The sequence below is a fragment of the Staphylococcus sp. NAM3COL9 genome, assembly GCF_001431205.1.
In the GTDB taxonomy this organism is placed as follows: Bacteria; Bacillota; Bacilli; order Staphylococcales; family Staphylococcaceae; genus Staphylococcus.
Map to the genome: position 1 here is coordinate 1 of NZ_LGPC01000006.1, position 57,671 is coordinate 57,671.

General features: G+C 34.9%; 45 protein-coding genes, 1 tRNA gene, 1 rRNA gene and 1 other RNA gene (1 of these 48 running past the window's edge). 15 read left to right on the top strand and 33 right to left on the bottom strand.

Going from position 1 to position 57,671, the window contains the following annotated elements:
- Positions 1-61: 61 nt before the first annotated feature.
- The 12 genes from ACA31_RS01185 to gltB form a co-directional block, all read right to left on the bottom strand.
- A 16S ribosomal RNA gene (locus ACA31_RS01185) occupies positions 62-1,614 on the bottom strand.
- A gap of 527 nt (positions 1,615-2,141) precedes the next feature.
- Entirely contained in the window at positions 2,142-2,738 is a 597-nt protein-coding gene (gene recR, locus ACA31_RS01190) for a recombination mediator RecR (RefSeq protein ID WP_002505985.1), read from the bottom strand.
- Positions 2,739-2,742: 4 nt separating this feature from the next.
- A complete protein-coding gene (locus ACA31_RS01195) occupies positions 2,743-3,060 on the bottom strand; it encodes a YbaB/EbfC family nucleoid-associated protein (RefSeq protein ID WP_002484224.1) in 318 nt (105 codons plus the stop codon).
- Positions 3,061-3,146: 86 nt separating this feature from the next.
- Positions 3,147-4,865 carry a DNA polymerase III subunit gamma/tau gene (gene dnaX / locus ACA31_RS01200; protein ID WP_057511565.1) on the bottom strand — a complete coding sequence of 573 codons (1,719 nt, stop codon included), beginning with the start codon at positions 4,863-4,865 and terminating at the stop codon, positions 3,147-3,149.
- A 59-nt stretch (positions 4,866-4,924) separates the two neighbouring features.
- On the bottom strand, positions 4,925-5,455 hold the full coding sequence (locus ACA31_RS01205) for a GNAT family N-acetyltransferase (protein ID WP_057511566.1): 531 nt from the start codon (positions 5,453-5,455) through the stop codon (positions 4,925-4,927).
- A gap of 191 nt (positions 5,456-5,646) precedes the next feature.
- Positions 5,647-5,916, bottom strand: an RNA gene (gene ffs / locus ACA31_RS13010) — signal recognition particle sRNA large type.
- Between the two features lie 108 nt (positions 5,917-6,024).
- A complete protein-coding gene (gene treR / locus ACA31_RS01210; RefSeq protein WP_057511567.1) occupies positions 6,025-6,750 on the bottom strand; it encodes a trehalose operon repressor in 726 nt (241 codons plus the stop codon).
- A 28-nt stretch (positions 6,751-6,778) separates the two neighbouring features.
- Positions 6,779-8,413, bottom strand: coding sequence for an alpha,alpha-phosphotrehalase (gene treC / locus ACA31_RS01215; RefSeq protein ID WP_057511568.1), 1,635 nt, complete (start codon positions 8,411-8,413; stop codon positions 6,779-6,781).
- A gap of 91 nt (positions 8,414-8,504) precedes the next feature.
- The gene (gene treP / locus ACA31_RS01220) at positions 8,505-9,932 is read right to left on the bottom strand and encodes a PTS system trehalose-specific EIIBC component (protein WP_057511569.1); all 1,428 of its coding nucleotides are present in this window, start codon (positions 9,930-9,932) and stop codon (positions 8,505-8,507) included.
- A 251-nt stretch (positions 9,933-10,183) separates the two neighbouring features.
- Positions 10,184-10,276, bottom strand: a tRNA-Ser gene (locus ACA31_RS01225).
- Between the two features lie 60 nt (positions 10,277-10,336).
- Positions 10,337-11,800: a glutamate synthase subunit beta gene (locus ACA31_RS01230; RefSeq protein WP_057511570.1), complete on the bottom strand. Its 1,464-nt coding sequence runs from the start codon at positions 11,798-11,800 to the stop codon at positions 10,337-10,339.
- Between the two features lie 19 nt (positions 11,801-11,819).
- Positions 11,820-16,319 carry a glutamate synthase large subunit gene (gene gltB, locus ACA31_RS01235; protein ID WP_057511571.1) on the bottom strand — a complete coding sequence of 1,500 codons (4,500 nt, stop codon included), beginning with the start codon at positions 16,317-16,319 and terminating at the stop codon, positions 11,820-11,822.
- Positions 16,320-16,456: 137 nt separating this feature from the next.
- Here gltB and gltC point away from each other — a divergent pair, with 137 nt between their 5' ends.
- The 3 genes from gltC to ACA31_RS01250 all read left to right on the top strand — a co-directional run bounded on the left by gltC (position 16,457) and on the right by ACA31_RS01250 (position 19,333).
- Positions 16,457-17,344, top strand: a complete 888-nt coding sequence (gltC, locus tag ACA31_RS01240; protein WP_057511572.1) for a glutamate biosynthesis transcriptional regulator GltC — start codon at positions 16,457-16,459, stop codon at positions 17,342-17,344.
- Positions 17,345-17,438: 94 nt separating this feature from the next.
- On the top strand, positions 17,439-18,551 hold the full coding sequence (locus tag ACA31_RS01245; RefSeq protein WP_057511573.1) for a YibE/F family protein: 1,113 nt from the start codon (positions 17,439-17,441) through the stop codon (positions 18,549-18,551).
- Positions 18,548-19,333, top strand: coding sequence for a YibE/F family protein (locus ACA31_RS01250; protein WP_057511574.1), 786 nt, complete (start codon positions 18,548-18,550; stop codon positions 19,331-19,333). Before ACA31_RS01245 ends, ACA31_RS01250 begins: the two co-directional genes overlap by 4 nt.
- A 65-nt stretch (positions 19,334-19,398) precedes the next feature.
- On the opposite strand, the gene ACA31_RS01255 is transcribed toward ACA31_RS01250, so the two are convergent.
- Both ACA31_RS01255 and ACA31_RS01260 read right to left on the bottom strand, forming a co-directional pair.
- On the bottom strand, positions 19,399-20,643 hold the full coding sequence (locus ACA31_RS01255) for an ammonium transporter (protein ID WP_057511575.1): 1,245 nt from the start codon (positions 20,641-20,643) through the stop codon (positions 19,399-19,401).
- 109 nt (positions 20,644-20,752) lie between these two features.
- Positions 20,753-21,604, bottom strand: coding sequence for a GNAT family N-acetyltransferase (locus ACA31_RS01260; protein WP_057511576.1), 852 nt, complete (start codon positions 21,602-21,604; stop codon positions 20,753-20,755).
- Between the two features lie 171 nt (positions 21,605-21,775).
- On the opposite strand from ACA31_RS01260, the gene ACA31_RS01265 reads away from it, so the two are divergent.
- Positions 21,776-22,045, top strand: a complete 270-nt coding sequence (locus ACA31_RS01265; RefSeq protein ID WP_057511577.1) for a hypothetical protein — start codon at positions 21,776-21,778, stop codon at positions 22,043-22,045.
- 157 nt (positions 22,046-22,202) lie between these two features.
- Here ACA31_RS01265 and ACA31_RS01270 read toward each other — a convergent pair whose 3' ends face one another.
- Together ACA31_RS01270 and ACA31_RS01275 are read right to left on the bottom strand one after the other, a co-directional pair.
- On the bottom strand, positions 22,203-23,162 hold the full coding sequence (locus ACA31_RS01270) for a LysM peptidoglycan-binding domain-containing protein (RefSeq protein ID WP_057511578.1): 960 nt from the start codon (positions 23,160-23,162) through the stop codon (positions 22,203-22,205).
- 160 nt (positions 23,163-23,322) lie between these two features.
- The gene (locus ACA31_RS01275) at positions 23,323-24,108 is read right to left on the bottom strand and encodes an arylamine N-acetyltransferase family protein (protein ID WP_057511579.1); all 786 of its coding nucleotides are present in this window, start codon (positions 24,106-24,108) and stop codon (positions 23,323-23,325) included.
- Positions 24,109-24,585: 477 nt separating this feature from the next.
- On the opposite strand from ACA31_RS01275, the gene ilvD reads away from it, so the two are divergent.
- Entirely contained in the window at positions 24,586-26,286 is a 1,701-nt protein-coding gene (gene ilvD, locus ACA31_RS01280) for a dihydroxy-acid dehydratase (RefSeq protein ID WP_057511580.1), read from the top strand.
- 659 nt (positions 26,287-26,945) lie between these two features.
- Here ilvD and ACA31_RS01285 read toward each other — a convergent pair.
- Positions 26,946-28,277 carry a sodium-dependent transporter gene (locus tag ACA31_RS01285; RefSeq protein WP_172793144.1) on the bottom strand — a complete coding sequence of 444 codons (1,332 nt, stop codon included), beginning with the start codon at positions 28,275-28,277 and terminating at the stop codon, positions 26,946-26,948.
- A gap of 297 nt (positions 28,278-28,574) precedes the next feature.
- Between ACA31_RS01285 and brnQ the strand changes: the two genes are divergently transcribed.
- Both brnQ and ACA31_RS01295 read left to right on the top strand, forming a co-directional pair.
- Positions 28,575-29,879: a branched-chain amino acid transport system II carrier protein gene (gene brnQ / locus ACA31_RS01290; protein ID WP_057511582.1), complete on the top strand. Its 1,305-nt coding sequence runs from the start codon at positions 28,575-28,577 to the stop codon at positions 29,877-29,879.
- A gap of 165 nt (positions 29,880-30,044) precedes the next feature.
- Positions 30,045-30,416, top strand: coding sequence for an iron chaperone (locus ACA31_RS01295; RefSeq protein WP_057511583.1), 372 nt, complete (start codon positions 30,045-30,047; stop codon positions 30,414-30,416).
- Between the two features lie 131 nt (positions 30,417-30,547).
- Here ACA31_RS01295 and ACA31_RS01300 read toward each other — a convergent pair whose 3' ends face one another.
- Together ACA31_RS01300 and ACA31_RS01305 are read right to left on the bottom strand one after the other, a co-directional pair.
- On the bottom strand, positions 30,548-31,285 hold the full coding sequence (locus ACA31_RS01300; RefSeq protein WP_057511584.1) for an alpha/beta hydrolase: 738 nt from the start codon (positions 31,283-31,285) through the stop codon (positions 30,548-30,550).
- A gap of 187 nt (positions 31,286-31,472) precedes the next feature.
- Positions 31,473-32,006, bottom strand: a complete 534-nt coding sequence (locus tag ACA31_RS01305; RefSeq protein ID WP_057511585.1) for a hypothetical protein — start codon at positions 32,004-32,006, stop codon at positions 31,473-31,475.
- Positions 32,007-32,316: 310 nt separating this feature from the next.
- Here ACA31_RS01305 and ACA31_RS01310 point away from each other — a divergent pair, with 310 nt between their 5' ends.
- Positions 32,317-33,051: a poly-gamma-glutamate hydrolase family protein gene (locus ACA31_RS01310; protein ID WP_057511586.1), complete on the top strand. Its 735-nt coding sequence runs from the start codon at positions 32,317-32,319 to the stop codon at positions 33,049-33,051.
- A 74-nt stretch (positions 33,052-33,125) separates the two neighbouring features.
- The gene (locus tag ACA31_RS01315) at positions 33,126-34,337 is read left to right on the top strand and encodes a pyridoxal-phosphate-dependent aminotransferase family protein (RefSeq protein WP_057511587.1); all 1,212 of its coding nucleotides are present in this window, start codon (positions 33,126-33,128) and stop codon (positions 34,335-34,337) included.
- A 278-nt stretch (positions 34,338-34,615) separates the two neighbouring features.
- Here the strand turns inward: ACA31_RS01315 and ACA31_RS01320 are convergent, their stop codons facing one another.
- The 9 genes from ACA31_RS01320 to allC form a co-directional block, all read right to left on the bottom strand.
- Positions 34,616-35,827, bottom strand: coding sequence for a CynX/NimT family MFS transporter (locus tag ACA31_RS01320; RefSeq protein WP_057511588.1), 1,212 nt, complete (start codon positions 35,825-35,827; stop codon positions 34,616-34,618).
- 235 nt (positions 35,828-36,062) lie between these two features.
- The gene (arcC, locus tag ACA31_RS01325; protein WP_057511589.1) at positions 36,063-37,022 is read right to left on the bottom strand and encodes a carbamate kinase; all 960 of its coding nucleotides are present in this window, start codon (positions 37,020-37,022) and stop codon (positions 36,063-36,065) included.
- On the bottom strand, positions 37,015-37,806 hold the full coding sequence (locus ACA31_RS01330) for a DUF2877 domain-containing protein (protein ID WP_057511590.1): 792 nt from the start codon (positions 37,804-37,806) through the stop codon (positions 37,015-37,017). Before ACA31_RS01330 ends, arcC begins: the two co-directional genes overlap by 8 nt.
- Positions 37,803-39,068, bottom strand: a complete 1,266-nt coding sequence (locus ACA31_RS01335; RefSeq protein ID WP_057511591.1) for a DUF1116 domain-containing protein — start codon at positions 39,066-39,068, stop codon at positions 37,803-37,805. The genes ACA31_RS01330 and ACA31_RS01335 overlap by 4 nt, the downstream gene beginning before the upstream one ends.
- A 1-nt stretch (position 39,069) precedes the next feature.
- Positions 39,070-40,830, bottom strand: a complete 1,761-nt coding sequence (fdrA, locus tag ACA31_RS01340) for an acyl-CoA synthetase FdrA (RefSeq protein WP_057511592.1) — start codon at positions 40,828-40,830, stop codon at positions 39,070-39,072.
- Between the two features lie 15 nt (positions 40,831-40,845).
- Complete coding sequence (allD, locus tag ACA31_RS01345; protein ID WP_441296188.1) at positions 40,846-41,928, bottom strand: ureidoglycolate dehydrogenase; 1,083 nt, start codon at positions 41,926-41,928, stop codon at positions 40,846-40,848.
- Between the two features lie 131 nt (positions 41,929-42,059).
- Entirely contained in the window at positions 42,060-43,091 is a 1,032-nt protein-coding gene (allD, locus tag ACA31_RS01350; protein WP_057511594.1) for an ureidoglycolate dehydrogenase, read from the bottom strand.
- Between the two features lie 15 nt (positions 43,092-43,106).
- Positions 43,107-43,895, bottom strand: coding sequence for a (S)-ureidoglycine aminohydrolase (allE, locus tag ACA31_RS01355; protein ID WP_057511595.1), 789 nt, complete (start codon positions 43,893-43,895; stop codon positions 43,107-43,109).
- Between the two features lie 117 nt (positions 43,896-44,012).
- Positions 44,013-45,245, bottom strand: coding sequence for an allantoate deiminase (gene allC / locus ACA31_RS01360; protein ID WP_057511596.1), 1,233 nt, complete (start codon positions 45,243-45,245; stop codon positions 44,013-44,015).
- A gap of 172 nt (positions 45,246-45,417) precedes the next feature.
- On the opposite strand from allC, the gene ACA31_RS01365 reads away from it, so the two are divergent.
- From ACA31_RS01365 to isaB, 4 genes are all read left to right on the top strand, one after another.
- Complete coding sequence (locus ACA31_RS01365; protein ID WP_057511597.1) at positions 45,418-46,221, top strand: alpha/beta hydrolase; 804 nt, start codon at positions 45,418-45,420, stop codon at positions 46,219-46,221.
- Positions 46,221-47,471 carry a M20 family metallo-hydrolase gene (locus ACA31_RS01370; protein ID WP_057511598.1) on the top strand — a complete coding sequence of 417 codons (1,251 nt, stop codon included), beginning with the start codon at positions 46,221-46,223 and terminating at the stop codon, positions 47,469-47,471. The genes ACA31_RS01365 and ACA31_RS01370 overlap by 1 nt, the downstream gene beginning before the upstream one ends.
- Before the next feature lie 206 nt (positions 47,472-47,677).
- Complete coding sequence (locus tag ACA31_RS01375) at positions 47,678-48,271, top strand: histidine phosphatase family protein (protein ID WP_057511599.1); 594 nt, start codon at positions 47,678-47,680, stop codon at positions 48,269-48,271.
- A 369-nt stretch (positions 48,272-48,640) separates the two neighbouring features.
- Positions 48,641-49,414 (top strand): immunodominant staphylococcal antigen IsaB family protein, encoded by a 774-nt coding sequence (isaB, locus tag ACA31_RS01380; RefSeq protein ID WP_057511600.1) that lies wholly within the window; start codon positions 48,641-48,643, stop codon positions 49,412-49,414.
- Positions 49,415-49,465: 51 nt separating this feature from the next.
- Here the strand turns inward: isaB and ACA31_RS01385 are convergent, their stop codons facing one another.
- The 3 genes from ACA31_RS01385 to ACA31_RS01395 all read right to left on the bottom strand — a co-directional run bounded on the left by ACA31_RS01385 (position 49,466) and on the right by ACA31_RS01395 (position 52,464).
- Positions 49,466-50,941 (bottom strand): Mur ligase family protein, encoded by a 1,476-nt coding sequence (locus ACA31_RS01385; protein WP_057511601.1) that lies wholly within the window; start codon positions 50,939-50,941, stop codon positions 49,466-49,468.
- 145 nt (positions 50,942-51,086) lie between these two features.
- Entirely contained in the window at positions 51,087-51,905 is an 819-nt protein-coding gene (locus ACA31_RS01390) for an anti-sigma factor (protein WP_057511602.1), read from the bottom strand.
- Positions 51,895-52,464 (bottom strand): RNA polymerase sigma factor, encoded by a 570-nt coding sequence (locus ACA31_RS01395; protein ID WP_057511603.1) that lies wholly within the window; start codon positions 52,462-52,464, stop codon positions 51,895-51,897. The genes ACA31_RS01390 and ACA31_RS01395 overlap by 11 nt, the downstream gene beginning before the upstream one ends.
- A gap of 341 nt (positions 52,465-52,805) precedes the next feature.
- Here ACA31_RS01395 and ACA31_RS01400 point away from each other — a divergent pair, with 341 nt between their 5' ends.
- Complete coding sequence (locus tag ACA31_RS01400) at positions 52,806-53,054, top strand: hypothetical protein (RefSeq protein ID WP_057511604.1); 249 nt, start codon at positions 52,806-52,808, stop codon at positions 53,052-53,054.
- A gap of 268 nt (positions 53,055-53,322) precedes the next feature.
- Here the strand turns inward: ACA31_RS01400 and allB are convergent, their stop codons facing one another.
- Both allB and allW read right to left on the bottom strand, forming a co-directional pair.
- Positions 53,323-54,684, bottom strand: a complete 1,362-nt coding sequence (gene allB / locus ACA31_RS01405) for an allantoinase AllB (protein WP_057511605.1) — start codon at positions 54,682-54,684, stop codon at positions 53,323-53,325.
- Complete coding sequence (gene allW, locus ACA31_RS01410) at positions 54,674-56,164, bottom strand: allantoin permease (RefSeq protein WP_057511606.1); 1,491 nt, start codon at positions 56,162-56,164, stop codon at positions 54,674-54,676. The genes allB and allW overlap by 11 nt, the downstream gene beginning before the upstream one ends.
- 269 nt (positions 56,165-56,433) lie before the next feature.
- Here allW and ACA31_RS01415 point away from each other — a divergent pair, with 269 nt between their 5' ends.
- Positions 56,434-57,671, top strand: the 5' portion of a protein-coding gene (locus ACA31_RS01415; protein WP_057511607.1) for a PucR family transcriptional regulator. It continues 382 nt past the right edge of the window; 1,238 of the gene's 1,620 nt are visible here — the first part of the coding sequence; its start codon is at positions 56,434-56,436; the stop codon falls past the right edge of the window.

The window sequence follows — 57,671 nt, forward strand, 5'->3', positions numbered from 1 at the left end:
CAATATGTCAATGTCATTCCTTCTCATCTTCTCAAGGAAGATGTTCCGAATATATCCTTAGAAAGGAGGTGATCCAGCCGCACCTTCCGATACGGCTACCTTGTTACGACTTCACCCCAATCATTTGTCCCACCTTCGACGGCTAGCTCCATAAATGGTTACTCCACCGGCTTCGGGTGTTACAAACTCTCGTGGTGTGACGGGCGGTGTGTACAAGACCCGGGAACGTATTCACCGTAGCATGCTGATCTACGATTACTAGCGATTCCAGCTTCATGTAGTCGAGTTGCAGACTACAATCCGAACTGAGAACAACTTTATGGGATTTGCATGACCTCGCGGTTTAGCTGCCCTTTGTATTGTCCATTGTAGCACGTGTGTAGCCCAAATCATAAGGGGCATGATGATTTGACGTCATCCCCACCTTCCTCCGGTTTGTCACCGGCAGTCAACCTAGAGTGCCCAACTAAATGCTGGCAACTAAGTTTAAGGGTTGCGCTCGTTGCGGGACTTAACCCAACATCTCACGACACGAGCTGACGACAACCATGCACCACCTGTCACTTTGTCCCCCGAAGGGGAAGGCTCTATCTCTAGAGTTTTCAAAGGATGTCAAGATTTGGTAAGGTTCTTCGCGTTGCTTCGAATTAAACCACATGCTCCACCGCTTGTGCGGGTCCCCGTCAATTCCTTTGAGTTTCAACCTTGCGGTCGTACTCCCCAGGCGGAGTGCTTAATGCGTTAGCTGCAGCACTAAGGGGCGGAAACCCCCTAACACTTAGCACTCATCGTTTACGGCGTGGACTACCAGGGTATCTAATCCTGTTTGATCCCCACGCTTTCGCACATCAGCGTCAGTTACAGACCAGAAAGTCGCCTTCGCCACTGGTGTTCCTCCATATCTCTGCGCATTTCACCGCTACACATGGAATTCCACTTTCCTCTTCTGTACTCAAGTTTCCCAGTTTCCAATGACCCTCCACGGTTGAGCCGTGGGCTTTCACATCAGACTTAAGAAACCGCCTACGCGCGCTTTACGCCCAATAATTCCGGATAACGCTTGCCACCTACGTATTACCGCGGCTGCTGGCACGTAGTTAGCCGTGGCTTTCTGATTAGGTACCGTCAAGATGTGCACAGTTACTTACACATTTGTTCTTCCCTAATAACAGAGTTTTACGATCCGAAAACCTTCATCACTCACGCGGCGTTGCTCCGTCAGACTTTCGTCCATTGCGGAAGATTCCCTACTGCTGCCTCCCGTAGGAGTCTGGACCGTGTCTCAGTTCCAGTGTGGCCGATCACCCTCTCAGGTCGGCTACGTATCGTCGCCTTGGTAAGCCATTACCTTACCAACTAGCTAATACGGCGCGGGTCCATCTATAAGTGATAGCAAAACCATCTTTTACTTTAGAACCATGCGGTTCCAAATGTTATCCGGCATTAGCTCCGGTTTCCCGAAGTTATTCCAGTCTTATAGGTAGGTTACCCACGTGTTACTCACCCGTCCGCCGCTAACTTCAAAGGAGCAAGCTCCTTATCCGTTCGCTCGACTTGCATGTATTAGGCACGCCGCCAGCGTTCATCCTGAGCCAGGATCAAACTCTCCATAAATGAATTATGATGTTTGATTAGCTCATAAAATACTAATTTGTGTGTTATCTCTAACACGTTTGAACCAACAATTTAATGTTGCGTTCGGAATTAACGTTGACATATTGCAATTCAGTTTTCAATGTTCATTTCTTAATCACAAGACTTAATTATACAGGTTATGACTCAGAAAGTCAAGAACTTTTTAAAATTAATTTTCGTTGTGTTTCGTATTTCTTTTTGTGTTTGTCGTGTTGTTTCGCTCTACTAGTAATACTATACACGCATAAAATCCTTTTAACAACTGTAAAATTTACACTCTAACCCTCTCACAATAACCTATGGGCATTAATAAACATACTTTATTACATTTATTCTTATTAAAGTTCGTTTTATGCTTAATAAATATCTAAAAGCACCTTAAAAATATAGAAAACCCCTTGTTATGCGTACTTTAAATTCTTTTACCTTTTTTAATTTTGTTTACAAATAATTAAAGCTACCTATATAGGTAGCTTTAATCGTTCATATATATGTTTAATAGCGTACTACATCTCTGTTCGGCCCATAATCGCTTTCGATAATGTAACTTCATCAGCATATTCTAAATCGCCACCTACAGAAAGACCTTGAGCTAATCTCGTTACAGTAACACCAATTGGTTTTACTAATCTCGAGATATACATTGCTGTAGATTCACCTTCTAAGTTTGGGTTCATCGCTAAGATAAGTTCTTTAACTTCTTCATCTTTCAAACGATTAATTAAACTTGGTATATTGATATCTTCTGGTCCAATACCATCCATTGGAGAAATAGAACCATGTAAGACGTGATATAAACCTTTATATTCACGCATCTTCTCCATAGCAATAACATCTTTATCATCTTCAACTACACAAATGATTGTGCGATCTCTCTGTTTATCTTGGCAAATATAACATGGATCTTGTTCAGTTATATGTCCACACTCACTACAATAGGTAAGTTCTCGTTTAACATCCACTAAAGATTTGGCAAATTGGACAACATCGTCTTCTTTCATATCTAATACATGAAACGCCAGACGTTGAGCTGTCTTTGGCCCAATGCCTGGCAGTTTCATGAAACTGTCAATAAGTTTCGAAATCGGTTCAGGATAGTGCATATGATCACATTCCAGGAATGTTTAAGCCTTGAGTGTGCTTGCCTAAGCGTTCTTGTGTAAGTTCATCAGCTTTATTCATTGCTTCATTCGTTGCAGCAATCACTAAGTCTTGTAACATTTCAATATCGTCTGGATCTACAGCTTCTTCTTTTATTTCTACATCTAGTACTTCTTTATGGCCTGATACTGTTACAGTAACCATGCCACCGCCAGCTGTACCTTGAACTTTTTCTTCTTTTAATTTCTCTTGCTCTTCGCCCATTTTCTTTTGCATTTTTTGCATTTGTTTCATCATTTGTTGCATATTTCCGCCACCGCGCATAAATTTTTCCTCCTTGAATCTTCTATATCATTTTTATGGTTATTCTTTCGTTTCATTATACATGCCTTTTTATTCATTGTCATGTATCACTCTTCATCTATTACATTTACAGTACTTTCGCCAAATAAATCTTTAGCTTTTTGAACAACATCAACTTCTTCCGCTACTTCTGGAGTAGAAGGTTGGCTATTACTTTCACCTTCTGTTGAGGTGCTGCTTTTTCTATTTTGTAGATACTCTGTTCTAACTCTCATCCATTGATCGGCAGGTACACCTACAACTTTGACTGTTTTGTCGATGATTTTACAAACAACATTCTCAATATTTTCCCGTTTTTCATCATCTTTATTAACAATTTCGCAGTGTATTTCTTCTTCAAACTTAATCAGAACATGCGTTTCACTTGCTGCAACAGGTTCTGAATTTTGCAAGAGACTCACTAATGATTTCATATCATTGCCTTTCGCGTGATTAATAACCTCTTCCCAATGGTCTTTCAATTGTTTAATATCATCTTTATTGGCTTTATCCAATACTTTAGCAATCTGTTGCATAGAAAAAGCGTTCTTAGACTGCCCACCTTTGTTGGTAGTTCGTTTAGTCTGTTGAGGCGTGTTACTAGCAGTCACACCTTGCGCTTTTATTGTCTTCAATTCATTTTCTAACTGTTCCATTCTTTGCAACAGAACATCATTGTTAGGTTCTGTTGCAATACCTGTAGTCACTACAGTTTGAACACTCTCGGGTTTTTCTTTTATCATTTCAGCGATTTTAACTAGTAATACTTCGAAATGTACACTTTGGTTTACACTGAATCGAATCGAAACAAGCGTATCATTGATGATATCAATCATTTTGTAAAGAACATCTAAATCAAAATGCATTAATGCATCATATTCAGTTTCTCCATTAGATGTCTTATTCATAATCGTATCTCTCACAAAGTAAATCATATCGTTAATCAAACGATTGACTTCTTTCCCTTGTGCTATGAATTGGTGGTAAGTTGAAAAAGCGTTTTTTACATCACCTTGAACTACTTCTTTAAGCAATTCATTTAAAGCATTGGCATCTACACTACCAGTTACGTTCAGTGCATCTTGTAACGTGAGATGCTCATCTCCAAAAGCAATAGCTTGATCCATGATACTTAACGCATCACGCATACCGCCTTCTGATGCCTTCGCAATAAATTTCAATGCAGCAGTATCGTATTCAATTTCTTGTGAGTTCGCTACAAACTTTAAGCGTTCAACAATTTCATCTTCACTAATCGCTTTAAAATCAAACCTTTGTGATCTTGAAATAATCGTCGGAGGTATTTTGTGAGGTTCTGTTGTCGCTAATATAAATATTGCATGTGCTGGTGGCTCTTCTAATGTTTTAAGCAACGCGTTAAAAGCACCCGTTGTTAGCATGTGTACCTCATCTATAATATATACTTTGAATTTCGATTCACTAGGTGCATATTTAACTTTATCTCTAATGTTTCTTATCTCATCTACACCGTTATTACTTGCAGCATCAATTTCAATGACATCTGAATTCGTTCCACGCGTGATACCCTTACATATTGCACATTTATTACAAGGTTCACCATCGGTACGTTCAAGGCAGTTTATGGCTTTTGCGAATACTTTTGCAATACTCGTTTTACCTGTCCCTCTAGGTCCGCTAAATATATAAGCATGGGATTGTTTACTTTTAGCAATCGCATTACGTAGTGTCTTAGTTACATGCTCCTGACCCACAACATCTCCAAAGCTTTGCGGTCGGAACATTCTATATAAAGCTTGATAATTCACTTTCGCACCTCCAATAGCATTCATCAACTATTATAGCATTGTACTTTATACTTTGAATATCAATTAAAAGATTCTGGATAAACCACTTTCCCATTAGGTTGCTCTGTTAGTTGTTCCCAAAGGAATTTGACCATAAATTTTTTTGAAGGTAAATCAAATGGGCTATATATATTGTATTGTTCCATTTCTTCATAACCTAATTTTCCGAAATACTCTGGTTCCCCTAGGACAATAATTGTAGTATAACCTTGCGCTTTTGCTCGTTCTTCTGCTGCTTGCGTGAGTGCCTTTCCCAATCCCATGTTTCTATATGTTGTTAAAACAGAGAGTGGTGCTAATGCTAATGCAGTGAAACTTGTTTCTTCATTAACGATTTGAATTTCTGATAACATAATATGACCGATAACTTCACCATCGTCATTTTTAGCTACAACTTCTAGTTCATAGTTATATTCTAAAGTTTTTCTCAATTTCACAACTAACGCTTGCTCATCATGCTGTGACTCAGCGACATCTTCAAACGCAGATTTTATTGTTTCTAAACTTGTATCATAATCATTTTCAGTTAAAGTACTTAAGTATATTTGCATTGATATCCCCCATGCAGCGTTTAATTTTAAAACTTTGATTCAACAACACCGGCTTTATGACAAGTTTTAAATGATACCATTATCCTATCAAAGTATTCCTTATATTTTAATATAAAAAAAGAGCGACTGCTATCAAAAGATACGTCGCTCAGTATTTATATAAGTTTATTTCATTATTTGAAAATTTAAAACCGTGCACCTTCACTTCGAATGTGTATCATAAACGTAACCAAAGTCGTTAGCTAAATCCCGGCAACCCTACGGCACATACGATAATCCACTTAATGCTGCTTCCGTCAGGACCTGACATGGTTCGTGGGTTCATATTGCATAGGACCGAGATCTTCAAACACTACGTGCTTTGGGCAGACTTCACAAAAACACACCCTTAGCAAAGGAATTCAGTCTCGCGTAAAGCGGATTTCGAGTACAGGGAACCGCTACCTCCCCACTTAGCACGGCAAAATATATCATACTATAACTTAACAACTGATTGCAAGTATAACCTATCCTAAACACTATATCTTGATTATATAATTCACATTATAGTCATTTTATGATAACTCATTTTACCTTTTATGGCGTCTAGAAAAATCATTGAATTTAAACTCTGTAGCTAAGTGTTTCGAAACATTATATTGGAATATTGTAGTGTCTTTCAAATGTACAATACCTCGAACTGTTGCCGTATACGGCGGAACTACATCGCCAAATATTTCTTTTTCTATTTCTCCGAAGCTTTCAAACGTAATCGACTTATTAGAGTAACTAATTTCTAATCCTAATATATCTTCTATATATTCATATAGTGATGCTTTAGCAATCTCCGAAGTAAGGTTCGGAACAATTGCTTCTATTAAGTAGTCTTCATCTATAATCTTCACTCTATTTTCTATTTTCCTAATTCGAACAATATGCCACAATACTGTTTCTTGTCGAACATTCAATGCCTTTTGCACTTTCGGTACTTCACCTGCAGTTATCTTTTTAAGCACCTTGACGTCAGTTTCATGTCGCAACCCTAATCCTTGTTGAACTTCTCTAAAACTGGTTAAATCCGCAAAAGGAAACTCTGTTAATCCTTGATAGATAACAACAGAACCTTTACCGCGTATCTTTTGAATCATACCATCTCTCACTAATAAGTTTAGTGCTTTACGTACTGTTTCACGTGAGGCGCTATAGGTTTCTACTAATTCATGCTCAGATGGCAATTGAGCGCCATACGATATGCGTGACTCTATGATGTCTGTACGTATTGTTTCATATATCGTAATAAATTTTTTCAGTGTCATACGCGATTACTCACTGCCCTTTTATAAATTATTGTGCAATTACAATTGCGCCAAATCCATCAATTAATTCATTTGTTACTTCGCCGCATTGAATAATAATTTCTCCATCAATAACTAAGTCTTCTGGAATTGATACTTGTTCATTTGAAAAGTTTGCAATAACAAGCCATGTTTCACCATTATAATGACGTTTATAAACAAATAACTCACCATGCTCCATGTATAATGGTTCTATACTACCATACGTAATAATATCGTGTTCATGACGTAATTGAATCAAATGTCTATAAGTGTGCAATATAGATGTTTCATCTTTAATAGCCGCTTCAACATTAATTTTATCAAAATTATTTGGGATATCAATCCAAGGTGTGCCTGTAGTAAAGCCAGCATTCTCTGCATCAGTCCATTGAACTGGTGTTCTTGAAGTGTCACGCGATTTTTGTCCTAATATAGTAATGATTTCTTCCTCTTTATAGCCTGCAGCTTTCATATTTTGATAAGCATTTAAAGATTCAACATCACGATATTGATCGATTGTTTTGAACTTCGGATTTGTCATGCCAATTTCTTCACCTTGGAAAATATAAGGCGTGCCTTGTAACATATGCAAACAAATCGCTAACATCTTACCACTTTGTTTGCGCATTGGTTCAGACGAATCATCACCAAAACGTGAAACAACCCGTGGCTGATCATGGTTACACCAGAATATCGCGTTCCAACCGCCGCCTTCATAAATACCGAGTTGCCATTCCATAAGTATATCTTTTAATTTATGGAAATCTAATTTAGCGTTTGTCCATTTTTCGCCATCGCCGTAGTCTACTTTTAAATGGTGGAAATTAAAGACACTACTTAATTCTTGGCGCTCAGTACTTGTATATTTAATACAATGATCTATTGTAGTTGAAGACATTTCGCCAACCGTCATTATGCCTTTATCTCCAAAAGTACGACGATTCATTTCATTTAAATACTCATGTACGTTCGGGCCGTCTGTATAAAATTCTTTACCAATTTTTTCAGAGTCTTTAAACTCACCTTTAGAAATCAAGTTAAGCACATCAAACCTAAATCCATCTACACCAAAATCAATCCAGTGGTTAACGATGTCATATAAAGCATCTCGTACCTCAGGATTATCCCAATTTAAATCAGCTTGAGTTACGTCAAATAGATGCAAATAATATTCATCTGTTTTTTCATCATATTTCCAAGCATTGCCGCCGAATTTTGACTCCCAGTTTGTCGGCGGTTGATTATCAGCTGATCTTCTGAAGAAGTAATAATCTCTAAAAGGACTTTCTTTATCTGCATATGCTTCCTTAAACCACTCATGTTTTGTAGAGGTATGATTAATTACAATATCCATCATGACTTTTAAATCACGTCTATGTGCTTCATTTACTAGGGTTTCAAGATCTTCTATTGTTCCAAATTTTTCATTAATTTTGTAATAGTTACTAATATCATAGCCATTATCGTTCATTGGCGATTCATATACTGGCGTTAACCAAATGTAATCCACACCTAGATATTGTAAATAATCTAATTTTTCAATAATACCTTGTAAATCACCTTCGCCACTACCTGTTGTGTCATTAAATGATTTTGGATAAATTTGATAAACAACTGATTTTCTCCAATCATGATGTGCCATAACAATTACCACCTTTTCTTTTAGTGTTTTCAAAAAGAAACTCGCTAATCAATTTTAGCGAGTTTAATTGTACTTATCTATATAACTCAGATTATTTTTCAACCATTTCTTTTGTTTCTTCTTTACTAAATCTTGATAGAACAACAGTTAAAATTGCTGGTACCACAATTGCTAAAAGGGTACAAATAGCATAAATTAACCAGAAATCCTTTTGGATAGAAATAATAGCAGGCACGCCACCTACGCCTACACTACCAAGCACACGACTTGCACCTATAATACCACCTATCACACAAGATGTTGAAATCGCTGCTATAAATGGGTATTTTAGTGGTAAGTTCACCCCGAATAATGCTGGTTCTGTTACACCTAAGAAACCTGAAATACCTGAAGTCATAGCAAGACCTTGTTCTTTTCCCATTTTACGTCTTCTATAGATAAACCATGCGCCAAATGCTGCTGAACCTTGACAAATGTTAGAGATTGCAAGAATCGGCCATAGGTATGTGCCACCAAGGCTACTTCCCATTAATTGGAAATCTACTGCTAAGAACATATGATGTAAACCTGTAATAACGAGTGGTGCATAGAACAAACCATAGAGTGCGCCACCTAACCAGCCAGCATGTTCAAAGACAAATGTCACGCCTTCTGTAATTCCCGTACCAAGCCATAATGCAACTGGACCAATGACTATAAATGCTAAGAAACCTGTAATCAATAACGCCACTGGCCCTACCACTAACATTTTAATTGAATCATGAATATATTTATTTAAGAATTTCTCAATTTGTGCTAATACATAAGCTGCAAGTAAAATCGGCAACACTTGTCCTTCATAGTTCAATTGCTTAATTTCTAAACCGAAAATATCCCAAGTAGGAATATTACCACTAGCAATATCGTATTGTGAAGCTAGTTGTGGATTCATTAGAATTAATCCCAATACTAGACCAAGTATTTGACTCCCACCAAACACACGCATACTACTCCAACCGATTAATGCCGGTAAAAATATGAATGCTGTACTTGCAATTACATTGATAATATTAGAAATATCTCCAAGTTGAGGAAATTGTTCTACTAACGGTTTAGGACCAAATAGCCCTTCCATCGTAAGTAAATTATTAATCCCCATAAGTAAACCAGCAGTAACAATTGCCGGTAAAATTGGAATAAATATATCCCCCAATAATTTAATCAATCTTTGAACCAGATTACCTTTTTTAGCCGCTACAGCTTTCGCGTCGTCTTTTGACGCTTCACCTACACCTGTTTCTTCAATGAATTGTTTGTAAACTTCATCGACTGTACCTGGACCAATGACAATTTGATATTGATTATCAGCTTTAAATTGTCCTTTTACTAAATCGTTATCACCCAATCTATCCTTATCTACTTTATCATCATCTTTCAAGACAAGTCGCAAACGTGTTACACAGTGCGTTGCTGTGTCCAAGTTGTCTTTGCCCCCAATAGCTTTGACTATATCTTGCACATCTTTCTTTTTAACTGCCATGATGATTCACTCCCCTTTTCTTTTAACATCACTGAAAGTATAACTTGTATAGACAAGTTTTGCAAAGGCTTTCATACTAATTTAAAAAACAATGTTATTTTCACGTTTTTGTATAATAATTTCAATTCTAGTTCAGTAAATTCATTTAATTAATACAAAACAACTTAAAATGGCAAATAAAAAAGGCAAGCGCTCAATACATGATTGATCACTTGCCTACTCTATTTTTTAGTCTTAGTTTTATAATATTATGGCGGAGGAAGAGGGATTCGAACCCCCGCGGGCCGTTAAGCCCCTGTCGGTTTTCAAGACCGATCCCTTCAGCCGGGCTTGGGTATTCCTCCAAATAAATATATTATTTATAATATTATAGCCCGTTTCAAAAGTCAATTAAAATTTCAGCACTATACAAGTGCTTTTTCTTTTAAGTAAGCATCTACTGAATCTGCAACAGCTCTTCCTTCTTGAATAGCCCAGACCACAAGACTCTGTCCTCTTCTCGCATCGCCCGCTGCAAATATATGTGGCTGATTCGTTCTAAAGTCTTTATTATCAGCCACAATTTTGTTACGTGCGGTTTGAATATCAAAAGCATGAGGAACGGTCGTTTCTGTACCGACAAAACCAATAGACAATAAGACTAGATCTGCTGGCCAGTGACGTTCTGTACCATCCACTATGACCATACCATCTTCTGTTTCTTCAAGTATTTGAGTATAAACACCTTTTACATTACCGAGACGATCAACATCATAACGCATCGTTTGTACACCATATGCACGTGGTTCAAAACCAAAACGTGACTCATATTCTTTGTGTGCGTAATCCATCTTGAACACAGGCATTGCCAATGGCCAGTATGTGTTTTCATCAAATGTAATCTCTTCTGGCTGCTTTGTGTATTTATTAAACTGAACGATAGATTTACAATTTTCACGCAGTGCTGTCGCTACACAGTCAGCACCTGTATCACCAGCACCAATCACAATAACATTTTTTCCTTTAGCTGAAATCTCAGGTTCGTTGATTTCTTCATTTAAAAATTGACCTTGTTCATTTAAATAATCCATTGCAAAGTGAATTCCAAATCCCATACGTCCTTCTAAAGGTAAATCTCTCGCATTTTGTGATCCTGTGCAGAGTATAATTGCATCGTGTAGTTCATTTAATTCATCACGACTCACATCTACACCGATTTCTGTATCTGTCATAAACTCGATACCTGATTGTTTCATCACTTCAATTCTACGACGTACGACATCTTTATCTAATTTCATATTAGGAATACCATACATTAGAAGCCCGCCCGCTTCATGTGCACGTTCATATACTATTACTTTATACCCTAGTTTATTCAGTTCATCTGCTGCTGTTAACCCAGCTGGACCACTGCCGACAATTGCTACTGTTTCGGATTGACGATGCTTAGGACTTGTTGGTTTAACCCAGCCATTTTCATAAGCTTCATCAATAATCGTGCGCTCAATACCTTTGATAGCAACAGATTCACGATTAATTTTCATCACACACGATTGTTCGCAAGGCGCAGGACAAACGCGCCCCGTAAATTCTGGAAAGTTATTTGTCTCGCTCAAGCGTTCATATGCTGTTTTAAAATCTTTTCTATAAACGAGATCGTTCCATTCCGGGATATAGTTCCCAATTGGGCAGCCGATTGTTTCTTTTCCATGAGGTTCGCCCGTTTGGCAAAATGGCGTCCCACAATCCATACAACGTGCACCTTGTTCTGCTGCTTCATCTTTAGTAAACCTCTGTTGAAAGGCATCGTGATTACTTATACGTTCAACCAATGACAATTCATCTAATTGTTGTTTGTCATAATTCATAAATCCTTTGAATTCGCCCATGACAAATCCCCCTTTATGGTTAATATACGGCAGTCTGCTGTTGTTCTGATGCTAAGCTTGTACGTTTATCATTAAATGCATTCAACAAAGCTTCATCTAACTCACTCGAATCACGTTTTTGTAATTCTATTTTTTGCATCATTAATTTATAATCTTTCGGAACTACTTTGACTACTTTTTGTGCCACATTTTCAAAATCATTTAAAATAGCTTGTGCTTTTATACTCTGAGTATATTTAACATGAGCTTGTAGCATATCTTTCAAAACTTCACGCTCTTCTTTTACACTAATGGTATCGAAATCTAAACTATCTAATTGATGTTCTTTTTTAAAACCTTCAACGTCTGATGGGAAAATATAGCTCACACCACCACTCATACCTTGGCCAAAGTTTTTACCGACATCTCCAAGTATAACCACACGTCCACCAGTCATATATTCAAGCCCGTGGTCGCCAATACCTTCTACGACCGCTTGTACACCACTATTACGGATACAAAAACGCTCTCCTGCCTTGCCATTAATGTACGCTTTACCATGAGACGCGCCGTAAAAACAAACGTTACCAATGATAATTTCATTTTCACGGTATTTATTCGGTGCTTTCACAATGATTTTACCGCCAGACAAACCTTTGCCAACGTAATCATTTGCGTCACCTGTATGATGAATCGTTAAGCCATTAGGGGTATATGCTGCTAAGCTTTGTCCACCATGACCCTGTGTTTGTGCATAAATCGTATCTTCAGGTAAACCTTCAGATCCATGAATTCTAGTAATTGCACTGCCAGTGATTACACCTACATCTCTTTGTTCATTTTTCAATTTATATTTACCTGTAAATGCTACACTGTTTTCAATAGCCGTTCGTGCGTCAGGATACAATCTCGTTAAATCAAACCCTTCATCAAGATGATGATTTTGTTTTATTTTATTAAATCTGGCACCTTCATGTTGATACAATAAAGCTTCAACATTCATCGTAGCTGCTTTCGAGCGACGCGATGATAACTGGCTACTGCGTTGCAGTAAATCCGTTCTTCCTACTAATTCCTCGACTGATTTCAAGCCGAGTTCAGCTAATATTTCTCTTAATTCTTCCGCTACAAAATGCATGAAATTAACTACATGATCTGCTCTCCCATTGAATAACGCACGTAAATCTTGATTTTGTGTAGCAATACCTACTGGACATGTATCCTTATGACATACGCGCATCATAATACATCCCATAACCACTAACGGCGCAGTGGCAAAACCAAATTCTTCAGCACCTAAGGCACATGCATAAGCGACATCTTTACCAGTAAGTAGTTTGCCATCCGTTTCTACTTTCACTCTTGATCTTAAGCCGTTCATCATTAAGGTTTGATGCGTCTCTGATAGACCAATTTCCCATGGTACCCCTGCATGTTGAATACTCGTTTTAGGTGATGCACCTGTCCCACCATCGTAGCCACTGATTACGATTTTATCAGCGTATGCTTTCGCGACACCTGCCGCAATCGTACCGACACCTGTTTTAGAGACAAGTTTAACTGTAATATTTGCATCTTTATTCGCATTTTTTAAATCGTGAATTAATTGTGCTAAATCTTCTATCGAATAAATATCGTGATGTGGCGGTGGTGATATTAAACCAATACCTGGTGTAGAACCCCTTACTTCCGCAATCCACGGATATACTTTCGTACCTGGTAATTGTCCGCCTTCCCCTGGTTTAGCGCCTTGCGCAACTTTAATTTGTATTTCTTTTGCATGCTGTAAATAATCACTCGTTACTCCAAAACGACCTGAAGCAACTTGTTTAATAGCACTTGAACGATTTCTACCTTCTTCATCTATCACAAAACGTTCAGGATTTTCGCCACCTTCACCACTATTACTTTTACCGCCCATTTGATTCATTGCTTCTGCAAGTGTTTGATGTGCCTCTTCTGAAATCGAACCATAACTCATCGCACCAGTATTGAAGCGTTGTACAATCTTACTCGTAGGTTCAACTTTATCGATATCTATTGATGCCTGCTTTTTAAATTCCATCAAATGACGAATATGGTCTGTTCGCTTGTGATTAACTTCATTTGAAAATGCTTTGAATTTTTCATAATCATTTAAGCGACATGCATGTTGTAATAAGTGTATCGAAGTTGGATTAAACGCGTGATGTTGTCCTTGTTTGCGCCATTGGAACGTACTACCTGATTCAATGTACTCACTCTCAGGTGTTTGTCTCGCTTTATTTTCTTTATCAATTAAATCCATTGTTATCCCAGATAACTTGGATTGTGTGCCAGTAAAATATTTGTCTACAATATCATTTGAAAGTCCTACAGCTTCAAAAATCTGTGCCCCTTGATAACTTTGAACTGTAGAAATACCCATCTTAGCCATCACTTTGATGACACCCTCAGACAAGGTATGTGTATAGGTCTGAACATTTTCAGAAATATCCCCTTCTAAACGTTGGTCAAAGACCAATTGTTCAATCGTACGTTGAGCTAAATATGGTACTACCGCATTTGCACCATAACCTAATAAGCATGCAACATGATGTACTTCTCTTGTTTCGCCCGACAAAGCAACAATACTCGTACGCATACGTAGACCTTCTCGGATAAGCAATTGATGAATATGACTCACCGCAAGCAATATAGGCATTGCATAACCATTTTCCGTTACAAGTGTACGATCATCTAATACTAAAATTTCACTACCTTCTTTAACAGCGAATATCGCTTTACCCCCCAAAGTGTCTAATGCTACTTCTAAATCATCTTTATAAACAGTTGATAGATGTTTTACGTTAAATCTACTCTGCTCAATTTCCTCAAGTTGCGCTTCAGTCATCACGGGACGTTTAAGCTGAATTCTATTTAATACATCCTCATTAGGATTTAACAAATTTCCTTCGCTGCCTAAATAAGCTAACTCACTCGTGACAATTTTTTCACGATAAGCGTCAATAGGTGGGTTAGTTACTTGAGCGAATAGTTGCTTGAAATAATTAAAAAGTGTTTCGTTTTTTTCATTTAATACTGCAATAGGTACGTCATAACCCATTGCACCGATTGGATCTTTTTTGTTTTCAACCAGTTCTGTCATGTATTTATCCATTTCTTCTTTCGTATAGACAAATTGTTTTTGCAATCGATTCAATGTTACATCATCCCACTCGGAGGACTTATACGTCACATTTTCTAAATCCAAATCTACTTTAAACTGGTTTAACCAACTTTCATAAGGCAGTTCGTCTGCGATATTTGCTTTTAGCTCATTATTTTCAATCACTTTATGTTGGTTGAAATCAACGAGTAATAACTTTCCAGGATTCAACTGACCTTTAAAAGCAACGTTTTTTTCAGGTACATCAACTACGCCAACTTCAGATGAAAAGACAATGTAATTATCTTTCGTTATTGTATAACGTCCTGGTCTTAAGCCATTTCTATCAGTTAAAGCACCAATCTTGTCCCCATTACAAAATGAAATCATCGTCGGTCCATCCCATGGTTCCATTAAATAACTATAAAACTCATAGAAAGCACGTACATTCGCATCGTTGGCTTTGTTATATAACCAAGGTTCTGGAATCATGAGCATCGCTGCTCTTTCAGGTTCCATAGCTAAAGATAAAAATTCTAAAGCATTATCGACTATAGCCGAGTCACTGCCATCTTCATCAATAATTTCTTTCACCTTGTTTTTTTCGTCACCAAAAATAGTCGAAATCAGCTCATCTTGTCTAGCGCGCATCCAGTTTACATTACCTTTAATCGTATTGATCTCACCGTTATGCATAAGTAATCTATTAGGATGTGCACGTTTCCAACTCGGAAAGGTGTTTGTACTGAAACGCGAATGAACAAGCCCTAATTTCGAAATATAAGATTCGTGATTCAAATCTTGATATAAAGCCTTAATTTGATCCGAACGCAACCATCCTTTATATACGATTGTTCTGTTCGACAGACTTGTAAAATATAAATCTAGCAGTTGCTGGTTCGCATAATTTTCAATTTGTTTTCGCGCTAAAAATAATTTACGATCAACATGTGAAACATCATTTAATGCCACGAATACTTGTTGAATAAAAGGCATGGTATCGGCAACATGTGAAGCAATTGCATTGATGTCTACAGGTACATCTCTATAACCAATTACACTTAATCCTTCCGCTTCAAAGTGTGCATTAAACTGTGCCTCGTGCTGAGAACCTGCAATTTGTTCATTTGTAAAAAACATTCCAACAGCATATCGACCTTCTTCAGGCAAATCAAAGTCAGTTTGTTTTGAAAAATAATTGTAGGGCACTTCGGTCATAATCCCTGCGCCATCACCTGTCACACTGTCCGCACCAAGACCACCACGGTGATCTAACCTACGTAGCATCTCCAATGATTTTTCGACAATATCATGGTTCCTTTTGTTATCCATATTGGCATAAAAGCCAATACCACATGCATCATGTTCCTCACGACTATCATATAAGCCAATTTTCTTATTGTATTCAAGCATGATCTTCACCTCTTTTTCGAAAATTCTGAATATTAAATTAGTAAGTAAACTATATAGTAGTTGATCAATCTGTTCAATATATAAAATAGATGATATTATTCTAATTATTAGAACATTTTTAAATTTGGGGGGATATAATGGAAATTAAACAACTAAAATACTTTATAGAAGTCGCAAAAAGAGAGCATTTATCAGAAGCTGCACTTGAATTGGAAATTGCACAGTCTGCAATAAGTCGTCAAATAACGCACCTCGAAAAAGAATTACAAGTTAAATTATTTAATAGAGAAGGACGCAATATTTATCTTACTGATGAAGGAAAGCAGTTATTTTCAGAAGCAACTAAAATTATAGATCAATTGGACGAAACTGTCCGCCTATTTCACAAACAATCAGAGTCCAATCATTTTATAATCCGTATTGGTTATATTGAAAGTTATATCTCACAAGTACTCACTCTATTAATACAGTCTTTCGAAAATCAGAGCGATTCAATTGTCGAACCTATTCTAATGGAAGAGAGTGAAATTTTAAATGCTTTAACCACAGATCAAATCGATATTGCATTTACTGACTTATCAAATGACATAAAGCAAAATTCCGAACTAAAAGTAAATGCTTTGTTCGAGGAAAACTACCACATCTATGCCCCTAAAGACGCACCAATTACTATGGCAACTCATCCGCCTCTTGTTCAGTTTTCAAACAAAATAATTTACGAACTTTACCCATTACCTCTGCATATCAAGCAAACATTAGCCAATATTGTAGTAAAACCTATCCGTACCATTACCCACCCACAACTCGCACAATATATTTTAAATAAAGAGCGTGGATATATTATCGCAGCTTCCTATCACCTACTAGAGAAGAACCCTGATAAATGGGTCGACATCTCTCTCGGACATACAGAGCTAAAACGCACAATTTGTAGTGTTTTGCGCCAAGATAATCGTAAAAATGACATTCGCTTAATGCTTTCAATGATTGAGCAATTGTTAAGTCGTAGTACAACATATCACTAATTTAAAATTTATACGCAAACCTATAAATCGTTGAATTCAACATATGAGACGCGTATAATCGCATTGTCTATAAAGAGAGGATTGAAATAGAGCGATGCCAATCAAAAAACTACTTAAACGCCCTTTCAATTGGGTATTATTGTTGTTTTGCATCATATTTATTGGGTTGTTTATTTTCACATTTGTAAACGCTAAATTTTACGATACACCCATTGCTCAAATTACAAACATTGAAAATAAATCTACATCTAAAACCATGGATGACCATCATAATAGTGATATAAAACACACAGAAACCTTGAAACTTACAATTTTAAATGGAAAATTCGAAGATCAAACTGCAACGATTCCACACGAATATTATGAATCTCAAGCAGATAGTGAAAAATTTTCTAAAAATAATAAAGTCTTACTACATATCGATAAACATCCAAATGGCGCATATATTTTAGAGAAAAAACGCGATAGCCTCGTAGTAGCCATGACGGGTTTATTTTTATTAACTGTACTTCTTGTAGGCAGGAAAATCGGGCTTCAATCCATTTTATCTTTGGCAATTAACACAGCCGTCGTCATTCTAGCGATTTATATTTATAACCAATTTCATATTATGACTTTATTCAGTTTAATGAGTATCGGCGTTATCATATCAACTATATTAACCTTACTGTTAGTTACTGGTTGGCAATGGCGAACGCTCATTACTATTGTTAGCACCTTGCTTGGCACCTTTATATCCGTTGGGTTAACACAATTCGTAATTCAAATGACTGATGGCGAAGGCTTAAAATTTGAAACGATGAGTTTCTTAACTTTACCACCTAAAGAAGTCTTTCTCGCATCGGTAATGATTGGGTCACTTGGTGCAGTAATGGATGTCGCCATTACAATTGCAAGTGGGATGACTGAAATCCTACGTCGAACACCCAATATTAGTATGACACGTTGGGCGCTTGCTGGACGAAATATTGGTCAAGATATCATGGGGACTATGACCAACATTTTACTCTTCTCTTATTTATCTGGAAGTTTACCTATGTTACTTATTTATTTAAAAAATGCAAATACTATTACCTACACAATTTCTATGAATTGGTCGTTAGAAATTTCCCGGGCAATTACAGGCGGTATCGGTATTGTCTTAACAATTCCTATTACAATATTATTGATGCAAGTATGGTTCAAAATGCGAGGTGCTAAACAATGAGTGCAATAATAATTTTAGGCATCATACTTTTCATCCTCATGCTTATTTTTGGTGGTAAAAAAGGATTAATCTCTTATCTGACATTATTTTTAAACTTTGTCATTCTATTAATAAGCTTGATTATCATTATGTTTGGCGCACCGATTTATCTTGTAACCTTAGTATTTTGTATCGTTATCGCAGCGTGTAATCTATTTGTACTTAATAGTTATAATACCAAGACACAAGCAGCTTTTTACGCAACGATTCTAACAACAGTCATCTTGATTGCTGCCATCTACTTTTCTGTATCTATCGGGAACCTACAAGGATTCACAACTGAGCAACAAGATGAAACGTACATTTTCTCAATGAATATCGGTATAGACATGGTTAAATTCATGGTCTTCACCATAGTCCTTGCAGTCATTGCTGCAGTCATTGATTTAGCTATTACAATCAGTTCTCCAATGTATGAATTAAGTGAGACCAACCCTGATTTAACTCAAAAAGAACTATTTTATTCTGGAATGCGTGTGGGCAGAGAGATCTTAGCCACATCAGCTAATACAATTTATCTTGCTTATTTTGGAGGGCAACTCACATTATTTTTCTGGTTTTTCAAATTAAATTATTCCTTTGGTCACATCATTAATTCTAAAATATTTGCTCAAGAATTTATCTCTATTTTATTAGGAGGTATTGCGGTTGCTATAAGCATCCCTATTACAGCCTTGCTATCCTCACTATTAATCAAAAAGGAAAATAAAATGAAATCACCTATAAATCATACATCTAAATAAACTAAAATCACTCATCTAATATTCAATACAAGATGAGTGATTTTAGTTTATTTTTCTTCAATCCATTAAGGTAACTTATTAAATTTATTTAACTCTCCACTGAAATAAGCACGTTCTCCGTGGACAACATAATCCAAACCTTTTACCTCTTCAACTTTATCTGTGCCTAAAGCGCTAAATAGCATTATTAATTTTGCAATTAAAAACGTCAAGCAACCGCTAAAAACAACCGTCACAAAGACTGCAATGAATTGTACCCAAACAGTTTGTATATTGCCACCAAAAAGTAATCCATTTACAATTTCGTCATTCACTTTATGAGATTGAAAGACACCTGTTAAAATTGCACCGACAATACCACCAATACCATGTATACCAAAAGCATCCAACGCATCATTATATTTTAGTTTTATTTTAATATAGTTAATTGCGAAATAACAACTAACGCCACCAATCAACGCCATCACTATTGCACTCATGTAATCTACAAAACCAGCAGATGGTGTAATTGCTACTAAACCAGCTAACATTCCCGATAACATACCAATCAAACTTGTTGTTTTTTTCATAAAATATTCCATAACAGACCAACCAAGTGAACCTGCGCTTGCTGCGAGTACAGTATTCACAAAGGAAGTCATCGCGATATCATTAAAAGTTAAGGCACTGCCCACGTTAAAACCATACCAACCTACCCATACCAATATGCCACCTATTAGTGTAATAATAAGATTATGTGGCGGCCGTTTTTCAAAGTTTTTTCCTGCACCTATCATAACCGCTAGTACAAGTCCTGATATACCTGACGTAATGTGAACTACTGTACCTCCTGCATAATCTATCGCACCTAATTGATCAATCCAGCCGCCACCCCACACCCAATGTGCAACTGGACTATAAACTAAAACGACCCATAAAAACACAAAAATTAAATAGGGTATAAACTTCATTTTTTCTGCAATTGATCCTGATAAAATCGATACAGCAATTGTACAAAACATTAATTGAAACAGCATAAAAAGCGCTATAGGCACATGTGTAGCAATATCACCTTGTGTATTAAATCCAACTTGTTTTAAACCCAAGTATGTAAAGTCTCCTATAATAGTATTTCCAGAACCAAAGCTCAAACTAAAACCTAAAATAACCCACGCGAATGTCACAACAACAATCGCAGACATACTTTGCATAACTGTATTTAACACATTTTTAGATTGTACAAGTCCACCATAAAATAAACTCAACCCTGGCGTCATTAGCCATACAAGTAACGTACACAAAAATAAAAATAAAGTATCATTCATATTCATCTAATCACTCCTTTGACCAAAATCATACCCCCGGTCAAAGTGGATAGCAAAAATGCGTCATGTAAATTAACACAGTATGTTAACTTACATGACGCATTTTTAAAATTCATTATATTTGTTGTTGCAAGATATAAACAGGTCTACCTTCTAATAAAGTTTCACCTACTTCGTTATAATGACACTGTTGATATAATTTTTGAGCTACTTCATTATTGTCGTTGACCGCCAGACAAATTTCATCAATATTCGGAAAATGGTGATGTATATACTCTGGTAATGCTTGAATAATTTGTTTTCCATAACCACGTCCTCGATAGTGTGCGTCTACACTAAAAGACCTAAAAAACATCGCATTTTCATTTAATGAATAAGGTGCTACACCTGCACCTTCATGCAGTGTAAAAAAACCTATACATTGTTGCCCCTGGTTGTATACGAGTACAGGATGACGTTCCGAGTCGCGTTGCGCTAGTTCAATGTTCACTTTTGGTGTTTTAGTAAATTGATGGTCTCCTGGCTTAATAGTGATCTGTTCAATATCTGATACCAGTTCTGCACTATATGGAATCATACATATATTCTCTAATTGTTCATTGACCCAAGTCACTACTGCAGGGGCAATCTTTTTATACTCTAGCTTATGTATCCATTTTATATCTGTGATTTCTTGGTCAGTTTCAACATTAGACCAATCTATTTGTTCTGTTGTATAAAAACAATTCAGTTCTGTCTGTTCATTGTGCTGTGGATAAGCATCTCCAATAACTGTATCCATATAAATGAGCGAGTTTTCCGGTACATCAACTTGCAGTTCTTCTTTCAACTCTCTTTGTAATGCTTGTTTATAAGTTTCACCATCATCTATTTTACCGCCTGGAAAATAATATTTTTCTCTATTTCTAGCTTGTACTAGTAGTAATTCGTCATTTTCTTCAACAACTAAACAAACACATTTAATCATAACTACGCACTCCAAACGTATTTCATTTTTTATTTTATATAGAAATAATCGTACCATTTTCAAACTAACAGCGCTTATGTTATCATATTTTATTATTCGAGAACATCTCATTTAGAGAAACATCACAGTATTGAAAATATATTCACTTTCAAAATGGAGGATACAATAAGAATGGCTAAAAAACCAAAAATCAATCGCATTTCTAATACAATTAATTTTGTAGGTATTACCGTAGAAGGCTTCAACTGGTATGCCTATCAATCAAAAAACAAAAAATTACTTTACGCTAGCATGGCGATCACCAGCGCAGGTGCCGTACTTGATTTTTATACAGCATTAAAATCACCACGTAAACTCGTTAAAGTTTTTTCAACATTCACAGCAGCTAGCACATTATTCACGACTATTAAACGTGTACAATCTATACGTAAAGAAGCATAATCTATCATTTTCTGTAGTAAAAACCGTTTCACAACTAATTACTATAAAATTAATCTGCCGACAGGGATACTCACTCTGTTGGCAATTTTTCTATTTAAAACAACATAAAAGTGCCTCTAACGTATCCTTTTTAAATACATCAGACGCACTTTTCAAATTAATGAATATATTTATATGAACTTACTTGTGATGCAGGAATTGTTCTGTATGTTACAATACCCGGCGATGCACCGTAATTCATTTCTGAAATAGTAATACTACCGTTAGAATTAATAGATTCTACAAATGCAACATGACCATAATAACCTTGGTCAGATTGTAAAATAGATCCCACTGTTGCCTTATGGTCAACTGTATAACCATCAGCTGCGGCACCAGTATCCCAACTATTAGCATTCCACCAATATGTGCTAATGCCTTTACCAATTTGCGCACGTTTGTTAAATACGTGCCATGTGCATTGGCCCCAGTCATACAAATTAGAATGATGGAATATCGGCGTGTTATAACCCGTAGAGCCAGATGAACCTGATCCGCCAGTTGCAGCCGTCCCTGAAACTTTCAACTTCTGTCCCGGATAAATATTAGTATTTGATAAACCATTTAAACTCATGATTTTTTGGTAAGTCGTGCCATATCTTACAGCGATTGCTGATAATGAATCGCCTGATTTCACTGTATATGTCATTGTACTGCCACTGCTCGTCACACCTGATGAACTTGAACCACCAGTTGAAGCTGTTCCCGACATCTTCAACTTCTGTCCTGGATAAATGTTAGTACTTGATAAATTATTTAAACTCATGATTTTTTGGTAAGTCGTACCGTTTTTAGCAGCAATACCTGATAACGTATCTCCAGATTTTACTGTATATGTTGATCCTGATGATGTATTTGTTGAACCAGAAACTTTCAATGTTTGGTTAGGAAAAATAACGTTAGACGTCAAATTATTCAACGATTTCAATTTTGAAATTGAAATATCATATTTATTCGCTATGGACCACAGGGAATCCCCGCTCTTAACTTTATAAGTTGTTGCAGCATCGGCATTTACTGAAGTTACAGCCGCTATTGCGCTTGTCCCTATTACAGTTGCAATTATTTTTTTACGCACTTATGTAAACCTCCCAATATTTCTTTTTACATTTTATCATTCATTGCTCACTATATTATTATACAACTTAAAGTTGCGCATGAGTATATTATTTATATGACATTCATATTACAAAAAAGAATTACACGTAATATGAATGTCCCCATGCTTCCCTATTCATTTAATGCTGTTCAAATGTTTTAATTCGAATATCATCTATCCCAAAGTAATCACTTAGTAATGTTTGATAATTATTTTGAGTTACTGGCATTTTTTGAACTTCCCCATTCTTTGCTATTGTTAAATGTGCATTAGATAATGTAACTCTGCCGTATGTTTTGGCTTTACTAACCAATAATTTTTTAACAAAAATAGAGTCTGCATGATGCTGATTAAATTCAATTCCCGCCGCAAAGTCTTTGAGTGTTTTAGATGTATCAATTGCTCTATATTGTGTTTCCCAATTATCTTTTTTATACTTTTGCATTTCAATCGTGCCCGTATCAACATGTATAACTTGAAACGTACCATTTACATCGTTCACTTCATTTTGATTCTCAATAAGTGGCATTGCTTTCTTAGGTACATCCGCATAACCAACATCGACCAGATATTTATGATAATCCAAACGTACAATTAAAGCCATATGAGACCCTTCCATTGCCCATCCTTCACCGGTATTAATAGTTGCAGAAATCATATAAACATCAAAACCCTTTCCCTTTAAAAAGCTATAAAACAATCTATTTTGTTCATAGCAAAAACCACCTCTGTGCTCTTGAATGATTTTATGAAGCATGGTTTCATCATCTAGTGCGATAGGTTGCTTATTTTGAACATTGATATTTTCAAATGGCACACAAAGTACATATTGGTGAATATAATAGTTCAACGTCTCTAAATCAGCTTTATTGTAATAATCGGAATTAATATTTAAGTACGCTTCCAATCGTTTAAAGTTTGTCATTTACTATTACTCCTTTTAACACGATAGTCTATTACTTATACACTAATATTTTAGCCGACATAATACGCTTCAGACAAACAGACTGTTTTATGTAGTGAGTCAAATAATTTATGTCTTCATCTTAAAATGTTGTAGTTTCATAAATACTTAAGATTCACATTCTGCTTTCGTATAATAGATGTTATGATAATTTATATAAATCATTTTAATATTGACATGAAGGAAATATACCGATACTGTGTATATTCAATATCATTTTTCAATTTACTTAGCGTATATAGTATAATTTTTTAAAAAGTGCTCTACTAATAGCTCAGCAGCCTTATGTAGCGCAGTGATTTTAAATTCTTAATCATTTTATATTCTATGTAGATTACATTAAGAAATATATTAAATATATTTAGCTAACAAAACATTTGATTATTTTAAATTTTCAGAGTATTCATACAATATAGACTTATTAATGGGGGTAATTTTTTGACTAAAGAAACAGAACATACAGAAGAGAAAAAAGATTTGCGTATCCGCAGTAAAGTCATTAGTGAAGGTGTAAGTCGTACACCTAACCGTTCATATCTACGTGCACTTGGCTTTGAAGATGAAGATTTCAAAAAACCAATGATTGGTGTAGCAAGTACATGGAGTGAAGTAACACCATGTAACATGCATATTGATGGTTTAGCACGTGCATCTAAACAAGGTATTAGTGAAGCCGGCGCCTCACCACTTATTTTCAATACCATTACTGTCTCTGACGGTATTTCAATGGGCACAGATGGCATGCGTTTCTCACTACCGAGTCGTGAAGTTATTGCTGATTCAATAGAATCTGTAGTAAGTGCAGAGAATTTAGATGGCGTTGTAGCTATTGGTGGTTGTGATAAGAATATGCCTGGTTGTATGATCGGCATTGCACGTCTTAATTTACCTGCTGTTTTCGTATTTGGTGGCACGATTATGCCAGGTAAATTAGATGGTAAAGACCTCGATGCAGTTTCAGCATTTGAAGGCGTAGGTCAGTACAATAACGGAGAAATCGAAAAAGAAGCATTACATAAAGTAGAATGTGCAGCATGTCCTGGAGCAGGCGCTTGTGGTGGTATGTTTACTGCAAACACTATGTCTTCAGCTATTGAAGCGATGGGGATGAGTTTACCTGGAAGTGCTTCACATCCAGCTGTATCGACAAATAAAATGAAAGATAGTAGAGCTGCCGGAAAAGCTGTTTATAAATTATTAGAACAAGATATTTATCCTAAAGACATCATGACAAAAGAAGCGTTTGAAAATGCAATCACAGTTGTTATGGCCTTAGGTGGTTCTACAAATGCTATTTTACATTTATTGGCTATTGCACATACGATTGAAGTAGATTTGACACTTGACGATTTTGAAAGAATTCGTAAACGCGTGCCACACATTGCTGACTTAAGACCAAGTGGTAAATACGTTATGGCACATCTTGATGAAGCAGGTGGTATCCCTGGAGTAATGAAATTACTTTATGACAATGGCTTAATCCATGGCGACTGCTTAACAGTAACTGGTAAAACTGTTGCCGAAAACTTAGAAAATGAACCTGGCTTAACTGATAATAAAGAAATTATTGATTTTGATAATCCTAAACATGCGACAGGACCACTTGTTATCTTAAAAGGTAACCTTGCACCAGAAGGCGCAGTTGCTAAAATTTCAGGTTTAAGCGTAACTTACATCAAAGGACCTGCACGCGTATTCGATTCTGAATCTAAAGCGACAAAAGCTATTCTTAATGACGATATTAAACCTGGTGACGTCGTAATTATCCGTTATGCTGGTCCTAAAGGTGCACCTGGCATGCCTGAAATGTTATCCGCATCATCTATTTTAGTAGGTAAAGGATTAGGCGAATCTGTTGCTTTAGTCACAGATGGTCGTTTCTCAGGTGGTTCACATGGTCTCGTAATCGGACATGCTGCTCCCGAATCAATGGTAGGCGGACCAATGGCCTTACTAGAAGAAAACGACACGGTTACTATCGATGCTGAAAATCTTGAAATAAGCTTTGATGTATCAGATGAAGAAGTTGAACGTCGTAGCCAACAATGGCAAGCACCACCATTAAAAGCTACACGAGGTACACTCGCAAAATATGCTAAACTCGTGTCTTCTGCTTCTAAAGGTGCTATTACAGACTAATATATTAAAACATTTCCACCCACTTTAACTAAAGCATTATCATAATGAACTTTTACTGTTCTCTATGGTAATGCTTTTTCTTTTTGAATGTTTTAAAAAAAGAATAGCCAAAAACACTTTTGCATGCGTTATCGTTTTATTTTTTGAATGATTGTCACTTATGAATGATTTTTTACTATATAAGAAATTCCAAACAAAATTAAGCACAATTATATTAAATTGAAGATAACAAATCAAAGCGAGGTGAGTTATATGAGCGTTATCATTGATATCGTCAAAAAAATTATCGGTTTATTCACTGGCAAATAATTGCTAAAATTGATTTGAGAGCGCGCGAGACAGAAATCTAAATTTTTTAATAAGATTTCATCGTCCCGCCTCGGCAAAGCTGACTAGAAAATAGGCTACAAGAGCTGAAGCTCTTCGATAAGAACGCCTTGTCTTCATAAATGAAGTAGTAGTTCTTTAAAAGCTTGATATAAGCGCATTTTCAATTCAGCCAGTCACTGCCAATGTAAAAAATGAGTCTGAGACATGTAATTATGTCCCAGACTCTCTTTTATTAGTAAAAATTTTTAATATACTTTGTTTTAAACAGGTGTATCTTATAACTATTAAAAAAACCTTTCCGCTGAATTGATCTTCGGAAAGGTTAAACTTTATATGAATTGCACTACAAAGATCAAAATAATTACTACAGGTAAAATAAATTTAATTAAGTAATACCAAGGTATAAATAATCTCATTTTATCTTTACCAAAATGTGCTTTCAAATCATTTTTATCTAATAGTTGACCAACAACTAGCGTTGTTCCTAATGCTCCCAATGGCATTAATATATTCGAAACTAAAAAGTCCATATTATCAAAAATAGTACCCGCTGCAAATTGTATATCGCTTAAACTTCCAAAAGATAGTGTGGCGGGAATACTAATTATGAACACTAATATACTTACGTAAAATGCAACTGGTTTACGCTTTGAATTATCATTTTTTGTGAAGTTCGAAACGTTCAATTCTAATAGTGAAATTGAAGAAGTAAGTGCTGCAAATAAGAACAAGATTAAAAAGATTAGGTAAAACCCTTGTCCATATGCCATTTGATCAAATACCTTTGGTAATACTTTAAAAAGTAGCCCAGGCCCTTCTGTTGGACTGTAGCCGAATGCCGAAATCGCAGGAAATATAGCTAAACCTGCCAAAATTGAAACTAGTATATTCATCGCTACAATAGAAATTGCTGAAGTCTTAATAGTCATTTCTTTTGAAGCATAGCTCGCGTACGTAATCATGCCCGTTGTTCCTAAGGATAATGTGAAGAAGGATTGGCCAAGTGCAAATAAAACACCCTCCATAGAAATATCTTCTAGGCGTGGTTGTAAAATATATTTTAGTCCTTCAAATGATCCTTCAAGTGTTAAAGATTTGATAACAATAACAATTAAAAAAATAAATAATAGTGGCATCATAAACTTAGAAGCTTTTTCTAAACCTTTTTCAACACCCATCATCACAATAAACATCGTTAACAATATAAAGATGCCTTGCCCAGTAATCGTTAAGAAAGGATTACTAATAATAGATTCAAACTGTATATTTCCTAATTGATCACCATTAAGAGTTAATATTTGAAGCGCAACATTAAATATATAAATGATAATCCAACCGCCTATCACACTATAAAACCCAAATAGTATGAATACAGCTAAATTACCGTTCCATCCGATAACGTTCAACCATTTTTTCTTTGTTAGCTTTTCATAAATTACAGTTGTATAAGTCTTACCCATCTTACCAACAGTAAATTCCATCATTAATAGAGGTAGTCCCACAACTATCGTAAATATTAAAAACATTAATAAAAATCCGCCCCCGCCATATACACCAGCCATATATGGAAATTTCCACATTGCTCCTAATCCTATAGCAGATCCAGCACTTGCTAAAATGAAGCCCGTCGATGACTTCCATTGTGATTGTTTACTCATAATTTTACATCCTTTGTATTTTACAAAACTTTATTGCGTTAAAGCGTTTTAGTAATATAGGAATTACTATAACATTTTTCAGTGATTGTCTCAATATAAATTTCATTAGATAGTGTGCACTATGTACCTTAAGACAAAACATGAAAGCGTTTTGTCTTAAGGTACATTTTATGACGTTTATAAAACACAATACTTTTAATATTGAAAATTATCTGACATCTTATTGAATTAATAAGTAATGTATGTTAAAGTTGCTTGTGTTTTGTGCAAGTAAATTTCCTTTAAATCGAGGTATTAGAAATGAACAGACTCATCTTAATTTCTGGTCTAATGTTATTCTCATTTTTCTTTGGAGCCGGAAATTTAATATTTCCACCTATGTTAGGTTATACAGCTCAAGAAAACATGTGGATTTCTATGACTGGATTCGCTATAACAGGCATCTTATTGCCTTATCTTACTGTAATCGTCGTAGCTTATATGAATGGCGGTGTTGAAAGTATCGGTAACAAAGTTCACCCTATTTTTGGGACAATCTTTGCTATCTTAATTTATTTATCTATCGGGGCATTATATGGTATCCCGCGTGCTGCAAACGTTGCATACGAAATTGGAACAAATCATGTTCTACCAGTACATAACCATTTTACATTAATCGTATTTTCAGTCATATTTTTCCTAGTTGTTTATTTTATCGCATTATATCCAAATCGTATTATAGATAATTTAGGTAAATATCTAACACCAATTTTAATACTTATTATAGCTATTTTATGTATTTTAGTAATCATAAATCCAGAAGGTTCAATTGGCCAAGCAAGTGGTGATTATGCACAAACTCCACTCGTATCAGGGGTTTTAGAGGGGTACTTCACGATGGACCTTGTGGCTGCGCTCGCCTTTTCTGTTGTGATCGTGCAAAGCTTCAAAATGAATGGCGTCACCGATCAAAAAACACTCGTTAAAAACGTAATTAAATCTGGTTTGATCTCTGCTATTTTACTATTAGTCATCTATTTTGCACTGGCTTATGTAGGTGCTACAACCACTCAAGCTGGCTTCAAAGATGGCACTGGAATCTTAACATTTAATTCGCTACGTGTATTTGGTTCATTCGGTAATCTATTGTTTGGCGTCATCGTTATATTGGCTTGCTTAACTACTTGTGTCGGATTAGTAAATGCATGTGCGGCCTTTGCGATGAAAAAAATACCGAAAATATCATATAAAATTTTCGTGCTTATCTTTTCATTATTAGGCTTTTTAGTTTCAACGTTAGGTTTAGAACTGATATTACAAATTGCAGTACCATTGTTAACGTTTATATATCCAACATCCATAGTATTGGTGCTCATTTCATTAGTAAGTATTTTCATTCCATTTGAAATGAAATTTGCGTTTATCATCCCTACTATCGTGACTTTAATTATTTCGGTATTACAGATACTCAATGATTTCAAATTATTCCAACCACTGAATGCGTTATATCAATTGTTACCACTCTCTGATATTCAATTAAGTTGGCTCATACCATTTATAATCTTGCTTATCGTTGGATTGATCATAGATTTTTTCTTAAAAAACAAACCAGCAAAATCGTTATAAATCCATTGTGTTTCTATACAAGCGAACGGGATATAAATTTAATTTCCTTGTCTAGACTTTTCTTATTTCGCTGTATGATCGTTTGTCATGAGTAGTTTTACTAAAATGGAGATTAAGAAAACAAATTTATTTTGGTTATATTTTTATAAGGGGATGGCATGTTGTATGGATAATTTCAATGATTTTTTACAAACTATAGATAATGATAAACACAAAGAAACAATGGTTGATATTTTTAATTGGATTTCGGAAACATTTCCTAATCTCGAAACAACCATAAAATGGAACCAGCCTATGTTCACAGATCACGGTACTTTTATTCTTGGTTTTAGTAAAGCAAAACAACACTTTTCAATTGCACCTGAAACGAAGGGCATGACTGAATTTAGCGAACATATAGCTATTGCTGGGTACTCACAAACGAACAATCTATTTCGAATAAAATGGAACCAAGAGGTCGATTACACATTGTTGAAAGGCATGATTCAATTCAACATTGATGATAAGGCCAGTTGTTCAACATTTTGGAGAACTTAAAATTTAATTTCATTTTTGCCTCAAAGTCATAGCTAAATATGTAAAAAATGATGGCTTCTACTATATTTCAGTAGAAGCCATCATTTTATTTATCTAGAGCTTATATCTCAACATTTTTTCTTGCTTAACATTTAATAATCTTCGAAAAATGCAATAACATCTTGTTCTACTTCTATATGGCCTTCACCATAAGTCATTAAGTGTTTGGATGGCCCATAACCTTGCACTTCTTTTTGTTCATGTGTAATACGATCATAGATATAATGCGCGCTCGTTTCATAAGCATCATCATCTTGTTCACCATATTTGATAACAATGGGCGCAGTTATTTGGTCTAATTTTGACATCACATCTTCAACTACGATTTGAAACTTATCAAGTCCTAGTGCATAACGATCAATATTTTCAATTTGTTGCGCTACCTCAGATTGTTCTAAGCCAATCAGCGCTCCCATACGTTGACCATAATAGGTTAATCTACCTGAGAGACCGGCATCACTTTTTCGATATGGTGTAGACATAATAGCTATTGCATCTATAGATTGATGTTCTGCCAATTTGAGCGATAATATACCACCTAATGATATACCACAAACACTAATACTTGAATAACCTTTATCCTGTAAAAATTGATAACCATCTAATACATCTTGCCACCAATCTTCAATATCATAGGCCATCAACGCATCTAACATTAAACCATGACCTTTGTATGCGGGAACATAACATGTGAAACCCGCTTTATGTAATTTAGTAGCTAATAATTTCACATCGCGTACCGTACCTGTGAATGAATGTAATAACAATATAGCCCGTTCCGCTTCATTATTTTCCAAAAATATTGGGTTTGGTGCCTTAACATTTATCATCTTTTGTCACTCCAAAATTTAGATTCATTATTTATTGTAATTCAAATTCATAAAGCGTACAAAGCATATAAACTAACCCTCTTCTTATAAACAATTATCCCCTTCAAAGTCCGACACACTTTCGTGTAACTTTTGAAGGGGATATATTAATAATTCATTAACATTTATAACTTCTCTTAGCTTTTAATTATTGGTTCATATCAAAGAATTGTAATTCATATATTGCTTTTTCATCATATGCATTAAAAGTACCAATTTTACCGTTTAAATGTATTTCTTGTGTTTTTCTACTTACATTATGCTGATAAGTTATTCTCACATTTAAATCAGATTCATAGCCGTTATTCTTAATTGTACTTTCAATTTCCGAATAAACATCTTTATTAATCGGTAACAAATAACCTTCTTTACTAGGTAAAATATTAACATATTTTGTTTGCAAGATATCTTGATTACCAAGATAGATTTCGATTTTTATATTTTTAGCAGCACCGCCACCTAAGTTATATAATTTCAAAAAATCTTGATCTTCGTCACCATCAATAGCAGTATTTCTTAATTTTAATTCGTCATGGTCTCTAGTAATCAGGATTTGATTAAAACCGAGCGCCGGTAAAAAACTGATTTTCATTTGGTACAATTGCACACTGACTGAGATAAAGTAAAATAGTGCCATTATAAATGTACCAAGTGAGCCAATCGCCGAAATAATATTTATCATAATTGTAAACCTCCATTGTTTTTTATTTAAGAGGCAGGATATGCATTATAACATATTTTAAACTCAAAAAAATAACGAGCCACCAAAAGGCAGCTCGTAACTAAGAGGAAGTCTGTTAACATGCCCAAGGGCATATTACAGACCTGCCTCTAGTTATCATGCCCTTGGGCATGATAACTTATTATACAATGAACCTTTACTTTTTACAAGCCAATATATATTTTAAATTTTATAAATGTTTTTAGCGTTTACAATTGTATGATAATATTATATTTATAAAATATTATTTAACATCCATAGGAGTTGTCATATGTATAGTTCAAATCAAAGAGCCATCTCATTTTTAAAGATAACTACACTTTCTACTGTATGCTTTTTAACTTTTTTCTTTTATCTAACTTTATCTCCTAAAGCGATTTACGCCAATGATTTATACACCTCAATGACTGAACTTATGGCGGATACTGAAGAAGGTAATGACTGGGAAATAGCTTATAAAAACAACAAGAGCAGCGCCCTTATTGCAGCAATACATGGAGGTAATATCGAACCTGGAACTACCGAAGTAGCAAAACTAACTGCTGCTATGGGGGCCTATAATTACTATAGCTTCCAAGGCATTCGTTCAACGAACAACGCAAGTTTACATGTAACTTCAGTTAACTTTGATGAACCTATTATAGAAGATATGCAACAACAAGTATCAAATTCCGTCATGATTCATGGTGCAAATGGCGATGCACCTATCGTTTATATTGGTGGCAAAGATGATGACTTAAAAGCGTCTATTGAAGAACAATTAGAGATTAAAGATTTCGACGTACAAACATCGCCTAGTCATTTAGAAGGTGAAGCTGACGAAAATATTGCCAATAAAAATAATAAAAATGCAGGTGTACAGTTAGAATTAACGACTGGATTACGACAATCCTTTTTTAACGACCTAGATTTAACTATGAATTCTAGGCAAGATCAAAGTAATTGGAGCCTTGAAATGTATGACTTTGCTCAAGCAATACAAACAGCAATACATGAACAAGAATAATTTTTCATATGCTAAAATTATTTATTAGAATATAATATATATTGACATAATTTATAGAAAATGAGGTTAATAATATGGATGATTTGAAAGTAAACAAAAGATTAATTATGACCCCTGGCCCCGTGAGTGTAGATCCTCGTGTGTCTCAAGCAATGTCTAATTCAATTTTAGGTCAATTTGATTATGAATTTATAGACATTATGAATAAAACTATGGAACTCATTAGAAAATCCTTTTTAACAAATAATAAATGGTCATTTCCTATCGATGGTACAAGTCGTGCTGGGTTAGAGGCGGTAATCGCAAGTATCGTCAAACCAGGAGATACGATACTTGTACCAATTATTGGTAGATTTGGCTACTTATTCACTGAACTTGTCACTCGTGCAGGCGGCATCGTACATAATATTCAAAAACCGGTGGGTGAAGTTTTTGATCAAGCAGAAATTATAGCCGCTTTAGACACCGTGAAACCGAAAGTACTTGCAATTGTACATGGTGAAACTTCTACTGGTCGCTTACAACCGATTGATCAGCTTGGTCGCGCTTGTAAAGAACGTGGTATTTATTCAGTAGTTGATGCAGTAGCAACATATCAAGGTATGGTTATCCCAGTGGATGAGTGGGAACTTGATTCTGTCATTGGTGGCGCTCAAAAATGTTTATCTATCCCTTCAGGCATTACACCAATTACATTTAACAAAAGATTTAGTGATGAAATCAACAAGCGTAAGCGTGTCGAACTAGGTATTCGTTCAAATGAAAATACTGAACAAGATACTTTTATACGCAGTAATTATTTAGACTTAACACAATTGCAAGATTATTGGAGTCCTAAACGATTAAACCACCATACAGAATCAACTACGTCTATTTACGCATTATACACAGGCTTAAAATTAGCATTAACAGAAGGTATCGAAGTCCGTGCCAAACGTCATGCATATCACCAAGAAGGCTTGAAATCCGCATTAAAAGTATTAGGTTTAGAAATATTTGGTGACGAAACAAATGAAATGAAAATGATCATTTGCGTAAATATACCAGAAGGCATTGATGATAATAAATTTAGAGAAGGCCTATTAAAAAATTATGGTATTGAAATTGCAGGCTCATTCGGTGAACTTCAAGGCAAAATTTGGAGAATCGGTATTATGGGTTATGCTATTGAAAAACAAAATATTCTAACGTTTTTATCTATATTTTCACTTTATCTGGCACATCAAGGCGTACAAAATCTAAATTCAGAAAAAGCCATCGATACACTATTAACGTATTATTCATAAAACTAGAACTTACGAAGGTTAACATTCAAGAAATTTGTGACTTAAACATTTCATAAACATAAAAATAAACCAAGTGCTATTTTTAGCACTTGGTTTATTTTTATTTTAAGCATTTCTCTATCTTTTTTTAAATTTTTAGCTATGCAATGATATTGATTTTTAATTGTATCGCAAAATTTTAAATCTTCGTTGACACACCTTAACCACTTTATCATACATGTCTTTTTATCTGTTTAATGTAAGTCATTGATTTGCACCGACGACTGCTCTATTTAAAATTAATCATCTTCAACCACTCTACTTTTAGCGGCTGGGTAACCAAAAATAAAGAATAATACTGACATGACAATCAATGAAATAATACCTGAGTCCCAACTTCCTGTAGCATCATGAAGATAGCCAATCAAGAATGGTCCAACTGCAGCAATTAAATAACCTATAGATTGACCAAAACCAGATAATGAAATACTTCCATCACTTGTACGCGCTCTAATAGAGAAGAATGTCATACATAAACTGAAACATGCACCCATCGCTAAACCAGCAATGATGATACCAATAATAAGTAGTACTAATGATTGCGTAAAGAATAGGCTGAAGCCCACTAAGAATAGTACTGTAATAATCACTACTAATATACGTTGATCTTTCAATTTAGATGCAATTATTGGAAATGTAAAAGTCATCGGCACTTGAGAAAATTGATTTAACATCAATAAATAACCTGCCGTTGATGGATCCAATCCTCTATCTACAAGTATGGACGGGACCCAAGCTACAACTGTATAGAATACCATCGATTGGAAACCCATCGTTAACGCAACCATCCACGCCAATTTAGATTTAGTAATAGCCACTTTTTTCGGTCTATTTTTTTGAATTTCTGCTGCTGTTACTTTTTCTAATTTAATTCCTTTTCGTGATTTAGGTATCCATAGAATAATAGCAATTATTGCAAAAAGAATCCAAAATGATAAAGATAATCTAAACCCTAAAGTTGTAATTTCTGATAATGGAAAACTTAAGCCCCCGCCTAATCCAGCAGTAAAGTTCATTGTTCCACTATAAATACCAGTAGCTAGACCAATTTGCATAGGGAAATACCATTTAACATAACTCGGTAACACTACATTACCAAAGGCAATAGCGATACCAAGAATGAGCGTTCCAATTAAAAATAAAGTGAAATCTCCTGCAACACGTAAATATAGTGCAATAATGAGTAGTATCGTAGAATACAATATCGTACGAGACATTGTTAATCGAGAAGTTACTTTTGAAACGAATGGTGAAACAATTGCAAAGATAATCAGCGGTATCGTAGTTAAGATGCCAGCAACACTGTTATTGATTTCCATAACCTGTTTAATCTCATCAACTACAGGACCAACCGAAGTCAGTGGTGCACGTAAAGTAGAAGCAATAAAAACGATTGCTAATATCACACCCCAATTATTATTAACTTTATTTATGCTATAGGGGTCAGTCATCTTATACCACCTTTCTTAAACTTCTTTTTATAATAAAAAAATGAGAAGCGGAACAAAAACCTAACTTTTAAATAAGATTTCATACTCCCGCCTCTGCAAAGAGGACTAAATTATTAAACCGCTTGTATACAAACACATTTAATAGTCAGTCACCTACTGTGTTCTATATGTTTCCCCACTCAAGAAGCATATACCATTTTATTTATGTTTTCATTTTCGCACGTTACTTTTATTATTAGTTAACTGCTTCTGTTGATGGCTCTAACAAAATTCGTGTTCCTGCATTTCCTGCTAAAGCATCGATAGCATCATCTAATGAACAAATAATAGATTCTTTACCCATTTCAGCAAATTGAATTGCTGCTTCGATTTTAGGCAGCATACTTCCTGCGGGGAATTGTCCTTCATCAACGTATTGTTGGGCTTTCTCAACAGAAATTGTTTTTAATTTCTCTTCATTTGATTTTCCAAAGTTAACACATACATTTGGAACATCTGTTAACATTACAAAAGTATCTGCACTAACTTGTTCTGCTAATTTCAAACCTGAACGATCTTTATCGATAACTGCTTCCACACCGTGGATATTGCCATTGTCATCTTTATAGACAGGAATACCACCACCACCTGAAGAAATTACTACTGCTTGATCAATCAGTGATTTGATTTGCTCAACACCATGAATGACTAATGGTTCTGGAGAAGGAACGACACGACGGTACCCTCTACCTGCATCTTCCACCATTACAAAACCATGCGTTTCTTCTAATCGTTTTGCTTCTAATTCGTTAAAGAATACACCGATCGGCTTAGTTGGATTACTAAATGCCGAATCATTTTTATCTACTTCTACCATTGTCAATAACGTTACTACATTACTATCAATATTTAAAGATTTCAAATGATTTTTTAATGATTCTTCCATCATATACCCTATAAAACCTTGTGATTCTGCATTACAAGCATTAATTGGCAAAGGTTCAACAATATTTTTTGCTGCTTCGTTTTGAGCAATAATATTTCCTACTTGTGGCCCATTACCATGTGTAACCACGATATTGTAACCTTGCGCTTTTAATTCAGCCATTTTTCTTGTAGCTGAATATACGTTATTATATTGATTTTCGTATGTCGCTTCTTGCTTTGGTTGAAGAATCGCGTTCCCACCTAAAGCTAATACAACACGCTTACTCATACGTTCCACTCCTTAAGGTTGATGCTACAAATATGCCGTACAATGTATCTTTCCCAGATGATGACCCTACTTTTAATAGTTGATTCATATGATACACGGTTGGTTTATGTTGCAACACTAATATTTTCGAACTAAACAACCCTTTTAAGGCACTCTTTAAAAATGTCGTAGCAACTAATGTAGTTAATGGTTCTTTAATTAATTGCTGTATGATTTCTAAATTTTGATCAAGTATAAAAGGATTCATGAAATGCACAAATAGTGTGCCAGTTAAGATATCATCACCAGAAGGCGTTAATCCTTGCCCTCTACCGATTAAATAGCGCAATGATGATTCAACCACCGCTTTATCATCTTGTTTTAACACATTAATGATTTGCTGCATTTTTAAATAGGAGAAATCACCCTGGTCATACTCTGAAAAGTTATATGTTGTTATATTACGAATCAATAATGCCAAATCAATTTCAGATTCAACGCTACTTGTATGTAACGGTTGATTCCGCCAAACTAACTGACATTCATCATTAATGAAAATTGCATTTGCAGTTACTTTAATTTGTTGATTCAAAGTAATATTTGCTAAAAGTTGACTTCTAGTCTGATGATCTACAGTGATACCAAAGGGAAAAGTCCCATTGTCATCACTGCCTATAAATATAATTGTCTGATCACCATTTACAATATTAAATCCTTTTTTAAAAATACTATGCACATAAAATATTTGACGATGTTCTAGTATTTCCTGGGCAATCTCTCCAACAGTACTGGCTTGAAAAATCACGCTTTAAACCCTAATTTTTCAGCGTATGCTGAAATAGCTTTTTCAAAACATTCTATTGGTGGGTGTACAGTACCAGCACCAATTTGGCCGTAGCCTGCAATTTTATGCGCAATACCTGTATTGATAACTGGTGTAATACCTGTTTCCACAACTTTACGCGCGTCTATGCCTAAACATGTACCTCTGAAATTCCATGTAGGAATTGCAAAGTTAGGATTTTCACCGATACAAATTTCAGTCATTTCATTACTGATTTCTAGAGCGTCATCAAATCCACCTGTACCAATGAATCTTGTTACTGCAGGTGCAGCAATCATTGCCATACCACCTACACCGATTGTTTCAGTAATCGCAGAGTCACCAATATCTGTATTCGCATCATCTGCAGAATAACCTGTGAAATACAATCCTTGTGGTGTATTTACTGGTGCAGTAAACCATTGATCACCCATCCCAGCGATGCGGACACCGAAGTTTTCACCATTACGACATAGCGCTGTAACAACCGTACCATGTTCGATTTGGCGAGCAGCATCCATCATTGCTTTACCTGTAGCCATAGCAACATTAAGAAAGAACTGATCTGTATCTGCTAAGAATTGTAGTACTTCCGTACGTTTTTCTGCTTCTACATCTTCTAATGAAGAGATAATTGGTGTCACTTCTTTTAAAAATGCTAATGAAGCAGCAATATTACGTTGATGGAATTCGTCTCCCATCGCAATTGCTTTCGCTATAAGAACGTTAACGTTTAAACCATCACCCATTTGTTTTAGCGCTTTGCTAAGTACAGGACTTAATACATCTTTCATCCAATGTAAACGATTAACTACTGTTTTATTGTAAGCGCCAAAACGTAACACCGCACCGATACCTTCGTTCATTTGACAGTAAGCTTCATTACCAGTTTCTCTATTTTCTACTACTAAAACTGGCATGTTTGCTGAAGTTATACCGCCCATTGGACCAACTGCTTTAACATGATGACAAGGAATAAAGTTAATTTTGCCATTTTTTAATAATGCACGTGCGTCTTCCTCATTGCTTGCCCATCCTTCAAAAAGAATGGCACCTATACAAGAACCTTGCATTGGGTCTGTCATATTTTCATATTGAATTGGTGGTCCAGCATGTAATAGTACGTGATCTGTAAGTTCAGGAATTTTAGATTTCGCAGGAACTACATCTACTAAAAATGGTGCTGCAGCAATCATTTTATCTATAACTGCTTGGTTTGCTTCATCTATTGTTTTATAAGCCATGTTATACTGTCTCTCCTTCGAAGTTATTTAAATATTGAAGTATTTTCATTAATTTTTCGTCGCCACCCGCAATTGGACGCCAGTTAAACTGTACAACTTCTGCACCACTGTCTTGAATTGCTGCTGTAAAGCTTTGTAGACCAATGTTAATTACACTTGGTGTCATATTAATTAAATTCATCACTTTTTCATCAACAGTTAAATCTACTTTCTCTACTTCAAAAGTTTTAGTTTCACGACTTGGTTGAGTGACAGTACTGCCAATAATGTTTAACGCCGTACGAACCATTTGATCATTTGTTTCACAAACTATGGCTCCAGCCATTTCTAAAGTATTGATTTGTGCTTGATAATCTTGATAATCATGTTCTGTACCAACTATAGTTGTTAATACCGCTAAAGAACGTCCTTCTTCTTGTACTTTTTGAAGAATACCTTTAATCGTTGGTGCTAGTTCACTCGCCATATCATCGTGACTACCATAGCCAATAACGTTATCTAACATGATTACTGCTGTAGATGGATCATCTGATGACGTTTCTAACATCTCGATACGTTTTGACGGATCAATCATTGGATGTGGTCTACCTTGTGTATAGATATCATCACCTAAATCAATGATTTCATGATTACCACCTTTATATGAAAAGCCTTCTGGTATTTCACCATTAGAATCATCACCTAAAGTATCTTTCACTAACATAGCTGCTTCAGATGCTAATGTACCTCCAGAATAGTAACCTTTGACACCATTTTGTTGTGCAGTTAAATTCACCGAAACACCTTCTTTGAATTTTGGTTTAAAATGCGGTGTTTCGTCATTTGAAAGTTGCACAGAAACACGTGCTGCTTCTTCTAATGTGTACGCGTGATAAATGTTTTCTTCAGTATATGTAGGTTTAGAACCTAAGAATAAAGTAACGATTGGTTTATCAATATTACGTAGTACGTTCAACACTTTCTCTTCTACTTCTTTAGCAGGTGGCTTAGAAACCACAGTTATCACTTTAACTTTTGAGTCTGAGTTTAAAGCTTTAATGCTATCTAACATTGTGATTGCGCCAACTTCAGTTGATAAATCGCGTCCACCAGTACCTAATGCATTTGTTACGCCTTTACCTTCTCTATCGATAATTGTTGTAACTTCTTGAATACCTGTACCTGAAGCTCCTACAACACCGATGTCACCTTCATTTACTGTATTGGTAAATGCAAGTGGTAAACCATGAATAATACCTGTCCCACAGTCAGGCCCCATGACTAATAGTCCTTTATCATGCGCAAGTTCTTTTAAACGTACTTCATCTTCTTTAGCGACATTGTCACTAAACATAAAGACATTTAAATTGTGGTTCAAAGCATTTTCAGCTTCCATTGCAGCATACTGCCCAGGAATTGAAATAAGTGCAAGATTAGGATTATTGGCCAATTCTAAAGCACGCTTCCAATTTGAAGCTTCATCTTGTTTTTGTGATTTTGCATCGCTATCATTTTCACCTTTTAATTCTGCTTCAACTTCTGCATTAACTTCTTTTACTTTAGCTTCATCCTCTGTATCCACAACGATGACAATATCATTTGGTTTTGCATCTTCTAATTCTGATGTTCCTAAACCAGATGATTTAAATATATCTTTGTTAGCAGGTGTGCCCATCATAATTGATACTTGATTCACACCATCTATAGCAGATAATTTATTTGATAATAACATTAATACAATTGAATCTTGATACGTGTTTTCTTTTATTATTGTGTATAACATATTATGCCTCCATTATTATTCTGCGAATCTATTCTTTCCGTGGTAACGATCGTAATGCACATCATCTGAGATTAAATATTCATAGATGTCATCAACAATTTCGATGCCTTCTTCATCGTATTTATCGCTACGTAAGCGACCACGTTCACCTGGATAGAAGATTTCTCCAAATCCTTCTGCAGCAGGTTGTTCTTTTAATTCATTCAACATTGTTGAAATACGTATTTTAAATTGATCTAAATCAGTAAAAAAAGCTGGATTAATTACAATATGTAATTGACCTAAGTCTCGTCCTTTTGTTAAATCTTTGTACATGGATGATACGTGAACACCATGTGGCACACCTAACAGGCTACCTGACAAGATATCGACCATCATCATTAATCCATAACCTTTAGGTCCAGCTACTGGTACTAGTGCATGAACATCACTTGCGTCAGTAGTTGGTTCACCTTGCGCATTAACTGCCCATGTATCTGGAATAGATAAGTGTTTCGCTCTCGCATCAAGCACTTTACCCCATGCTTGCACTGTAGTTGCCATATCAAATGTAACGATGCGATCATCATTTGAAGGTGCACTAAATGCAATTGGATTTGTTCCGAAATATGGTTCTGTACCACCAAAAGGAACAACCATTGGGTCTGATTGACACATACTAATTCCAACCATATTTTCTTTAGCTGCCATTTCTACGAAGTAACCCAGTGCGCCACTATGGGAAATATGTTTCACACCAACTACTGCGACACCGCTCTCTTTAGCCATTGCAATTGCTTTTTCCATCGCTTCTTTCGCTGCTTGATGACCTGGACCATTGTCACCTTCAAATACAGCGGCTGAAGGCCCAGTTTGTTCAAATTGATAGTTTGGATTTGCTGTAATACCACCTTTAGCGATTCGTTCTGCATAATACTCAACTCTAACTGCACCATGAGAATGAATACCTCTGTGATCTGCAAATGTCAGTACGTCCGCAACGTCTTTTGCAGCACTTTCATTCAAGCCAGCCTTTACTAATTTATTTTTCATAAGTTCAAATAATTGTTCTTCTGATAAACGCACACTAAAACCTCCTGTCTTTATATTCAATTTCATGAAAATATATCTTCTTTGTCCACCTTTTATGCATTAAAAAGGAAGCTACTTGGGCGCATTCGAATTAACTTTAAACGTATGTCATCATACATTTCATGAAATTATCCCATTTCGCTTCCTTTAGTTTTAATTTAATATATCTTATCTGATATTAAATATTCATAGATGCTTTCAGCGATTGGAATACCACTTTTAACATAACGCTGTTTAACTTCTTCTTGAATTTCTCCAGGGTAGTACACCTGATCAAACCCTTGTGCTGCATTTACTTCATGCAACTCATTAACCATGTCCGAAACTTTTTCTAAAAATAATGTTTTATCTCCAAAGTATGCTGGATTAATAACAATATGAAATTGTCCTAATCTGCGATATTGGCTTAAATCTTTATACATAGAAGTAACATGTTTTCCAAATGGTAATCCTAATAAACTGCCAGCTAAGATATCTACCATCATCATGAGTCCATAACCCTTAGGTCCAGCAACAGGTAACAATGCTGCCACCTCGAATGGATTAGTCGTAGGATCACCCTGACTATCGACTGCCCATGTATCAGGGATTGTTTTATGTTTAGAACGTGCGTCTAAAATTTTCCCCCATGCTTGAACAGTTGTTGCCATATCGAACAAAATTGGCTCACCAGATTGTCTTGGTGCTGCAAATGCAATAGGATTTGTGCCAAAGTATGCTTTCGTACCACCAAACGGTACCACCATTGGATCAGATTGACAGACTGTGATTGCAACCATACCTTTTTTAGAAGCTTGTTCTGCAAAATAGCCAATGGCACCACTATGACCCATTTCTTTAACTCCTACCATACCAATACCACTATTTTCAGCCATCGTAATAGCTTTTTCCATGGCTTGATATGCTACATAATGACCCACTGCATTGTCTCCAAAATAAGTACCAACTGAGGGACCAGTTTGCGTAAATTCAAATTGGGGTTCCAAATTATAACCCTTTTTCGAAATGCGCTCGGCATAATACTGCATACGTACTGAACCATGAGAATGGATGCCACGTTCATCAGCAAATATCATAAGGTCAGCAGTTTTATCTGCTTGTGTTTCAGGAAGGCCAGCTTGTTTCAATTTTCTTTTGAAAAGTTCACGTAATTTATCTCTTTCAACGTATACTAACGTCTCTTCTTCCATTATTAACAACCTTTCTTAAATTTCAATATCTCTGTTAGCATCTTTTGAATAGATATATTCAAATGGCTCATCTAAGCCTACTGCATATGTTGCTTGAGGTGCATATGCTCCCATAAAGATATAGTCGCCTTTATCAACTGGTAACCAATCATTGTCTAAGTTATACATGCCGCGTCCACTTAATACATAAGCACCGTGTTCTTGTACATGCGTTTCGATATAACCATGTGATGCACCAGGTTTAAATGATAAAATATGAATATTCATATCATAGGCAAGCTCTTTTGGTAAAAGGTCCAAAATCTTAACTTCTTCCATGCCTTCATAAGGTTCTTGAACCATTTCATTCACATTTCCTGCAACCACTTCTGGTGTATAACCTTCTAATGGTTGGTAACGTTTTTTATATAAAAACACTCTACTATCATTGTTTTGATTACTATTTTCAAATGTCATTACTTGATGTGATGGCACATATAAGTATCCGCCTGCACTTAATTCATATTTTTTATCGTCTGCATAAGCGTTGATATGACCATATTCTACATAGATAAATGTTTGAACGCCGTCCCCTCCAAAGCCTTGTTTATTACCACCTTGGTTTTTTAATGTCACTAAATAATCAACAAAACGCGCACCTAATCTTGGTGATCCCATAATTGTTACATCGCAATCTTCAAAACCTGGAACCACATTATTCACTAAACCATCTGGTGTAATAACTGCATAATTATCTTTTTTAATTACCGAACGTGTTTCTAATAAACCTTCTCTATAACCTTGATTATGATTTAAGTAACCCATAAAAACATTTCTCCTTTTCTCTATTTAAAGTTGTCATTTCAAATTTTCATTAAAATTTAATTATAAAATCTGTCTATTTAATCAGTATTTGCTGTTTTAGTGAATGATGTCTTACTACTATTCCTCATAAGCAAGTTGATATAGTACTTGTTTCAGCACTTCTATACCTTTAACCAAATCTTCGATGTTTGTTTCTTCCGTAACGTTGTGACTTATGCCATTAATCGAAGGGACAAACAACATTGCTGTCGGAATATATTTTGCGAATATTTGAGAATCATGACCTGCGCCTGAAGACATTATCTTGTTGTCTTTCGCACCAACGACTTGTTCAGCTGCCTTTTCTACTTCGTTGACCAATCTTTCGTCCATCATTGTTGGTGCTTCATCCATCCACAAATTAATGTCATATTCGACACCTTCTTGTTCTGAAACTGTTTTAATACAGCTATCAATCGTCTTCGCAAATTCATTTAATTCATCTTGATTGATATGTCTACAATCAATTGAAAACGTTACTTCACCAGGCACAACATTTACTGTATTTGGTACAGGATCAACACGACCAAAAGTAATAACCAGCGGATCGCCGATTGCTCTTGCTTTATCTGTTAACTCTGTTGCTATTTTACTAAAAGCAACAACCGCATCTTTTCTTAAACCCATCGGTGTAGTACCTGCATGATTCGCTTCACCTTTCAAATGAATAGTGTAACGTTTTTGTCCTACGATGCCATTTACAACACCTATAGCTTTTTGTTCAGTTTCTAGTACTTTTCCTTGTTCAATATGTACTTCAATAAATGATTTAATATAACCAAAATCATTGTCTTCAATGCGGTAATCAAACCCAGCTTTATTCATCGCCTCTTTGAAGTTAACCCCTTCACCATCAGTAATCGCATCAACGTCTTCACGCTTTGCTAAATTAAAGAAGTTTTTACTTCCCCAAAATGCACATGGGAAACGACTGCCTTCCTCTTCTGCTAATGCTAATAGTTCCAGAGAACGTAGTGGCTGACCATAATCTGCTTTCAATGACTGCATCGCGACTAACGCTGCCAATACGCCAAATTGACCATCTAAATGTCCACCCTCAATTACTGTGTCAATATGAGAACCAGACATGATTGTTTCTTCAGGGTATTTACTACCTTCAATGCGCCCCTTTAAGTTACCAACGCTATCGAAACGCGTTTCGAACCCTTCAGTTTCTAATGTACGTTTTAATTCATGTACAGCATTTGACCACTCATCTGAATATAGTAAACGGGTAATACCGCCACCATCTAATCCACCGAATGCAGTGAATTTTTTATCTAAAGCTTCAAAAGAAGATCGTATGTCCATTTAATTCAACTCCTTTTTCATTTCACAACTAATTATAAGCGTTTACATTTTAGTTATCATTCACATTTCTAACAATTATCGTTAAGACTTTTATTCGATTTATACAAATACTTCTAAATATTTCTTTGAGATACTATAGTTAGCAAATTCTATATAAAGGGGGATGATAAGTTTGTCTCAATATCATTCTGAAATGATAACTGAGGATGGGTTCACCTTACCTTTTACAGTTATTGAAGCAAAAACCAATAGTCCAAAAGGCATTATCATTTATTTTCATGGTGGTGGATTAATCTTTGGTGATGCCCATGACTTAGCACAGCCATACATTGACGTACTATCACAAAATTTCCATCTCGTTCTGGCCTCTTATCGTCTCGCACCTGAAAGTAAGATCAATGTAATCATTAGAGATGTTTTACTACAATACGATACTATTAAACAGCGTTATTCGTCATTGCCATTATTTACATTTGGTCGTTCTGCAGGTGCTTTTTTAGCAATGTTAGTCTCTTTACATCGTCCAGTTGATGGCATTCTTGATTTTTATGGTTATTGCCGTGTACATGTACCATCGTTTTTACGCCCAAATGCTCAGTATCAAACATTATCCTCTAAAATCACGCCTGATATAATTAATCAGTTAATTCAAAACAAACCACTAATCTCAGGACCTATGCAAGTCAGATACCCTATTTATATACATGCACGCGGAGAAGCTAAATGGTTATATTATTTAGGTATTCAGACTTCAACTCAAAGTGATTACAATATTTCGCCTCAACAATTAAAAGGTTTTCCGCCAATGTTCATTGTACATTGTAAGAATGATCCCGATGTACCCTACACTGAAAGTGAACATATCTATCAAAACGTGAGTAACTGTCAAATCGAATCTTTAAATTTCAATCAACACGATTTCGATAGAGTAGTAAATGAAACCAATATTAGTTTATATAAAGGAGATTGTTTATAGTGAATTTACAAAATGTTTTAGATAATTTTCAAACGTTTAATAATTTTGCTCGAAATGAAAAAAATGGTGGTATTAATCGTATTGCCTTTACACATCCAGAGAGACTAGCCGCATTAAAATTTTCTATGTTGTGTCAAAAAGCTGGATTAGATGTATATTTTGATTTTTTCGGGAATGTCATCGCACGTAGAGAGGGTAAGAACCCTTCTTTAAAGCCAGTAGTTTTAGGATCCCACATTGATACTGTAAGAGACGGCGGCCAATACGATGGATTGCTAGGTGTATTGGCCGCACTAGAGGTTATTGAACATTTAAACAAGCATAATATAGAAACAGATCACCCAATTATTGTGATTGCTTTTGCTTGTGAAGAATCAACAAGATTTAACGAAGCAACTTTAGGAAGTAAATATCTGACAGGTGAAATGACCAAATCTGACATGAAATATATTAAAGACAACGAAGGCAATGTGCTTTATGATGTCGTTGAACCTTTGTCCCAAGATATGCATGGTAAGGCAGCACTATTTGAACGCAATGAAATCAAGGCATTTTTAGAACTGCATATTGAACAAGGACCTATTCTTGAAAAAAATAGCAAAGATATTGGCATTGTTACAGATATTGCTGCACCTCACCGTTTCAAGTTAAAGATTCAAGGTGTGATAAGTCACTCTGGTTCCACGCCTATGCCGATGAGAGTAGACGCACTAACTACGGCGTCAGAAATCATTTTAAGTGTTGAATCAATAGGACAAACCTATCATGATCAAGGCATTGTCACTACAGTTGGTTATGCGAATGTCTATCCAAACACGATGAATGCTATCCCAGGAGAAGTGACATTATTAATTGATATTCGCGGAAAAAATCTAGAAGTACGAGAACAAGTAGTATCAGAAATCCAACAACATATTCAAACTATTGTTAACAAACGTAAAGCAAGCTATCATTTAGATGATTTAGGACAAGATCAACCGCGTAGTTTCAACAAAAAGATGGCTCAAATCACTGAACAAAGCTGTCTTCAATCTGACTTTAGTTTCCGTTATATGTATAGTGGTGCAGGTCACGATGCTATGAACTTCGCATCAATTTGTCCGACAAGTATGATATTCATCCCTTGTAAAAAAGGTATTAGCCATTCTCCAGAAGAATCCGTCACAGAACAACAAATCGCTAAAGGAATTCAAATATATATTGATACAACAATCGAGTTAGCTAATCTAGAAGTAATACTAGATAATTAAAAACGCTCTCTTAAATTAAATGGTTCGTCAATTTCCGAATAAGTATGTAAAACGTAATTAAAAATGCAAAATAAAACCCAATTTTCTCTATCAAAGATTAAAGGTTATTTTTTGAAAATTATATCTTTGAATGAGATACTTATTATAAAAGTGAAAGTATGATTATTGAATCTTTTTTAAATACAAAATTATAAAGGTTGATATCAATGACGGAAATTTGTTTTATCAGACACGGCGAAACAGATTGGAATATAGCAGGAAAATTACAAGGCAGAACAGACGTGCCTTTAAACCATACAGGCGTTAAACAAGCCGAAGTTTGCAGCCAAATTCTAAACAATTCAGAATGGGATATTATCATCACAAGCCCATTAGCTAGAGCAAAAAAGACAGCTGATATTATTCAGCAACAACTAACTATACCTTTGATAGAAATGGACGCATTTATTGAAATTTCATTCGGTGATGCTGAAGGATTATCATTAAAAGAGCGTATAGCGTTATATCCCAATCGACTTTATCCAAACAAAGAACAAGCACACGTCGTAACCAATCGTTTTCTTAATGGGATAAATTCAATTATCGAACAATACAAAGATCAAAAAATCTTAATTGTCTCTCATGGCGCATTTATTAAAGCAGTATTTTCTTACTATTCTAACGGAGAAATAAGTACTGATTCACCAAGACTGTCTAATGGCAGTCTAAGTACCCTTAAATTAACAAATGAACAAGCCACAATTTTAAATTATAATGAAGCGGCACACTTGCCATCGCATTCTTCACTAGGGAAAATGTAACCTCCCTTTGTAATTATTATGAGTGGTGTCGTTGTATAGTAATTACAATAGTTAAATAAATTTTATATCTTTTACGGTTAATCATAATTTTTTGTTATGATTAACCGTTTTTTGTTATAAAGTGCCATGACAATATTTTAGAGCAGTAAGTAGATTGAATGAATGAATGTAGCATTTTAAAAATAATCCGAAGAAAATTTGTGAAATGTGAACTCTATCTAAAAAGAAAACGTATATTTATTGAGTGAACTTAAAAGGGGGCTAGTTGTGTAAGCTTATTTGGGATTTAATTTGGTAGATAAAATCCCATAAGAATTAAGGTTAGACAACAAGAATTACTTTAAAAATTTAAAATAGGGGTGAAGCTTTATGAATAAAAAAATATTAGTATTATCATCAACAGTCGCAGCTACAGGACTTTTAGTAGGAGCAGGAAATGCCGTAATTGGAAATAACACTGCACATGCGGACACAATGAATCCTCAAGAAAATAATATGAACAACAATATGCAACAACAAGCCATGCCAATGGATCAAGGCATGAATGACATGCAAGGTAATATGAACAATAACGATATGACAATGGATCAAGGCATGAATGACATGCATGGTAATATGAACAACAACGATATGCCAATGGATCAAGGCATGAATGACATGCAAGGTAATATGAACAATAACGATATGACAATGGATCAGAGCATGAACGACATGCATGGTAATATGATGAAGGGCAATATGGAAGAAGCTATGATGCCATATTATAATTATACTGGCTACACAACATACGATGGTCATTTTACTCAAGATTATGATTTTGTAAGAGCGTTAAAATACGATAATGTAATGATTGATGGATACAAAGTTAACACTGCAACAAACGATAAAGATGTAGCTACAAGTAAAAAAGTGAATGACACAATGATTGATATGAATAAAGATGGCCAAGTCGTAAATATCACTTTTGATACTAAAGCAGACACAGTAAACAAAACAATGTTCAAAGAAGCACATATGTCTAACCATATGTCTGATGAAGGACAAACAGAAAACGGTTCATATATGACTTATGAAACAAATAATGGTATGTATACAGCACACTTCGACGAACAAGGTTATTTAATGAAAGTAATGATAAATTAATAAACAGTAAAAAAGGACCTGCTTATAGGTCCTTTTTTACTGTTTATTAATTTAAATAACATCCATTTGTAGTAATTCTTCTATATATGATTGATCATCATGGTCATACCTGTTGCCTTTAAAGTTTTGTGGTTCATTAATACCCGTGAGGAGGATAACTTCATTATTGCTGTCTGTAGCATATAGCAACTCTCGTATACCTTCTTTTCTCGAACACCCATTTAAAACCACGCTTTTTTTATAACTGTCAGGTAAATGTTGATTCATAAATTTAATAATGAGTTTAGGATCTACATATCCCACTTGCTCTGCAGCCAACATTAACTTATGCACTCCAGCAGGAAGCTCATCGACAGTCAAAGCAATTTTATCAAACCCTCTTAAGCCTATACCAGTAATCATAGTATTTAATTTTTTACCTATACCGTCTGTATAGTCTAAAGCATTGCTTACTGATTCTCTAACTGCTAAAGCTGTATGCGCAAAATCTAAAATAATCGTATATGCACCTATATCAATAATTTGAAAACGATGTAAAGGTGAATCAATCACATGAGATGCTTGAATAATGGCTTCGACATCGAAATCCATTTTATGCAATGCAAAAATACTCGTTGCTAAATTAATGTAGTTATGCCCGCCATGAAAAGTCGGATTAACACGATACTTTGCTCCATTGATGACAATATCAATATGACTATTTTTCGCATGATATTGATAATATGTTTCTTCTTGATTTGAAAAATATAAATCATCTTTTGCTATAGATCTATATTCAGTCGTGTCCCAGTTCACTATATTCGCTTTACTTAAATCATCCAACTTTAACTTAGCATTTAAATAGTTTTCCATTGTGCCATGATATTCAAGATGTTCTGGGCTAAAGTTAGTAAATACTGCTAACTCATTTTGAATGAAGTCTATGCGTCTTTGTTCTAAAGCAATAGAGGTCGCTTCATAAACAATATAATCGTAATTTTCACGGTAAAAATAATCTATGATTTCTCCCATTTCAAAATACATCGGCGTCGTTTGTGTCGTATGGTTAAATTTCATTTTGTTATAATGACTATCGAACACGCCCATCGTACCAATGATTGCTACTTTTTTACCTAACTGTGTTAATAAATTACCCATCATATGACAAGTTGTTGTTTTGCCGTTTGTACCCGTAACTGCAATGAACTTTAATGCGTCAATAGCGCTTCCATAGTATAACTTCACTAATTGATTAGCCACATTAGGAAAATCATTGATATAAATAACAGACATATTAAATTCAAAATCTTTAAATGTAGACGGAGACGCATCAGTAATCATAATCAATGGTTTCATTGCATTCGCGCGTTCCGCATAATGAACCGTATTGTCCGAACGCTTCAACATAAATATTGTGTCTTGCTGAATATCTTGATACATTGACGTAATTTTTTCACAGGTCTTATCTGTACTCACTTTTACGTTTAAAGAACGCTTAACTATACTTTCTCCAATTGTAAATAGTATATCTTCAACGGTTATTTTCATTATATTCACCCAACATTTATCGTTTATTTTATAATACTTAAATATGTATATTAAAAAAGTAACTATAAAGTATACGTATAAACCAAAGAAAAGGATCACATAAATATGTGATCCTTTTAAAATATTTTTCTAAATAAAAATCAAGTTAAATTTCATTACTAGACATAATCATTTGTCCCTTAGGTTGCTTATTATTAGGTGATGGTTCTAATGTAATTGCTATTTTATCTTCTTTATCAACATCTACATTACTCAAATCAAAAACAACCATCCCTTTATCATTCACACTCGCAAACGTACCTGCAGGGTGTGCTTGCTCGCCTTTTAATATCCACACTTGATAAACTTCATTACCCTTTGTTGCTTCAATATCATTGGCTTCAACCATTAATTTTCTATCCTTATTATTGCTAGAGTCAGACAGATAGGCTTGCCCTTGCACTTGATCCCCAGTCATAGAATTTAAGTTTATTGCTTTCGCATCATTCGTATTAATCATTGGAGATGATTGATTTTGAGATGCCTTATATCCAAAGTATTGCACGCCGTTACCTATAATAGATAAAAATAATAACGCTACTATCATGCCTATCGACACACGTTTAGTAATAGTACTTTTAGATTTTTTCTTCTTATATTTTGAAATATGCGCTATTTGCTGATTTTCTTGATCGTTATTTGCACTTGTTGTATCTATTTCATCTTCTTGCTGTTCTTTTTCTGCTTCTTCGTTTGAATTGTTTTCTTCATCTAGCACTGACGCTAAAATTCTTTTCTTCATGCCTGTAGGCGGTTCAATTTCTTTGTTACTATATGGAAGTGAATCGTGAAGAATGTTTAGGTCGTTTAAAGTCTTATGGCTTTCAGATGACGAATCTAATTCTTTTTCAACTTGCTCTTTTTCACTTTCATTCATATTGTCATTGAAATAATCGTATAGCTTATCAACTTTATTATCTTTCATTTTCTCCACGCTCCCTTCTCATGTATTTTTTGGAATAATCATTTAAATGCTTAATTGATAGCCTCATTCTACTCTTAACCGTTCCTAATGGTGTTTGTAATTTATCAGCAATTTCTTGCTGACTCAAACCTTTATAATAAAACAAATAAATAATCTTTTGTTGATCTTTATTTAAAAGTGAAATCATTTTTTTTATTTCTTCAGACACTTCCTTATCCAACAAATCATATTCTGGTAGATGATCGTTTTGTATTCCTTGGAATCCTTCATCAAACTCATTTTCAATATGTTTATTTTTCCTTATCATATCAATAGATTTATTACGGCATAATGTAATAAGCCAAGTCGACATTTTTCCTTTATTTGGTTTAAATATTGCTTTTTGATTCCAAATTTTCATAAAAACATCTTGCAAAACTTCTTCACTAGATTGAACATCTTTTGTGATTTTGTAAGCCAAATTAAATAACAATGACTCATATCGATCATATAGGATTTCTAAACTCTTACTGTCCTTTTTATCGATTATTGATCTATAAAGATCATTTTCATCTATCATGCCGTCCCCTCCTTAGTTTAAATTCAGTATTTAGCAATACCTATCCTATATGTATATGTACATATGTATTCAATAGATATACGCAAGTTATACGTTGAAAGATTAACTTTCAAGAATTTTTTATAATATCACTAAATAATTATAACTATTTCCTTTTCCCCTTTTATTTTCAACCTATTAATCACATTACCACTAATGGCTCAAGCATTTCATTACAAAAGCGGTTATACAATTGTATTTATCCAACTAATAAATGTAGTAATATTACAAGTCTTTGTACTAGATTGTCTATAAATAAGTGTTACACTGGATGGAAATCGTAACCTACTGGAGGGATTTTGATGAGTATCATTCTTACGCTAATTGTAGGTGCTATTATAGGCATCAGTTTATCACTTTGGTTAACGAGTAACTCAATCCCCACTATCATTGTCAGTCTGATTTCAGGCGTTTTAGGCGCATTTATAGGCACATCTTTATTACTATCAACAGGCATGTATTTCTTAATCACAGCATTTATAGGCGCAATCACGCTTACATTAGTTGTCTTATTTATAATTGAAACAAGTAAAGAAATAGTTAGATACTAATTTTGTTTCAATCATAAATTAGTAGTTTAAATTCAAGGGGTTATTCCTCATTGAAATGGGCACTAAGAAATGTAAACTTTTGTAAGTAGTAATTTTATCAATGATTATATAAAAATAAGTCTAGGAGCAAAATTGCCCTAGACTTATTTTATATTTAAACACCCTAAAATAATTTTAAGATGCTTTATATTGTTTATACTTTAAAATATTTAATGCTCAAAAATGTTTTATATAAAGCAGTAGTTACCATATTTTAAATACTTCAACCTTAAATAAATTGTCCAACCCGTTTTTCAGAAATACCAGTTCTTTGGTTATAAATTTCTTGTCCTCTTAAAATGGTTTGTGTTACTTGTGCACCAATTTCACGCCCAATGTAAGGACTCATTTTATTACGGTATGCTAAATCTTCAGCTGCTAATGTGTATGGTGCATTCGGTTTAATAAGTACAAAGTCTGCATCTTTACCAACTGCGATGCAACCTTTTGAGTCTAAACCGAAACGTTTGGCAGGTGCTGTAGCTATAATATCAGCAAATTTTTGTAGTGACAAATGACGTTTTTGGACTCCTTCATCAAATAGTATATCAACATTATTTTGTAAACCTGCGATACCTCCCCAAGCTTCAAACGCATTATCTGTATCTTTTAAGTCTGGTGTACACGGTGAATGGTCTGAAGTAACAAAACTAATATCACCATTTAACACACGACGCCACATACCTTCTAAACGAGACTGTTCTCGGATTGGAGGTGAACATTTTACAACTGGTCCTATATCATCTAGTTCTTCTTTATAGAAATATAAGTAATGTGTACAAGTTTCACACGTAATATCTACACCTTCTTGTTGCGCTTTAATAATTTCATCTACGCCTTCTTCACAAGCAACATGCACAATATGTACACGACAACCAGTTTCTTTAGCGAATAAAATAATTTTACGAATTGGCTCAACTTCAGTAAAAACTGGTCGACTATCAACATATGCACTTAAAGTTGTTTCACCATTTGCTTTAGCAATTTCACCTAAACGATCTGTAATCGTCGCATTCTCAGAGTGAATTGATAAAATTTTACCTGTCTTCGCGATTTGTTTCATACCTTCGTATAATGAATAATCATCAACATTTTCAAAATCGCCTTCGATTGAGCGATCTCCACATGTTGCTAAAAATGCTTTATAAGCCACAACGCCTGCTTCATCTAATTCTTGAATACCTCCGTTTAAGTTATATGGTACTAAACCACCATAACTCGCAACATCAACTGAAAGTTCGTCTTTACCAGCATCAAATTTTGTTTGAATAGATGCTTTATCTGTTGTAGCAGGTACTTGATTTAAAGGCATTTCAATAAATGAAGTTACACCACCTTTAGCTGCTGCGCTTGTTCCAGTTACATAACCTTCCCAACCATCACGATAACCACCACCTGGTTCAGTAATATGAACATGTGCATCTACCATACCTGGCGATACGATTTGATTTTTAGCGTCAATCACTGTTTCGGCTTCACCTAAATCTTGGCCAATCGCAGAAATTTTGCCATCTTTGACACCAATTTCTACATTTTGTTGACTATCTTCTAAAATGACTAATCCATTTTTTAAAATTAAATCATATTTCATTATAATTCACTCCTTCTTGTCTTTTTGAAAATAATTTAACGGAATAATGCAATACTATATAAACTAAACTGGATATAAAGAATCCTATAAACCATGAAAAATCAGAAATCATTGTAAATGCTGGCAAGAAACCTAATAGTGATATCACAACACCTAATATCGTTGCGATGTAGGCAGAAACGTTAATTCTTTGTACTTTTACGTTTTTGTCATGTAAGTCAAAGTATAATTTATCAATATCTATATGGCATTTGGATACCAGATAGAAATGTACAATCATTACACCAGCAACGGGACCAAGTATCGCACCAATTGCATTTAAGAATAAAAAGATACTATCTTCGTTTTCCATCATTTTCCATGGCATAATGACAACACTTAGTACCGACGCAATGACCACACCTCGTTTATAGTTAATCCACTTAGGTAGTAATGCACTCAATTGATATGCAGCAGGTATGATATTACTCGTTGCATTAGTAGAAATGGTTGTCATTAATAGAACGCCTGTCGAAATCAATATTGCCCAGAAATTACTCCATTCATTAATGATTGTTAAAATATTCCATTCTTGATGTCCTAGATAAATTGAGCCACCGATAATAATGAACACACTCGCAATCGCGAATAAGACATGGGCAACAACGATACCGGAAATTTGGCCAATAATTTGAGTTTTAGTAGATTTTGCATTTTGAGTGAAGTCTGAAACACTTGACCCCGGGCCAGCCCAAACGCCTAATAAAGAGTTGAAAATTAAAACAAATGATAATATCGCTGGATAAATAATCCCATCTGTCTTCGTTGATATCTCATAATTCATGATATTACTGAAACCTCCAGCAACAGTAAGACCCCATATAGCCATACCACCAAATACAATATAAATCAGAGGGTTCAATAGAGCAGTGAATTTATTTAATATATCTCCACCACCAAAACCAATTGCAAAACTAATTGCCCAAAAAATCAAAAATGCGATAAGACCAGGTATTGAAATACCTAATATTGTTATCCCACTTCCTATATGTTCAAATCCTGGGAAAATTTTATTCAATAAAATTAACAATGCTTGGGAACCGGCAAATGTTTGTAAGCCAAACCATGCAATTCCAGCAACAACACCACGTAACACGCCAGGTAACTTAGCGCCGATATCGCCATATGTATCTCGTAATTGCATTGCAAAAGGTATGCCATATTTAGAACCAGCATAGCCATTAGCAACTAGTAACGTCGCAATAACAAATGAACTTAGAATCAACGCAAATATTACTTGCAATGGTGATAATCCTATTAATAAAAACCCACCAACTGCTGTATAGTTAGGTATATTATGAACAGCACCCATCCATAAAGTGAAAAAGTTAAATGCAGAATTATTTCTCTGCGTTGATGTCTTCGGCATTATGTCTTTATTATAACCGCGCTTCTCAAAGAAAGATTGCTCATAAGCCGTTTCATTCCCCTGTCTTTCCATATATATATCTCCTTTGCTTCAATAAGCTAGTAACTATCTTTTTAATCTTTAATAATTAGTTTATTATTTATGTAAGCGTTTTTCTTTGTTAGTAATGACATATATTAAGGGGGATTTTATATATTTCGAACAAAACATGTGTATAATAATTTTTATATAACATTATTTTTCATAGGATTTATACTATTATATATGTATATATATATATAAATTGACAGAAACAATAGTATTCCTAATTATATAAGAAGATGGAAACGGAGGATTCAAACATGACTACACTAAACGAAATTTTGTCCGTTCCTCAGTTTAAGGGATTAGAACTGATTAACAAAAACGGAGATTTGTCATCAGAAGTTTCAAATTTAGATATTACTGAAAATAATGACATCAAGCATTTCACATCTCAAAACTCTTTTATACTCACAACCGGTGTTTTATTTCAAGAGAATCAAGCAAATTTAAAAAGATTAATTAAAGATTTATATGATATAAATACGGCAGGTCTTGGTATAAAAGTCTCTAGGTTTTTATATGAAATTGACAAAGATGTTATAGCCTTTGCTGATAAATTAGGTTTTCCATTAATAGAAATTCCAGAAAATTGGAATTTAGGTGAAATTACGTACCAAATTTCTTCTTATATTTCAGACTCAGAAACCGGAAAACTAAACTATGCTTTACGTATCCAACAAGAGCTAAATCAACTACTCATCAAAGGTTATAGCATCAATACAATGATTCAACGTATGAGCAAGCTACTAGGCGTACCTATTATACTTTTTGATCCTTTCAAAGCACCTGATGCGTTAAGTCATCATTATGATCAAAATAAAAAGTTAACTAACGAACATATTGGTTATTTCCTTAATCATTATCAGCAGTCATCTGTTTATGATAAAAATAAACAAGTTTTTGAAAATAAAGATCATGTCATCTTTAAAGTTTTGGGTTACACGTATTTCCCTTACTATTTAATGGTCTCACAAGTCAATAAATTGTCGTATCCTTTCAGCTTATTGACAATTGAACAAGTCGTCAGTGTATTGAGTTTCGCATTGTATAAAAATACAAAAATTGAAGAAGCAGAGCAAAATGATATTAATCGCTTTTTTGAATCTTTAGTTAATAACCAAAATGACCAAACGCTTTCTATTAAAAGACATGCAGAATTGCTCAAACGCTATAATATTTTTGAATCTGATCATTATCAAATTATCATTTGTGACATTGATACACCGGATAGTTTAGAAAATAGTTATTATCTCAATGAACGATATCAACTAACATTTCACTGGCTAGAACACATGTTTACTGGGCTAGATGATTATATTAGTATTTACAAAATACCAAGTACGAATCGCTTTGCTATTTTACTACAAAACCGACATGACTATTATTCTGACTATCTTGTGCGAATTCAAAATAGCTACGGTAATCATTTTGAAGGAAGTATTTCCTTTGGTATAGGCAATGAAGTTACAGAGTTCACGCAGATATCCTCCTCATT

Excerpts from the sequence above, each read along its gene's own strand:
- treC (WP_057511568.1), bottom strand. The coding sequence starts at position 8,413 with ATGGCACATCATGATTGGAGAAAATCAGTTGTTTATCAAATTTATCCA.
- ACA31_RS01295 (WP_057511583.1), top strand. The coding sequence starts at position 30,045 with ATGGATAATTTCAATGATTTTTTACAAACTATAGATAATGATAAACAC.
- ACA31_RS01305 (WP_057511585.1), bottom strand. The coding sequence starts at position 32,006 with ATGATAAATATTATTTCGGCGATTGGCTCACTTGGTACATTTATAATG.
- ACA31_RS01320 (WP_057511588.1), bottom strand. The coding sequence starts at position 35,827 with ATGACTGACCCCTATAGCATAAATAAAGTTAATAATAATTGGGGTGTG.
- ACA31_RS01390 (WP_057511602.1), bottom strand. The coding sequence starts at position 51,905 with ATGAAAGATAATAAAGTTGATAAGCTATACGATTATTTCAATGACAAT.
- allB (WP_057511605.1), bottom strand. The coding sequence starts at position 54,684 with ATGAAATATGATTTAATTTTAAAAAATGGATTAGTCATTTTAGAAGAT.
- ACA31_RS01250 (WP_057511574.1), top strand. The coding sequence starts at position 18,548 with ATGAGTGCAATAATAATTTTAGGCATCATACTTTTCATCCTCATGCTT.
- ACA31_RS01335 (WP_057511591.1), bottom strand. The coding sequence starts at position 39,068 with ATGGCTTATAAAACAATAGATGAAGCAAACCAAGCAGTTATAGATAAA.
- allE (WP_057511595.1), bottom strand. The coding sequence starts at position 43,895 with ATGGGTTACTTAAATCATAATCAAGGTTATAGAGAAGGTTTATTAGAA.
- ACA31_RS01385 (WP_057511601.1), bottom strand. The coding sequence starts at position 50,941 with ATGAAAATAACCGTTGAAGATATACTATTTACAATTGGAGAAAGTATA.
- ACA31_RS01400 (WP_057511604.1), top strand. The coding sequence starts at position 52,806 with ATGAGTATCATTCTTACGCTAATTGTAGGTGCTATTATAGGCATCAGT.
- ACA31_RS01195 (WP_002484224.1), bottom strand. The coding sequence starts at position 3,060 with ATGCGCGGTGGCGGAAATATGCAACAAATGATGAAACAAATGCAAAAA.
- ACA31_RS01275 (WP_057511579.1), bottom strand. The coding sequence starts at position 24,108 with ATGACAAACTTTAAACGATTGGAAGCGTACTTAAATATTAATTCCGAT.
- allC (WP_057511596.1), bottom strand. The coding sequence starts at position 45,245 with ATGGACATACGATCTTCTTTTGAAGCTTTAGATAAAAAATTCACTGCA.
- fdrA (WP_057511592.1), bottom strand. The coding sequence starts at position 40,830 with ATGTTATACACAATAATAAAAGAAAACACGTATCAAGATTCAATTGTA.
- ACA31_RS01315 (WP_057511587.1), top strand. The coding sequence starts at position 33,126 with ATGGATGATTTGAAAGTAAACAAAAGATTAATTATGACCCCTGGCCCC.
- ACA31_RS01375 (WP_057511599.1), top strand. The coding sequence starts at position 47,678 with ATGACGGAAATTTGTTTTATCAGACACGGCGAAACAGATTGGAATATA.
- ACA31_RS01255 (WP_057511575.1), bottom strand. The coding sequence starts at position 20,643 with ATGAATATGAATGATACTTTATTTTTATTTTTGTGTACGTTACTTGTA.
- treR (WP_057511567.1), bottom strand. The coding sequence starts at position 6,750 with ATGACACTGAAAAAATTTATTACGATATATGAAACAATACGTACAGAC.
- ACA31_RS01300 (WP_057511584.1), bottom strand. The coding sequence starts at position 31,285 with ATGATAAATGTTAAGGCACCAAACCCAATATTTTTGGAAAATAATGAA.
- arcC (WP_057511589.1), bottom strand. The coding sequence starts at position 37,022 with ATGAGTAAGCGTGTTGTATTAGCTTTAGGTGGGAACGCGATTCTTCAA.
- brnQ (WP_057511582.1), top strand. The coding sequence starts at position 28,575 with ATGAACAGACTCATCTTAATTTCTGGTCTAATGTTATTCTCATTTTTC.
- allW (WP_057511606.1), bottom strand. The coding sequence starts at position 56,164 with ATGGAAAGACAGGGGAATGAAACGGCTTATGAGCAATCTTTCTTTGAG.
- treP (WP_057511569.1), bottom strand. The coding sequence starts at position 9,932 with ATGGCAGTTAAAAAGAAAGATGTGCAAGATATAGTCAAAGCTATTGGG.
- recR (WP_002505985.1), bottom strand. The coding sequence starts at position 2,738 with ATGCACTATCCTGAACCGATTTCGAAACTTATTGACAGTTTCATGAAA.
- ACA31_RS01395 (WP_057511603.1), bottom strand. The coding sequence starts at position 52,464 with ATGATAGATGAAAATGATCTTTATAGATCAATAATCGATAAAAAGGAC.
- ACA31_RS01230 (WP_057511570.1), bottom strand. The coding sequence starts at position 11,800 with ATGGGCGAATTCAAAGGATTTATGAATTATGACAAACAACAATTAGAT.
- allD (WP_057511594.1), bottom strand. The coding sequence starts at position 43,091 with ATGGAAGAAGAGACGTTAGTATACGTTGAAAGAGATAAATTACGTGAA.
- isaB (WP_057511600.1), top strand. The coding sequence starts at position 48,641 with ATGAATAAAAAAATATTAGTATTATCATCAACAGTCGCAGCTACAGGA.
- ACA31_RS01205 (WP_057511566.1), bottom strand. The coding sequence starts at position 5,455 with ATGCAAATATACTTAAGTACTTTAACTGAAAATGATTATGATACAAGT.
- ACA31_RS01310 (WP_057511586.1), top strand. The coding sequence starts at position 32,317 with ATGTATAGTTCAAATCAAAGAGCCATCTCATTTTTAAAGATAACTACA.
- gltB (WP_057511571.1), bottom strand. The coding sequence starts at position 16,319 with ATGCTTGAATACAATAAGAAAATTGGCTTATATGATAGTCGTGAGGAA.
- ACA31_RS01260 (WP_057511576.1), bottom strand. The coding sequence starts at position 21,604 with ATGATTAAATGTGTTTGTTTAGTTGTTGAAGAAAATGACGAATTACTA.
- allD (WP_441296188.1), bottom strand. The coding sequence starts at position 41,928 with ATGAAATTGAATATAAAGACAGGAGGTTTTAGTGTGCGTTTATCAGAA.
- gltC (WP_057511572.1), top strand. The coding sequence starts at position 16,457 with ATGGAAATTAAACAACTAAAATACTTTATAGAAGTCGCAAAAAGAGAG.
- ACA31_RS01265 (WP_057511577.1), top strand. The coding sequence starts at position 21,776 with ATGGCTAAAAAACCAAAAATCAATCGCATTTCTAATACAATTAATTTT.
- ACA31_RS01245 (WP_057511573.1), top strand. The coding sequence starts at position 17,439 with ATGCCAATCAAAAAACTACTTAAACGCCCTTTCAATTGGGTATTATTG.